At 70.4% G+C, this 55,191-nt stretch carries 58 protein-coding genes (1 of these 58 only partly in view); 34 read left to right on the forward strand and 24 right to left on the reverse strand.

All coding sequences use genetic code 11. The features are described 5' to 3' along the window. From ACWD0F_RS37465 to ACWD0F_RS37475, 3 genes are all read left to right on the forward strand, one after another. The coding region (locus ACWD0F_RS37465) for an RHS repeat-associated core domain-containing protein (protein ID WP_449884799.1) at nucleotides 1-1,290 on the forward strand (1,290 nt) is incomplete at its 5' end. Nucleotides 1,291-1,405: 115 nt separating this feature from the next. Further along, nucleotides 1,406-2,164: an SDR family NAD(P)-dependent oxidoreductase gene (locus tag ACWD0F_RS37470; protein WP_449884802.1), complete on the forward strand. Its 759-nt coding sequence runs from the start codon at nucleotides 1,406-1,408 to the stop codon at nucleotides 2,162-2,164. A 122-nt stretch (nucleotides 2,165-2,286) separates the two neighbouring features. Further along, a complete protein-coding gene (locus ACWD0F_RS37475; RefSeq protein ID WP_449884805.1) occupies nucleotides 2,287-3,072 on the forward strand; it encodes an alpha/beta fold hydrolase in 786 nt (261 codons plus the stop codon). A 121-nt stretch (nucleotides 3,073-3,193) separates the two neighbouring features. Here the strand turns inward: ACWD0F_RS37475 and ACWD0F_RS37480 are convergent, their stop codons facing one another. The 3 genes from ACWD0F_RS37480 to mce form a co-directional block, all read right to left on the reverse strand. Further along, complete coding sequence (locus tag ACWD0F_RS37480; protein WP_449884808.1) at nucleotides 3,194-4,420, reverse strand: AI-2E family transporter; 1,227 nt, start codon at nucleotides 4,418-4,420, stop codon at nucleotides 3,194-3,196. Nucleotides 4,421-4,571: 151 nt separating this feature from the next. After that, entirely contained in the window at nucleotides 4,572-5,861 is a 1,290-nt protein-coding gene (locus ACWD0F_RS37485; RefSeq protein ID WP_449884811.1) for a DivIVA domain-containing protein, read from the reverse strand. 165 nt (nucleotides 5,862-6,026) lie between these two features. Continuing rightward, on the reverse strand, nucleotides 6,027-6,476 hold the full coding sequence (gene mce / locus ACWD0F_RS37490) for a methylmalonyl-CoA epimerase (protein WP_449884813.1): 450 nt from the start codon (nucleotides 6,474-6,476) through the stop codon (nucleotides 6,027-6,029). Between the two features lie 86 nt (nucleotides 6,477-6,562). Here mce and ACWD0F_RS37495 point away from each other — a divergent pair, with 86 nt between their 5' ends. Continuing rightward, on the forward strand, nucleotides 6,563-7,744 hold the full coding sequence (locus ACWD0F_RS37495) for an acetyl-CoA C-acetyltransferase (RefSeq protein ID WP_449884816.1): 1,182 nt from the start codon (nucleotides 6,563-6,565) through the stop codon (nucleotides 7,742-7,744). A gap of 87 nt (nucleotides 7,745-7,831) precedes the next feature. Here the strand turns inward: ACWD0F_RS37495 and ACWD0F_RS37500 are convergent, their stop codons facing one another. After that, nucleotides 7,832-8,314: a hypothetical protein gene (locus tag ACWD0F_RS37500; RefSeq protein ID WP_449884818.1), complete on the reverse strand. Its 483-nt coding sequence runs from the start codon at nucleotides 8,312-8,314 to the stop codon at nucleotides 7,832-7,834. A gap of 109 nt (nucleotides 8,315-8,423) precedes the next feature. On the opposite strand from ACWD0F_RS37500, the gene ACWD0F_RS37505 reads away from it, so the two are divergent. The 3 genes from ACWD0F_RS37505 to ACWD0F_RS37515 are packed head-to-tail and all read left to right on the forward strand — an operon-like array spanning nucleotide 8,424 to nucleotide 10,041. After that, nucleotides 8,424-8,852, forward strand: coding sequence for a hypothetical protein (locus tag ACWD0F_RS37505; RefSeq protein ID WP_449884820.1), 429 nt, complete (start codon nucleotides 8,424-8,426; stop codon nucleotides 8,850-8,852). Beyond that, nucleotides 8,846-9,073, forward strand: a complete 228-nt coding sequence (locus ACWD0F_RS37510) for a helix-turn-helix transcriptional regulator (RefSeq protein WP_449884823.1) — start codon at nucleotides 8,846-8,848, stop codon at nucleotides 9,071-9,073. Before ACWD0F_RS37505 ends, ACWD0F_RS37510 begins: the two co-directional genes overlap by 7 nt. Further along, nucleotides 9,070-10,041, forward strand: a complete 972-nt coding sequence (locus ACWD0F_RS37515; RefSeq protein ID WP_449884825.1) for an NAD(P)-dependent alcohol dehydrogenase — start codon at nucleotides 9,070-9,072, stop codon at nucleotides 10,039-10,041. Before ACWD0F_RS37510 ends, ACWD0F_RS37515 begins: the two co-directional genes overlap by 4 nt. Before the next feature lie 148 nt (nucleotides 10,042-10,189). On the opposite strand, the gene ACWD0F_RS37520 is transcribed toward ACWD0F_RS37515, so the two are convergent. From ACWD0F_RS37520 to ACWD0F_RS37530, 3 genes are all read right to left on the reverse strand, one after another. Continuing rightward, entirely contained in the window at nucleotides 10,190-10,342 is a 153-nt protein-coding gene (locus tag ACWD0F_RS37520) for a hypothetical protein (protein ID WP_449884828.1), read from the reverse strand. A gap of 155 nt (nucleotides 10,343-10,497) precedes the next feature. Then, on the reverse strand, nucleotides 10,498-11,169 hold the full coding sequence (locus ACWD0F_RS37525; RefSeq protein WP_449884830.1) for a DUF4230 domain-containing protein: 672 nt from the start codon (nucleotides 11,167-11,169) through the stop codon (nucleotides 10,498-10,500). Between the two features lie 28 nt (nucleotides 11,170-11,197). Further along, complete coding sequence (locus tag ACWD0F_RS37530) at nucleotides 11,198-12,859, reverse strand: hypothetical protein (RefSeq protein ID WP_449884832.1); 1,662 nt, start codon at nucleotides 12,857-12,859, stop codon at nucleotides 11,198-11,200. A gap of 227 nt (nucleotides 12,860-13,086) precedes the next feature. On the opposite strand from ACWD0F_RS37530, the gene ACWD0F_RS37535 reads away from it, so the two are divergent. From ACWD0F_RS37535 to ACWD0F_RS37550, 4 genes are read left to right on the forward strand one after another with little or no spacing between them, the layout of a single operon-like run. Further along, nucleotides 13,087-13,638, forward strand: a complete 552-nt coding sequence (locus ACWD0F_RS37535) for a MarR family winged helix-turn-helix transcriptional regulator (RefSeq protein ID WP_449884835.1) — start codon at nucleotides 13,087-13,089, stop codon at nucleotides 13,636-13,638. Then, nucleotides 13,622-14,563, forward strand: a complete 942-nt coding sequence (locus ACWD0F_RS37540) for a tetratricopeptide repeat protein (protein WP_449884837.1) — start codon at nucleotides 13,622-13,624, stop codon at nucleotides 14,561-14,563. Before ACWD0F_RS37535 ends, ACWD0F_RS37540 begins: the two co-directional genes overlap by 17 nt. Before the next feature lie 9 nt (nucleotides 14,564-14,572). Further along, nucleotides 14,573-15,202, forward strand: coding sequence for a cytidylate kinase-like family protein (locus ACWD0F_RS37545; protein ID WP_449884839.1), 630 nt, complete (start codon nucleotides 14,573-14,575; stop codon nucleotides 15,200-15,202). Between the two features lie 56 nt (nucleotides 15,203-15,258). Next, on the forward strand, nucleotides 15,259-16,668 hold the full coding sequence (locus ACWD0F_RS37550) for a malic enzyme-like NAD(P)-binding protein (protein ID WP_449884842.1): 1,410 nt from the start codon (nucleotides 15,259-15,261) through the stop codon (nucleotides 16,666-16,668). Nucleotides 16,669-16,681: 13 nt separating this feature from the next. Here ACWD0F_RS37550 and ACWD0F_RS37555 read toward each other — a convergent pair whose 3' ends face one another. From ACWD0F_RS37555 to ACWD0F_RS37570, 4 genes are all read right to left on the reverse strand, one after another. After that, nucleotides 16,682-17,194: a hypothetical protein gene (locus tag ACWD0F_RS37555; protein WP_449884845.1), complete on the reverse strand. Its 513-nt coding sequence runs from the start codon at nucleotides 17,192-17,194 to the stop codon at nucleotides 16,682-16,684. A 53-nt stretch (nucleotides 17,195-17,247) separates the two neighbouring features. Beyond that, nucleotides 17,248-18,804, reverse strand: coding sequence for an FAD-dependent oxidoreductase (locus ACWD0F_RS37560; RefSeq protein ID WP_449884848.1), 1,557 nt, complete (start codon nucleotides 18,802-18,804; stop codon nucleotides 17,248-17,250). 3 nt (nucleotides 18,805-18,807) lie between these two features. Next, nucleotides 18,808-20,283 carry a glycerol kinase GlpK gene (glpK, locus tag ACWD0F_RS37565; protein ID WP_449884851.1) on the reverse strand — a complete coding sequence of 492 codons (1,476 nt, stop codon included), beginning with the start codon at nucleotides 20,281-20,283 and terminating at the stop codon, nucleotides 18,808-18,810. A gap of 69 nt (nucleotides 20,284-20,352) precedes the next feature. Beyond that, nucleotides 20,353-21,102 (reverse strand): IclR family transcriptional regulator, encoded by a 750-nt coding sequence (locus tag ACWD0F_RS37570; protein ID WP_449884854.1) that lies wholly within the window; start codon nucleotides 21,100-21,102, stop codon nucleotides 20,353-20,355. Nucleotides 21,103-21,304: 202 nt separating this feature from the next. Between ACWD0F_RS37570 and ACWD0F_RS37575 the strand changes: the two genes are divergently transcribed. Further along, entirely contained in the window at nucleotides 21,305-21,922 is a 618-nt protein-coding gene (locus tag ACWD0F_RS37575; protein ID WP_449884857.1) for a TetR/AcrR family transcriptional regulator, read from the forward strand. 79 nt (nucleotides 21,923-22,001) lie between these two features. On the opposite strand, the gene ACWD0F_RS37580 is transcribed toward ACWD0F_RS37575, so the two are convergent. Then, nucleotides 22,002-22,508, reverse strand: a complete 507-nt coding sequence (locus ACWD0F_RS37580; protein WP_449884859.1) for a hypothetical protein — start codon at nucleotides 22,506-22,508, stop codon at nucleotides 22,002-22,004. Between the two features lie 109 nt (nucleotides 22,509-22,617). Between ACWD0F_RS37580 and ACWD0F_RS37585 the strand changes: the two genes are divergently transcribed. Further along, nucleotides 22,618-23,196 (forward strand): YqgE/AlgH family protein, encoded by a 579-nt coding sequence (locus ACWD0F_RS37585; RefSeq protein WP_449884861.1) that lies wholly within the window; start codon nucleotides 22,618-22,620, stop codon nucleotides 23,194-23,196. Nucleotides 23,197-23,228: 32 nt separating this feature from the next. Here the strand turns inward: ACWD0F_RS37585 and ACWD0F_RS37590 are convergent, their stop codons facing one another. After that, on the reverse strand, nucleotides 23,229-23,846 hold the full coding sequence (locus tag ACWD0F_RS37590; RefSeq protein ID WP_449884864.1) for a TetR family transcriptional regulator: 618 nt from the start codon (nucleotides 23,844-23,846) through the stop codon (nucleotides 23,229-23,231). Nucleotides 23,847-23,989: 143 nt separating this feature from the next. On the opposite strand from ACWD0F_RS37590, the gene ACWD0F_RS37595 reads away from it, so the two are divergent. From ACWD0F_RS37595 to ACWD0F_RS37620, 6 genes are all read left to right on the forward strand, one after another. Next, the gene (locus ACWD0F_RS37595; RefSeq protein WP_449884867.1) at nucleotides 23,990-25,585 is read left to right on the forward strand and encodes a DHA2 family efflux MFS transporter permease subunit; all 1,596 of its coding nucleotides are present in this window, start codon (nucleotides 23,990-23,992) and stop codon (nucleotides 25,583-25,585) included. A 179-nt stretch (nucleotides 25,586-25,764) separates the two neighbouring features. Then, nucleotides 25,765-26,040, forward strand: a complete 276-nt coding sequence (locus tag ACWD0F_RS37600) for a DUF3039 domain-containing protein (protein WP_449884869.1) — start codon at nucleotides 25,765-25,767, stop codon at nucleotides 26,038-26,040. A 78-nt stretch (nucleotides 26,041-26,118) separates the two neighbouring features. Then, nucleotides 26,119-27,096 (forward strand): zinc metalloprotease, encoded by a 978-nt coding sequence (locus tag ACWD0F_RS37605; RefSeq protein WP_449884872.1) that lies wholly within the window; start codon nucleotides 26,119-26,121, stop codon nucleotides 27,094-27,096. Between the two features lie 25 nt (nucleotides 27,097-27,121). Continuing rightward, nucleotides 27,122-28,507 (forward strand): MFS transporter, encoded by a 1,386-nt coding sequence (locus tag ACWD0F_RS37610; protein WP_449884874.1) that lies wholly within the window; start codon nucleotides 27,122-27,124, stop codon nucleotides 28,505-28,507. A gap of 790 nt (nucleotides 28,508-29,297) precedes the next feature. Continuing rightward, nucleotides 29,298-29,816: a hypothetical protein gene (locus ACWD0F_RS37615; protein WP_449884877.1), complete on the forward strand. Its 519-nt coding sequence runs from the start codon at nucleotides 29,298-29,300 to the stop codon at nucleotides 29,814-29,816. A 124-nt stretch (nucleotides 29,817-29,940) separates the two neighbouring features. After that, a complete protein-coding gene (locus ACWD0F_RS37620; protein ID WP_449884880.1) occupies nucleotides 29,941-31,689 on the forward strand; it encodes a DEAD/DEAH box helicase in 1,749 nt (582 codons plus the stop codon). 84 nt (nucleotides 31,690-31,773) lie between these two features. On the opposite strand, the gene ACWD0F_RS37625 is transcribed toward ACWD0F_RS37620, so the two are convergent. The 3 genes from ACWD0F_RS37625 to ACWD0F_RS37635 are packed head-to-tail and all read right to left on the reverse strand — an operon-like array spanning nucleotide 31,774 to nucleotide 34,594. Beyond that, nucleotides 31,774-32,331 carry a GNAT family N-acetyltransferase gene (locus ACWD0F_RS37625; RefSeq protein ID WP_449884882.1) on the reverse strand — a complete coding sequence of 186 codons (558 nt, stop codon included), beginning with the start codon at nucleotides 32,329-32,331 and terminating at the stop codon, nucleotides 31,774-31,776. Then, nucleotides 32,328-33,494 (reverse strand): hypothetical protein, encoded by a 1,167-nt coding sequence (locus ACWD0F_RS37630; RefSeq protein WP_449884885.1) that lies wholly within the window; start codon nucleotides 33,492-33,494, stop codon nucleotides 32,328-32,330. Before ACWD0F_RS37630 ends, ACWD0F_RS37625 begins: the two co-directional genes overlap by 4 nt. Further along, nucleotides 33,494-34,594, reverse strand: coding sequence for a helix-turn-helix domain-containing protein (locus ACWD0F_RS37635; RefSeq protein ID WP_449884887.1), 1,101 nt, complete (start codon nucleotides 34,592-34,594; stop codon nucleotides 33,494-33,496). The genes ACWD0F_RS37630 and ACWD0F_RS37635 overlap by 1 nt, the downstream gene beginning before the upstream one ends. A 519-nt stretch (nucleotides 34,595-35,113) precedes the next feature. Here ACWD0F_RS37635 and ACWD0F_RS37640 point away from each other — a divergent pair. Together ACWD0F_RS37640 and ACWD0F_RS37645 are read left to right on the forward strand one after the other, a co-directional pair. After that, nucleotides 35,114-35,254, forward strand: a complete 141-nt coding sequence (locus tag ACWD0F_RS37640) for a hypothetical protein (protein ID WP_449884890.1) — start codon at nucleotides 35,114-35,116, stop codon at nucleotides 35,252-35,254. A gap of 199 nt (nucleotides 35,255-35,453) precedes the next feature. Further along, a complete protein-coding gene (locus ACWD0F_RS37645; RefSeq protein ID WP_449884893.1) occupies nucleotides 35,454-35,831 on the forward strand; it encodes an STAS domain-containing protein in 378 nt (125 codons plus the stop codon). A 43-nt stretch (nucleotides 35,832-35,874) separates the two neighbouring features. Here the strand turns inward: ACWD0F_RS37645 and ACWD0F_RS37650 are convergent, their stop codons facing one another. The 3 genes from ACWD0F_RS37650 to ACWD0F_RS37660 all read right to left on the reverse strand — a co-directional run bounded on the left by ACWD0F_RS37650 (nucleotide 35,875) and on the right by ACWD0F_RS37660 (nucleotide 38,398). Continuing rightward, nucleotides 35,875-36,411 (reverse strand): hypothetical protein, encoded by a 537-nt coding sequence (locus ACWD0F_RS37650; protein ID WP_449884896.1) that lies wholly within the window; start codon nucleotides 36,409-36,411, stop codon nucleotides 35,875-35,877. Between the two features lie 118 nt (nucleotides 36,412-36,529). Beyond that, a complete protein-coding gene (locus ACWD0F_RS37655; protein WP_449884898.1) occupies nucleotides 36,530-37,099 on the reverse strand; it encodes a nicotinamidase in 570 nt (189 codons plus the stop codon). A 15-nt stretch (nucleotides 37,100-37,114) separates the two neighbouring features. Then, nucleotides 37,115-38,398, reverse strand: a complete 1,284-nt coding sequence (locus ACWD0F_RS37660) for a nicotinate phosphoribosyltransferase (protein WP_449884901.1) — start codon at nucleotides 38,396-38,398, stop codon at nucleotides 37,115-37,117. Between the two features lie 46 nt (nucleotides 38,399-38,444). On the opposite strand from ACWD0F_RS37660, the gene clpS reads away from it, so the two are divergent. The 5 genes from clpS (at nucleotide 38,445) to ACWD0F_RS37685 (ending at nucleotide 41,099) form a co-directional block, all read left to right on the forward strand. After that, on the forward strand, nucleotides 38,445-38,738 hold the full coding sequence (clpS, locus tag ACWD0F_RS37665) for an ATP-dependent Clp protease adapter ClpS (RefSeq protein ID WP_449884903.1): 294 nt from the start codon (nucleotides 38,445-38,447) through the stop codon (nucleotides 38,736-38,738). Nucleotides 38,739-38,775: 37 nt separating this feature from the next. Then, nucleotides 38,776-39,297, forward strand: coding sequence for a DUF2017 domain-containing protein (locus ACWD0F_RS37670; protein WP_449884906.1), 522 nt, complete (start codon nucleotides 38,776-38,778; stop codon nucleotides 39,295-39,297). Between the two features lie 9 nt (nucleotides 39,298-39,306). After that, on the forward strand, nucleotides 39,307-39,708 hold the full coding sequence (locus ACWD0F_RS37675; RefSeq protein ID WP_449884909.1) for a Mov34/MPN/PAD-1 family protein: 402 nt from the start codon (nucleotides 39,307-39,309) through the stop codon (nucleotides 39,706-39,708). 169 nt (nucleotides 39,709-39,877) lie between these two features. Next, entirely contained in the window at nucleotides 39,878-40,150 is a 273-nt protein-coding gene (locus ACWD0F_RS37680; RefSeq protein ID WP_449884912.1) for a MoaD/ThiS family protein, read from the forward strand. Nucleotide 40,151: 1 nt separating this feature from the next. Beyond that, complete coding sequence (locus tag ACWD0F_RS37685) at nucleotides 40,152-41,099, forward strand: PLP-dependent cysteine synthase family protein (RefSeq protein ID WP_449884914.1); 948 nt, start codon at nucleotides 40,152-40,154, stop codon at nucleotides 41,097-41,099. Between the two features lie 121 nt (nucleotides 41,100-41,220). On the opposite strand, the gene ACWD0F_RS37690 is transcribed toward ACWD0F_RS37685, so the two are convergent. Both ACWD0F_RS37690 and ACWD0F_RS37695 read right to left on the reverse strand, forming a co-directional pair. After that, the gene (locus ACWD0F_RS37690) at nucleotides 41,221-43,092 is read right to left on the reverse strand and encodes a DUF3352 domain-containing protein (protein ID WP_449885137.1); all 1,872 of its coding nucleotides are present in this window, start codon (nucleotides 43,090-43,092) and stop codon (nucleotides 41,221-41,223) included. Nucleotides 43,093-43,218: 126 nt separating this feature from the next. Next, entirely contained in the window at nucleotides 43,219-43,545 is a 327-nt protein-coding gene (locus ACWD0F_RS37695; protein WP_449884917.1) for a hypothetical protein, read from the reverse strand. 110 nt (nucleotides 43,546-43,655) lie between these two features. Here ACWD0F_RS37695 and ACWD0F_RS37700 point away from each other — a divergent pair, with 110 nt between their 5' ends. From ACWD0F_RS37700 to ACWD0F_RS37710, 3 genes are all read left to right on the forward strand, one after another. After that, nucleotides 43,656-44,447, forward strand: coding sequence for a thioesterase family protein (locus ACWD0F_RS37700; protein ID WP_449884920.1), 792 nt, complete (start codon nucleotides 43,656-43,658; stop codon nucleotides 44,445-44,447). A gap of 103 nt (nucleotides 44,448-44,550) precedes the next feature. Further along, nucleotides 44,551-45,375, forward strand: a complete 825-nt coding sequence (murI, locus tag ACWD0F_RS37705; RefSeq protein WP_449884922.1) for a glutamate racemase — start codon at nucleotides 44,551-44,553, stop codon at nucleotides 45,373-45,375. Beyond that, nucleotides 45,372-46,124, forward strand: a complete 753-nt coding sequence (locus ACWD0F_RS37710) for an MBL fold metallo-hydrolase (RefSeq protein WP_449884925.1) — start codon at nucleotides 45,372-45,374, stop codon at nucleotides 46,122-46,124. Before murI ends, ACWD0F_RS37710 begins: the two co-directional genes overlap by 4 nt. Here ACWD0F_RS37710 and ACWD0F_RS37715 read toward each other — a convergent pair. After that, nucleotides 46,109-47,362, reverse strand: coding sequence for an MFS transporter (locus ACWD0F_RS37715; RefSeq protein WP_449884928.1), 1,254 nt, complete (start codon nucleotides 47,360-47,362; stop codon nucleotides 46,109-46,111). The two genes, ACWD0F_RS37710 and ACWD0F_RS37715, sit on opposite strands and share 16 nt — an antisense overlap. A gap of 53 nt (nucleotides 47,363-47,415) precedes the next feature. On the opposite strand from ACWD0F_RS37715, the gene rph reads away from it, so the two are divergent. The 5 genes from rph to ACWD0F_RS37740 all read left to right on the forward strand — a co-directional run bounded on the left by rph (nucleotide 47,416) and on the right by ACWD0F_RS37740 (nucleotide 52,004). Next, entirely contained in the window at nucleotides 47,416-48,135 is a 720-nt protein-coding gene (gene rph / locus ACWD0F_RS37720; RefSeq protein ID WP_449884931.1) for a ribonuclease PH, read from the forward strand. Then, nucleotides 48,132-48,722: an RdgB/HAM1 family non-canonical purine NTP pyrophosphatase gene (gene rdgB, locus ACWD0F_RS37725; protein WP_449884933.1), complete on the forward strand. Its 591-nt coding sequence runs from the start codon at nucleotides 48,132-48,134 to the stop codon at nucleotides 48,720-48,722. The genes rph and rdgB overlap by 4 nt, the downstream gene beginning before the upstream one ends. A 46-nt stretch (nucleotides 48,723-48,768) precedes the next feature. Next, nucleotides 48,769-50,475, forward strand: coding sequence for a molybdopterin-dependent oxidoreductase (locus ACWD0F_RS37730; RefSeq protein ID WP_449884935.1), 1,707 nt, complete (start codon nucleotides 48,769-48,771; stop codon nucleotides 50,473-50,475). A gap of 513 nt (nucleotides 50,476-50,988) precedes the next feature. Next, nucleotides 50,989-51,738, forward strand: a complete 750-nt coding sequence (locus ACWD0F_RS37735; protein WP_449884938.1) for a toxin glutamine deamidase domain-containing protein — start codon at nucleotides 50,989-50,991, stop codon at nucleotides 51,736-51,738. Then, nucleotides 51,735-52,004 carry a hypothetical protein gene (locus ACWD0F_RS37740; protein ID WP_449884940.1) on the forward strand — a complete coding sequence of 90 codons (270 nt, stop codon included), beginning with the start codon at nucleotides 51,735-51,737 and terminating at the stop codon, nucleotides 52,002-52,004. Before ACWD0F_RS37735 ends, ACWD0F_RS37740 begins: the two co-directional genes overlap by 4 nt. A gap of 140 nt (nucleotides 52,005-52,144) precedes the next feature. On the opposite strand, the gene ACWD0F_RS37745 is transcribed toward ACWD0F_RS37740, so the two are convergent. Then, a complete protein-coding gene (locus ACWD0F_RS37745) occupies nucleotides 52,145-54,634 on the reverse strand; it encodes an ABC transporter permease (RefSeq protein WP_449884943.1) in 2,490 nt (829 codons plus the stop codon). Nucleotide 54,635: 1 nt separating this feature from the next. Beyond that, nucleotides 54,636-55,191, reverse strand: the 3' portion of a protein-coding gene (locus ACWD0F_RS37750; RefSeq protein WP_449884946.1) for an ABC transporter ATP-binding protein. The gene runs 215 nt beyond the window's last position; the window shows 556 of its 771 coding nt (coding positions 216-771); its start codon lies off the right edge, out of view; its stop codon occupies nucleotides 54,636-54,638.

Genomic DNA, 55,191 nt, shown 5'->3' on the forward strand with positions numbered 1-55,191 from the left:
GACGGCGACCGGCTGATCCGCAAGACGCCGACCGACTCCACCCTCTACATCGACGACATGGAGCTGCGTTTCGACTTCGCCAAGGACGCGGTCGAGCAGACCCGCTACTACACCATCGGTGGCGAGCCGATCGCGGTGCGCACGCCGGACAACCAGGTCTCCTTCCTGGTCAACGACCACCAGGGCACCGCGCAGGCCGCGGTGAACGCGAGCACCGGCGAGCTGGCCGTCCGGAGGCAGACCCCGTTCGGCGAGGACCGTGGCGCACCGCCATCGTGGTGGCCGGGGCAGCGCGGGTTCGTCGGCGGCACCAAGGACTCGACGACCGGGCTCGTCCACCTGGGCGCCCGCGAGTACGACCCGAAGAACGGCCGCTTCATCTCGGTCGACCCCGTGATGGAGGAGCAGAACCCGCAGCAGCTCAACGCCTACGCCTACGCCAACAACAGCCCCGTCACCATGAGCGACCCCGACGGGCAGTTGTTCTGGTTCGCCGCGATCTTCGCGGCCAGGATCGCGGCGCAGATCATCGCCAGGAGGCTGGCCATCGCGGCCGCCAGGCGCGCGGCCATCGCGGCGGCGCGTGCGGCGGCCAGGCGGGCCGCTCTCGCGGCGGCGCGGCGCCGGGCGCTGGCCGAGGCCAGGAGGCGAGCCGCCGCTGCGGCCAAGAAGAAGGCCCTGGAGGCGGCGAAGAAGAAGGCCGCGGCCGCGGCCAGGAAGCGCCTGCAGGAGCAGGCCAAGAAGAAGGCGGCCGAGCGGGCCAGGAAGGCGGCGACGGCGCGGGCGCAGCGGCGGGCCGCGGCGGCGGCGAGAAGAGAGGCGAAGCGGAAGGCGGCTGACGCCGCGGCACGGCGCCGCGCGTCGGCGGCGGCCAGGACGCGCAACAGGCGGGCCGGCCGGCTCCCCAGCGGGGTCCAGCGGGCACGGCAGCGTCCGACGTCGCGGCCGACGAGTCATCGGGCGACCCAGCGGCAGTCGCCGCCCCGGGACAGCCGGCAGCCGATGCAGCCACGGCCGAGTCAGATCTACCGCAACGACGGCAGCACCCAGCCGACCCAGTCCTACACCGTCTACCGCGACGGCAGGATGTACCCCGACGGTCCGCCTCCGGCGGCTCGGTCGGGCGGGTCCGGCCAGGGTGAGCGGCAGATCTTCCGGCCCGAGCGGGTCGAGCCGGAGAACACCAGGACGGGCACGGTCGCCGAAACCGGCTTCCGGGTCACCGGCTGGATAGACAAGAGCGGTCTGGGTGACGCCTTGGACATCATCATCTGGGGACTGGGCGGCTGACGATCTCCCGATGCTGATCGGGGACCGGCGCGGGGCTCTTCGCAGCCCCGCGCCGGTGGCGTTCCCGGGGTCCTGAGCCCTAGAATCTTGTTCGGTTTCGACACGAGGAGGCGGCGTGAGCGCGTTCGATCTCAAGGGAAGGCAGGCCCTGGTCACCGGGGCGTCGAAGGGGATCGGGCGGGCCATCGCGCTCGCTTACGCGGAGGCGGGGGCCGACGTGGCGCTCGTGTCCCGGTCGGCCGACCTCCTCGCCGAGGTGGGCAAGGAGGTCGAGGCGTTAGGCCGGCGGGCCGTGGTCATCCCCGCCGACCTCACCGACCGCGCGGCCGCCGCGGGCGCCGTGGCGGCGGCGATCGACGGGCTCGGCCATCTCGACATCGTCGTCAACAACGCGGGCGGGTCCAACTTCCTCGTCGAGTTCAAGGACCTGCGGCTGTCCGGGTGGGACAAGCTGATGCGGCTCAACCTCGACACCGCCATGGCCGTCTGCCACGCCGTCGCCCCGCACCTGCTGGGCCGGGGCGGCGGCACCGTCATCAACGTGGCGTCGGTGGCGGCCCTCGGCGCGCCGTTCCTGGCGCCGTACGCCGCCGCCAAGGCCGGGCTGGTGGCGCTGACCAAGACGCTCGCCGTGGAGTGGGCGCAGGCCGGGGTGCGGGTCAACGCCCTGTGCCCCGGCTGGACGGCCACCGACCTCAACCGCAACCTGTGGGACGACGAGACGTCGGGGGCCGCCACGGTCGCCACCGTCCCCATGCGGCGGTGGGGGACCGTGGCGGAGATGGCCCAGCCGGCCGTCTTCCTGGCCGCCCCGGCCTCGGCGTACATGACCGGGCAGGTGCTGTTCATCGACGGCGGAGCCACCGCCATCTAGACGTTCTCCCGGCCGTCACGGGCGCGGTGTCCGGTGCCGGCGGAGAAGCGGTCCGGGCTATGGCGGGATATCGGCATACGTCACTTAGTGATTGTCGGGGTGAACCGGGCTAACGTGTGTCCGTGCAGCTCTACACACGATCGGCCGGGACCGGGCTCCCGGTGGTGTTGCTCCACGCGTTCCCCCTGTCGTCGGCGATGTGGCTGGCGCAGCGGGAAGGGCTGGCCAAGGCCTGCCGGGTCATCACACCTGACCTGCGTGGCTTCGGTGGGTCGCGGCTGGGCGAGGACGAGCCGTCCCTCGACCTGATGGCCGACGACGTCGCCAGGCTGCTCGACGATGAGGGCATAGACCGGGCGGTGATCGGCGGGCTCTCGATGGGCGGCTACGTGACCATGGCCTTCTGCCGTCGGCATTCCGACCGCCTGCTCGGCGCGATCCTGGCCGACACCAAGGCGAGCCCGGACCCGCCCCCGGCGAAGGACAACCGGGAACGCATCGCCCAGGCCGTGCTGACCGGCGGGAGCGAGGTGCTGGTCAGCGAGGTGCTGCCGGCGCTCATCGGCCCGACGACCAAGGAGCGGCGGGCCATGGTGTTCGGGCGCGTCAAGGGGCTGGTGCAGTCCGCGCCGCCCGGCGCCGTCGCCTGGGCGCAACGGGCCATGGCCGCGCGGCCCGACTCGTTCGAGACGCTCGGGGCGCTGAAGGTGCCGCTGCTGATCGTGGTGGGGGAGGAGGACGAGCTGTCGCCGCCCTCCGACGCCGAGGCGATGGCGCGGGCCGTGCCCGAGGGCCGGCTGGAGGTCATCCCCAAGGCCGGCCATCTGAGCGCGGTCGAGCAGCCGGAGGCGTTCAACGCGGCGGTGACCGAATTCCTCACCACCGCACTCGGCGGCGCACGCGAGTGAGTGAACGCGCCGGTCGTCCGGCGCGGCTTCTGACGAGGCGGTACGACCTCGCGCCGCGCGCTCTTGGCGGGGCGGCACGGCCTCGCGTCAGGCGCTCTCGGCCGGGCGGTACGACGTCGCGTCAGGCGTGTTCCTGGCGGGGCAGCACGACCTCGCGGATGATCAGGGAGATCGCCGCCGCCACGGGGATGGCCAGCAGGGCGCCGACGATGCCGAGCAGCGCGCCGCCGAACAGGGCCGCGATCACGGTCACCGCCGGTGTCACGTCCACTGAGCGTTTCATCACCTTCGGATAGACGAAGTAGTTCTCGACCTGCTGGTAGACCACGAAGAAGATCGCGCAGGCGATGCCGGCGGGCACCGACTGCAGCAGCGCCACGCCGGTCACCAGCACCGCGCCGATCGTCGCGCCCACCAGCGGGATCAGGTCCGTCAGCGCCACCACCAGGGCGAGCGCGAGCGCGTACCGGACGCCGGCGATCGACAGGAAGATCCAGGTCAGCACGCCCGCGATCACCGAGATCAGCACGTTGCCCGCGACATAACCGCCGATGCCGGACAGGATCTGCTCACTGATCGACCGCGTCCGCTCCCTGCGGGAGGCCGGCACCAGCCTGAGCAGGTACCCCTTGATCGTGTGCAGCGAGCCGAGGAAGTACAGCATGAGCACCAGCAGCGTCACGGTGGTGAAGAGGCCGTTCAGCACCACCAGCCCCGCGCCCATGATGCCGCTGGCCAGCGAGGGCCCGAGCGAGTTCGTCACGAACGACGTGACCTGGGTGGTGATCTGGTAGTCGGCGTCGAGCTGGCGCAACGTCGGATTCTTGCTCAGCTCGCTCAGGTAACCCGGCACCGCCGCGACGAACTCCGACAACTGCTGGCTCACCGGCGGCACGATCGCCAGCCCGAACAGCGCGAACGCCACGATGACCCCGGCGAACACGATCGAGATGGCGCCGCGCCTGGCCAGGCCCCGGCGCTGCAGGGCCTCGACCGCCGGGTTGAGCCCCACGGCCAGGAACATCGCCACCACGACCAGGACGATCGTGCTCATCGATGCGACGACCATCTGCGAGATCGCGATCGCCGTCAGCACCCCCAGCCCGCCGACCAGCCCGAACAGGAACGGGCCGCGCGCGAGCGGCTTGCCCGGCAGCCCGTACGGCTGCGCCGCCGTCGTCACGGCCTGGGGGGCGCTCGCCTCCTGGCCCGCCCCCCGCTCGTCAGCAGCCGACTCGCGCTGCTCAGGGGCTGACTCGTGCTGCTCAGCAGCCGCCTCCCGCTCGTCAGGAGCTGCCTCCCGCTCGTTCTGCGGCGCTTGCGGTCCGGGCTCGACATCTGCGGACAAGGCAACGCTCCGGGGGGATCGGCGACAGACCATTGGCGAGCTCGCGGGAGCCCGGCACAAAGAGAGAGCCTAGCGACCATCCGGTCGCCAGGCCCTCTCCAGCCGTCATCCAGTCGTACTGTCTAGCCCCCGTGCAGTCGCCCCCGTGTGCCTACTCCTGCCACCACTCCGCGTCGTCCTCGGACTTGGCCTCGATCTTCGGGGCCGGCGTCGTGGGGGGTGCGGGGTGGTCCATCACCGGTGCGGCGATCGCGGGCTTCGGCGGGGCCGCCGTGACCGCGGGCTCCGGCTCCAGGCCCGGCAGCGCGGCGCCGCCGAGCAGCTGGCGGAGCTGGGCCAGGTGGCTGGTGATGCTGTCCCGCTGGCGGGTCAGCTCGTCGACCTGGCGCTGCATCGCCGAACGGGTGCGCTCGGCCTCGTTCTTCGCCTCGGTGACGATCGTATCGGCGCTGGACTTGGCCTCGCCGACGATCGTCTCGGAGCTCTTACGCGCGTTGGCGACGAGCTGCTTGGCGTGCAGGTCGGCCTCGCGGCGGGTCTGATCGGCCTGCTGCGTCGCCTTCGTGGCCCTCGACTCGGCCGTGGCGGCGCGCTGCTCGGCTTCGGCGACCAGCTTCTGGGTGGCGGCCTGCGCGGTGGCGTGGCGCTCTGCCTCCTGGCGCTCCGCCTCCTCGCGGCGCGACGCGAGCTGGATCTCGAACTCCGCCTCGTCCTGCGCCCGCTTGGCCTCCGACTCCTCCAGCACCCGCTGAGCCTGCGCGCGCATCTCGTCGGCCTGCCGCTTCGCGGTGGTCAGCACCTCGTCGCGCTCACGCTTGGTCGAGGCCCGCAACTGGGCGACCTCGCGCTCGGTCGTCGTGCGGAGCTTGGCGATCTCGCGCTCGGCGTCGGCCCGCTTCTCCGCGACCTCGTGGTCGGCGGTGGCGCGCAGCTTGGCGGCCTCACGCTCGGTGGTGTTGGTCAGCTCGTCGGACTCGCGGCGGGCCGTCGAGCGGATCTCCTCGGCGTCCCGCTCGGCGGTGGTGCGCATCTCGTCGCTCTCGCGCGTCGCCATGGCGCGCTTCTCGGCCGCCTCGGACTCGGCGGCGGCACGCAGATCGGCGGCATCGACCTTGGCGGCGGCCTTGATCTCGTTGGCCTCGGACCTGGCGGCCTGGACGAGCTCGGTGGCCTGCTCTTCAGCCAGGCGGAGCAACTGCTCGATGCGGGCGCCCAGGCCGGAGTAGGTGGGGCGCTCCTGCTCCTGAAGCTGGCGCTGAGAGTCGGACAGATCGCGCTGCAGGCCGGAAGCCTGCTCACGAGCCTGACGTAGCTCCCCGTCAAGCTGCTTCAGGTGATCGTGGACCTGATGCCGGTCATAACCACGGAGCACCACGTCGAACTCACGGGCTGGGGCGTCCTCGAAGAAGTTGTTGAGTTGGGCGTCGATGTCGGACTGCATGGAGGCTCGATCCTGGGTTGTCGAGACGGCTACACGGGCCGGACGGGGGGTTCGGGGCATCCGTACCGGGGGCCTGGCCTCGCGGCAGACCCCGTGTCCGGTGGAAGGCAAGCGTACTCCGCTGCTGCCACCTGCGAAGCCCCGTCCAACTTTCTGCGTGACTAGTTACATATGAACGTTTTTAGCGGTTTCTTCGGGCCCGGCCGCTTGCACCAATTCGGTCAGCATTCCTCCTACGTCCTTCGGATGCAGGAAGGCGATCTGCGAGCCCATCGACCCATGTCGGGGGCTCTCGTCAAGCAGCCTCACACCCTTTTCGTTGATCTTAGCCATGGTTTCAGTGACGTTGTGAACACCGAACGCCACATGATGGACGCCCTCGCCCCGTTTCGCAAGGAACTTACCGACAGGTGAGTCCTCGGTGAGGGGCTCCAGGAGCTGGATGTAGGAGCCTCCGCCGTCGCCGTCCGCGATGTGCAGCATGGCCTCCTTCACCCCCTGCGCCTCGTTGACTTCGCGAGCCACGACGGTGAGCTCGAACGTCTCGGAGAAGAAGGCGATCTTCTCCTCCAGATCCCGGCAAGCGATGCCGATGTGGTCGATCCGCATGAACATGTGTGGCCTACCTCCATAGCGATCATCCACCTACCCGTGGGTATGGTGTCAAAGAACCCCCGTTGTGAGCACAGGAGGCCGTTGCCATGTCCAGTTCCGTCATCGTCGCCGGAGCTCGCACCCCCATCGGCAAGCTCCTCGGCGCGCTGTCGGGCCAGGCGGCCGTCGATCTCGGCGGCATCGCGATCAAGGCCGCACTCGCGCGGGCGGGCGTCGCCCCCGAAGCCGTCGAGTACGTCATCATGGGCCAGGTCCTCCAGGCGGGCGCGGGACAGATCCCCTCCCGCCAGGCCGCGGTCAAGGCCGGCATCCCGATGACCGTCCCCTCCATCACCATCAACAAGGTCTGCCTGTCCGGCCTCGACGCCATCGCGCTGGCCGACCAGCTCATCCGGGCGGGGGAGTTCGACATCGTGGTGGCCGGCGGCATGGAGTCCATGACCAACGCCCCCCACCTGCTGCCCGGCCTGCGCAAGGGCGTCAAGTACGGCGGCGCCGACGTGGTCGACTCGATGGCCCACGACGGCCTGTTCTGCGCGTTCGACCAGTGCGCGATGGGCGAGTCGACCGAGCGCTACAATGCCAGGCTCGGGATCGGCCGCGAGGAGCAGGACGCCGTGTCGGCCCGCTCCCACCAGCTCGCCGCGGCCGCCGCCAAGAACGGCGCGTTCGAGGACGAGATCGTCCCGGTCGAGATCCCGCAACGGCGCGGGGAGCCGGTGGTGGTCAAGGAGGACGAGGGCGTGCGCGGTGACACGACCGTGGAGACGCTCGCCAGGCTGCGCCCGGCCTTCGCCGCCGACGGGACGATCACGGCGGGCTCGGCCTCGCAGATCTCCGACGGGGCCTGCGCCGTCGTGGTCATGTCGAAGGCCAAGGCGGAGGAGCTCGGCCTGGAGTGGCTGGCGGAGATCGGCCGGCACGGCAACGTGGCCGGCCCGGACGCGTCACTGCAGTCGCAGCCGGCCAACGCGATCAAGCAGGCGATGGCGAAGCAGGGCGTGACGGCCGGCGACCTGGACCTGGTCGAGATCAACGAGGCGTTCGCCAGCGTGGTGCTGCAGTCGGTGAAGGAGCTGGGCATCCCGCTGGACAAGGTCAACGTCAACGGCGGCGGCATCGCGCTGGGGCATCCGATCGGGGCCTCGGGGGCTCGGATCGTGCTGACGCTGGCGTACGAGCTGAAGCGCAGGGGTGGCGGCCTCGGGGCGGCGGCGCTGTGCGGCGGCGGCGGCCAGGGCGACGCCCTGCTCATCCGCGTGCCCTGACCGTGTCCGGCAGGGTGGCGACGCCCGCCTCGCCGGGTGCCCAGGAAAGGGGGGCGGTGCTCGTTTTGCCGGGTGCCCCGGCCGCGCTCACCGCTCGTCCGGCGTCTGGTCGCGGCCGGCCTGGTGGACGCGGCCCTGGCCGGAGGCTTCGCCGCGCATGAACACGGTCCTGGTGCCGTCGCCGGTCGAGATGACGCCGTTGTTGTCGCCGCCGACGGCGACCGATCGGGGCCCGGAGGCCGACACGGCGGGCCGGTGACCGGCCCGCTCCGGCGGCCTCGGCGGCTCCGGCGGCGCCGATAGCCCCGAAGGCTCAGCCGTCCCCGAAGGATCCGCCGTCCCGGAAGGATCCGCCGTCCCGGAAGGCTCAGCCGGCTCCGAAGGCTCCGACGGGGTCCGGGTGCTGATCAGCCCGTACACCGTGATCCCCAGCCCGATCAGGGCGACGAACACCCCGGCCACGCTGGCGAGCTTGTCGGCGGACTCCAGCCCGACCCGGGCGAACCAGACGCCCAGTCCTGCCGTCGCCGCCACCGCGACGCCGCCCCACACCAGTGAACGCTTCCGCATACCGCCATCATCGGCTCCACCTGCCCACTCGCACAATGTGCGCGGAAGATGGCCCACTGTGATGTAAAAAATTCTAGACATCGTGTCTGAGTTGTTTTACATTTCGAGCATGACAATCGAAGAGAAACGCGCGTGGATCTACGTGGTGGTCTCGGTCCTCGGGTACGGGACGTACGTGGCGCTCATCCTCGGCCGGGCGGGCGGCTCGCCGCTCACCGAGGCGCCGTACGCGGCGACCCTGCTGTGGACGATCGGCGCCGCGATCCTCGCGGGCATCGTGGCCCACATCGCGGTCTCGATGGCCGCCCCCGCCGACATCGGCAAGAAGGACCAGCGTGACAAGGAGATCTACCGGTTCGGCGAGTACGGCGGACAGTGGTTCGTCGTGGCGGGCGGCGTGGCGGCGCTCGTCATGGCCATGGCCGAGCTCGACCACTTCTGGATCGCCAACGTGATCTACCTGTCGTTCGTGATGTCGTCACTGCTGTCGTCGATCCTGAAGATCGTCGCCTACCGCCGCGGCCTGCCGTCGTGGTGAAGCCCACCAGCGTCACGAACTCGATCCGGGCCCTGCGCTTCACCCACGGTGAGATGACCCAGGCCGAGCTGGCCGATCGCATCGGCGTGACCCGGCAGACCGTCATCGCCATCGAACAGGGCCGTTACTCGCCCTCTCTGGAGATGGCGTTCCAGATCGCCCGGGTGTTCCGGGTCCCGCTCGACGACGTGTTCCAGTACCCCGAAGGGGAGGCATCATGAAAGCGATCGTGCAGCAGGCGTACGGGTCACCCGATGTCCTGAAAATCGCGGAGATCGAGCAACCCGAGCCCGGAGACGACGACGTGTTGTTACGCGTCCACGCGGCCGGGGTGGACCGGGGCGTCTGGCACGTCATGATGGGCGTCCCCTACGTGATGCGTCTCGGCACCGGCCTGCGTGCTCCCAAGAGCCGGCTCGGCATGGACGTGGCCGGGGTGGTGACGGCGACCGGCCGCAACGTCACCCGGTTCAAGGCCGGCGACCGGGTCTACGGCTGGTGCGCCGGGGCCTTCGCCGAGTACGCCCGCGCCCGCCACGACCGGACCGACCTCATCCCGGACGGTCTCACGTTCGAGCAGGCCGCGGCGGTCCCCACCTCCGCCTCCACCGCGCTCCAGGCGCTGGCGGGCGGCGAACGGGTGCGGCCGGGGCAGAAGGTGCTGGTCATCGGGGCGAGCGGCGGGGTGGGGACGTTCGCGGTGCAGCTGGCCAAGGTGTACGGCGCGCACGTCACGGGTGTGTGCGGCACGGCCAAGGCCGACCTCGTCCGGTCGATCGGCGCCGACGAGATCGTCGACTACACCCGCGCCGACTTCGCCGACGGCGTCCATCGCTACGACCTGATCCTCGACATCGGGGGCAACCCCTCGCTGTCGCGCCTGCGCCGTGCCCTCACCCCGCGCGGGACGGCCGTCCTCATCGGCGGTGAGAAGCCCGGGCGGTGGTTGTCGGGGCTGGACCGCGCGCTCCGGGCGGCCCTGCTGGCACCGTTCACCCGCCGGAAGCCGCGGCCGATGTTCGCGCTGCCGCGCGAGAAGGACCTGCGGGTGCTGACGGAGCTGCTCGCGGCGGGCAGGCTCGTGCCGGTCGTCGACCGCGCGTACCCGCTGAGCGAGACCGCCGAGGCCATCCGCTACCTGGAACGGGGCCAGGCGCGCGGCAAGGTGGTCGTCACGGTCGCGGCCTGAACAGCACGATGCCCCGGTCCAACCAGAAATGGACCGGGGCTCCGTGACGCTCGGGACCGACCAGGAATGCGGTCCCGGCGTGGGCCCCCCTAAGGGGGCATCTCAGCCCGGCCGCGAGGGAGGTTGCGGCCGGGCTGCTTGTGGGCGGTCACGAGGAGAGGAGCTTGGCGAAGATCGAGCGGTTCCGGAGCTCGGCCGGCTGCTCCTTCAGCGCCTGGCGTACCCGCCGCTGCAGGGCGGCGGCCCGGCGCAGCTCCGAGGCGTGGTGCTGCATGACGGTGTATTCGAGTTCGGCGTTCATCCGTGTGCTCCTGTGCTGGGGTGTCCTTGTTCCTGCACTCTTAAGACTCCGCCTAAGGCCCGCCACGCCACATCGGGCGTATGCCCTATCTCTGGAGGTAAGGCAGCTAGGGAGGTACTTAGGCGGACGCACAGGACGACTAAGGCACCCGTGAGCTAGGGCTCGTCGGTGTACTTGACCGTGACCTTCGTGAAGCCGAGCGACTTGAGCATGCCGGTCAGCATCGCCTTGGTGTTGGTGTCGGCCCGGGCGCGCAGGTCGCTCGCGACGGCCGCCTCGGTGATCTTCTTCTCGGCCAGCAGGTAGAGCTCCCGCTGGTCGCCCGGCGAGCCGGACAGGAAGTCCGAGACCCGGTCGAACAGGCCGCGCTGCTGGGCGAACACGTAGGAGCGGCTGTTGTCCAGGTTCGGCTTCTCCAGCTGGGCGCGCGGCAGGCGCACGGTCGCCTCCTTGCGGTCCTGCGAGACCGTCACCGCGTCCTTGGCCAGGGCGGAGAGGTCCACGTAGGCGTCCACGCCGCCCGCGCCGACGAACAGCGTCCTGGTGCCCTTGATCGGGTCGGGCAGGAAGTTGGCGTCCTTCTCCAGGTCCACGACCACCTGGAAGGTCCCGGTCGCGGCCTCGAACCGGCTCATGTCCTTGATGGACTCCAGGAGCACCGGCTGGCTGCGGTCGATGCTCTGCTCGCCGAGCGGGTTGAGCCAGGTCCAGGCCAGGCGGCCGCCCACCACGAGCAGGACCGCCAGGACCAGGAAGCCGGTCAGATATCGCCACCTGCGGCGTCGCCCGGTGGTCACCTCAGGCGCCGTCGTTCGGGAAGTCGTCATGCGTGCATGACTACCCGTATGTCGATCATCATTGCCAGCCGTTTGGTGACATGTTCGCTCCCTGGGTGGCCATCCGGGCATGACCTGTGCCCGAGTCGTCCGGCGCGTACGACGTGAACGCCGCCTCCGAGGCGGCCTGCGGCGCCCTCGCCGGGGCCGCCTCGTCGCCCGCGCCGAGGGACGGCGCGCCCGGGGCGCCCTGCCTGGCCACGTACGGATCCGACCAGCCCACCGTGGACGCGTCCGGCGCCCAGGCGGCGGCCGGCGTGTCCGGGGGCCAGCCGACGACGGGCGCGTCGGGCACCCAGCCCATCGCGGGCGTGTCGGACGTGATGCCGGCCGAGGGCGTGCCCGGCGCCGGGTTCTGCGCCGGCGTGCCGCTGGATTGGGGGTAGACCGGGTAGACGGCGTTGGACGACGACGGCGTCGGCCGTACGGACGGGGCCACCTGGGCGGGCGCGGGCCCGCCGCCGAAATGGGTGCTCAGCAGCCGGCACCGCTGGAAGTCGCTGTAGAACATGCGCAGCCACTCCCTGCGCTGGTGCTCGCTCAGCCACGAGAACCACGCCGTCGCGTACTGGTGCTCCGGTGTCGGCCCCTGCGGCAGCGGCTCGGCGCGCAGCCAGGCCATCACCAGCGACCGGTAGCCTTCCGCGACCGGGTCGGCGCAGCGGGTGGCCAGCGACTCGATGTAGTCGTAGGCGGCCTCCTCCGCGAACCCGGCGGAGAGGTCGGGCACGTGGATCGGGGCCAGCCCGCTGGACGGCTTCAGCTCCTCGCCCAGCGGCCGCTGCTCCACTCGCGTGAACGCCGCCGGCGTGCCCGCCAGCCGGGAGGCGGTCTGGGTGAACACCGCTCCGAGCTCGGTGAGCCCCGCCCGCATGCCGGGATGCACGCACACCGTGATCGGCCACTCCTGGCAGGCGTACGCGATGTCCTCCGCCGCGGCCGGCTTCGGCTGCGCCAGCACCCGCGACACGCCCATGCCCGCGGTCAGCACCGCCAGCAGCGCGCACCCCAGCACCAGAGCCTGCCTGGTGACCAGCGCCGCCCAGCCGAGCAGCAGGGCCGCGGTGATGCCCAGCAGCCAGATCGTCTGGTCGAAGAACGGCGCTCCGCTCAACCCCTGGAACAGGTCGTACGGCTCCCCGGTGCCGGGCGCCAGCTTGTCCGCCCAGCCCCGGTCGTCGGCCAGCCACGAGAACGCCCCGTAGCAGGCCAGCCCGGCCAGCGGCGGCGTGTACGCCCTGGGCAGCACCCAGCCGGCCACCCACCCGATCACCGAGTACAGGGCCAGCCCCGCCATGCCCATGCCCAGCCCTGACAGGCTCAGCCGGCCCGCCTGGTCGGTGAGCACGGTCTTGACCGCCAGCACCAGCACCGTCGCCCCGAACGACCCCAGCACCACCACCACGATCGCCAGCGGCGCCTTGAGCGCCCGCCAGGTCGTGAGCGAGCGCCCGCGCAGCGCCCGGCGCTTGCGCAGGGCCACCCAGGCCGCGAAAGCGGCGGCCACGGGCCCGGTCAGCCGCAGCGACCCGATGACCGCGGCCAGGATGTTCTCCCACGCGTCCACGCCAGGAATCAGGACGTTCCACGCAGCGATCAGGCCCAGAGCGAGCAGCACCGCGACCGTGACGGCCGCGCTCTGCTTCAGCTCTTCTCGTGAAACGCCCGCGTGCTCACGCACCCTTGTTCCAGTTGACGTTCATCAAGCACCCCCCGTGCCCCTTGGCGAGGCGGAAACGATCAGTCCAGCCCGTCCCCACGGCTGATGGACTTGGCATCCGCGTCACCATACGTAGGAGAACCATAACTGAGCGTGATGATTGATGTCCGTATTCTTGGTCAAGCGGAGAAGCCTGTCGCTGAGAGTAATCAGACGAACCGGGACGACCGGCGCGCTACCGTAGCGCTGTGTCGCAGCCGAAGCCCCTCAACCTGCCGTTCGATCCCATCGACCGCGCCGCGGAGACCTGGCGCGCGCACTTCGGGCCCTCCGCCGCCATGGCCGCCGTCACGTCGATCATGAGAGCGCACCAGATCCTGCTGTCGCAGCTCGACTCGCTCCTGAAGCCGTACGGCTTGACCTTCGCCAGATACGAGGCGCTGGTCCTGCTCACCTTCAGCAAGACGGGCGCGCTTCCCCTGTCGAAGATCGGCGAACGGCTCATGGTCCATCCCACCAGCGTCACGAACACCGTGGACAGGCTGGAGAAATCCGGGTTCGTCTGCCGGCTGCCCAACCCGCGCGACGGCCGCGGCGTGCTCGCCCAGATCACCGACGCCGGAAGGGAGGTCGTGGGGCGGGCCACCGGCGACCTCATGGCGGCCGAGTTCGGGCTGACGATGTACGCCGAGGACGAACTCCAGGGGATGTTCGACCAGCTGCGCACGCTGCGGGTGGCGGCTGGTGACTTCGCCGGCCCGCCGATGCGGCAAGATGAAGAGCATGGCGGACTTCTCTAGGCCCGGGTCACTCTACGGAGCGGTCGACCTGGGCGCGCGCAAGCAGGCACTTGAGGCGCAGGCCCGGCGGGAGACGGCGGGTCCCCAGGCGGCCGCGTCCGACTCGATCGTCGATGTCGGTGAGGAGACGTTCACGACCGACGTCATCGACCGCTCGATGAGCGTCCCCGTGATCCTCGACCTCTGGTCACCCCGGGCGCCCGGCAGCGCCCAGCTCAGCCCGGTGCTCGAAAAGGTGGTCGGCGACCTCGGCGGCCGGGCCGTTCTGGCCAGGGTCGACGTCGACGCCAACCCCCAGATCGCCCAGGCGCTGCGGGTGCAGGCCGTGCCGACCGTGCTGGCCATCTTCCAGGGCCAGGCCGTGACCGGTTTCCAGCAGGTGCTGCCCGAGCAGGAGGTGCGCCGCTGGCTCGACGAGCTGATGGGCGCCGTCGAGCAGTTCTACCAGGCCAACCCGGACGCCAGGCCCCCGGCGGCGGAGGACGGCGAGCAGGAGGCCCCGGCCGGGCCGCCCGCCGACCCCGACCTGGTGGCGGCCGAGGAGGCCGTCGAGCAGGGCGACCTCGACGCGGCGGCGGCGGCCTACCAGCGGCTGCTGACCCGTGCGCCGGGCAACGAGGACGCCAGGATGGGCCTCGCGGGCGTCGGCCTGATCCAGCGTGCCGAGGCGGCCGACCCCGCCGACGTGCAGCGGCGGCTGCAGGACCCGGCCGACATCGACGCGGAGTTGCTCGCGGCCGACCTGGAGATGTTGTCGGGCTCGGTGGACGAGGCGTTCGACCGCGTCATCGGTGTGATCAAGCGCACCTCCGGCGACGATCGCGACAAGGCCAGGAAACATCTTCTGGGCTTGTTCGAGACCTTGCCCGGCGACGACCCATCTTTGGTGCGAGCACGTAGGGCTTTGGCGAGCGCCCTGTTCTAACCTGGGGTTATGCGGGTCGTCACCATCTCGGCGACATACGGCACGGCCGGCGGCCAGATCGGCCCGGCCGTGGCCGAGCGCCTCGGCGTGCCCTTCGTCGACCGTGCCATCCCCAGTGCCGTCGCCCAGGAGCTGGGCTGCACGCTGGAGGAGGCGCTGGCCCACGACGACCGCGCCGAGCACGGCCTGGGCCGGCTGCTCTCCGGAGCGATGCGGCTGCCCACGGTCACCTTCGGCGGCGTGGACATGTACGTTCCGGGCTGGATGCCGCTCCCGCCCGAGGAGTTCGTCCGCCGTACCGAGCGCATGCTGAAGGAGATGGCCCGCGACCAGGGCGGCGTCTTCCTGGGCCGGGCGGGGGCGGTGGTGCTGGCCGACCAGCCGGGCGCGCTGCACGTCCGGCTGGACGCGCCGGTCGAGCGGCGGATCCGGCAGACGGCCACGCTCGGCGAGCTGAGCGAGCGCGAGGCGCGCCGGATCATCGAGGACAACGACCGGGCCAGGGACGCCTACTGGAAGAGCTTCTACCGGGCCGATCCAGCGGACCCCCGCCGATATCATCTCGTCGCCGACAGCACCACGATCCCCGTTCCGACGTGCGTCGACCTGATCGTCACGGCGGCCGAGGCGCTGGCTTGACCTAACTCCCCCTAACATGGGAGACATTCTTGGTCAGTCCCGAAGGAGCGATTGACGTGGCGACCGTCCCGAGTGTGTCGTACTCCATCACCGTGCGCCTTGAGGTGCCCGCAGGCGGCAAGGCCGTCAGCCAGCTCACCCACGCCGTAGAGTCGGCCGGGGGCGTGGTGACCGCCCTTGACGTCACCAACGCGGGCCACGAGAAGCTCCGCATCGACGTCACGTGCGCGGCCAGGGACACCGACCACGCCCAGGCGATCGTCGACCAGCTTGAGGCCGTCGAGGGCGTCGTCATCCACAAGGTGTCCGACCGCACGTTCCTGATGCACCTCGGTGGCAAGATCGAGATGGTGTCGAAGGTGCCGCTGCGCAACCGCGACGAGCTCTCCATGGCCTACACCCCGGGCGTGGCGCGGGTGTCGATGGCCATCGCGCGCAACAAGGAGGACGCGCGGCGCCTGACCATCAAGCGCAACACGGTGGCCGTGGTCACCGACGGCTCCGCCGTGCTGGGGCTGGGCAACATCGGGCCCGAGGCGGCGCTGCCCGTCATGGAGGGCAAGGCGGCGCTGTTCAAACGCTTCGCGGGCATCGACGCCTGGCCGATCTGCCTGGACACGCAGGACGTCGACGAGATCGTCCGTACGGTGCAGATCATCGCCCCGGGCTTCGGCGGCATCAACCTGGAGGACATCGGGGCGCCGCGCTGCTTCGAGGTGGAGCGCCGGCTGCGCGAGCTGCTCGACATCCCCGTCTTCCACGACGACCAGCACGGCACGGCGATCTGCGTGCTGGCGGCGCTCACCAACGCGCTGCGGGTCGTGAACAAGAACATCGGAAACGTCAAGATCGCCATGGCGGGCGCGGGCGCGGCCGGCAACGCCGTGTTGCGGCTGCTGATGGCCTCGGGCGCGCGCAACGTGATCGTCTGCGACTACCTGGGCGCCGTGCACAAGGGACGCGACGATCTCGACGAGTCGCTGCGCTGGATCGCCGACCACACCAACGCCGAAGGCTACGCGGGCGACCTGCGGGGCGCCGTCAAGGACGCCGACGTCTTCGTGGGGGTCTCCGCGCCCGGCATCCTGACGGGTGACGACATCGCGACGATGGCCGACGACGCGGTGGTGTTCGCCCTGGCCAACCCCGAGCCCGAGGTGTCGCCCGACGACGCGCGCGAGCACGCCGCCGTGGTGGCCACCGGCCGCTCCGACTATCCCAACCAGATCAACAACGTGCTGGCCTTCCCCGGGGTGTTCCGCGGGCTGCTGGACGCGCAGGCGGGCGGGGTCACGCAGGACATGCTGCTGGCCGCCGCGGCCGCGCTGGCCGCCGTGGTGACGCCGGAGGAGCTCGGCCCCAACTACATCGTGCCGAGCGTCTTCCACCCCGACGTGGCGGGGGCCGTCGCCGCCGCCGTCCGCGAGGCGGCCGGTGGCCGCGCGCGCGGCTTCACCGAAGCTTGAGGACAACGTTCTTTCACGGGGTCCGCTTGCCGTGCGGGTCGTCGCTGTGGGCCGTTGCCGGGATCAGGCGGTAGCTTTCCTGGAAGACCAGGTTGTGGGCGTCGCCTGCGGCGATGGCGCGCAGGGTGTTCAGCTGGCCGGCGGCGTCGGCTGAGTCGAAGACGTTGAGCGGCCAGTCGCCGACCGTGTTGCCCCGCAGGTGCGGGTGGTGGAAGTCGGTGCCGTAATGGGCGACGATCGCGATCGGCTGGGCTCCGCAGTCCTGCTGCTCCGGCCAGGTCAGCGACCACATCGCGTTGAGACCGCCCTCCTTCGACCTGGTGACCCCGCTCGCCACCACCTCGCCGGTGCCAAGCAGCAGGTCGGCGTTCATCTCGTCGAGTGCCGTGCGGGCCACCGGGTCCAGGAGCTGGACCGCCGTGTCGAACAGGTGTTCCTTGTCCTCCCGCGTGGTGGCCTGGCCGTGGTTGCCGTCCCGCAGGTCCCGGAAGTGCCTGAGCAGGGCTTCGTTCATGGGAGTGCGCATGCCACCCTCCTGCCCTGGTGAAGGGGCAGGTTACCGTCGCGGCGGAAAATGCCTCAGGGGGTGGTGAGCAGCTCCTGGATCCGGGTCCGGACGTCCGGGGTGTCGAGGCCGCGGACCGTGAGCGTGGTGCGCCGGCGTACGACGTCGTCGACGGTGGCCGCCCACTCGCGGTCACGGGCGTAGACCGCCTGCGCCCAGATGTCCGGCCCGTCCGGATGGATGCGCTCGCCGAGCGCGGGATCCTCGCGGATGAGCCGGGCCACGTCGAACGCGATCGAGCCGTAGTGCGTGGCCAGATGGCGGGCGATCAGGGGATCCATCCGCGTGCCCGGGTCCCGGTCGGTCCACAGCCGCATGGCGACCGCGTCGGGGCTGGCCAGGCCGGGCAGCGGCACGGCCGGCAGGATGTCGGCCAGGTCGTCGCCCAGGGGCCGCCCCGGCAGGTGGGCGAGCATGTCGAACACGTGCCTGCCGATGTGCCGGTAGGTCGTCCACTTGCCCCCGGCCACCGACAACATGCCGCCCGAGCCCCGGGTCAGCACCGTCTCCCGCTTGGCCGACGACACCTGGCCGGGACCGCCCGGCAGCACCCGCAGCCCGGCGAAGGCGTAGGTGATGTCCTCGCGCCTGACCTGGGAGTCGCGGACCGCGTGCCCGGCCTCGTCGAGGATCTGCGTGATGTCGGCCTCGGTGGCGCGCACCCCGGCCGGATCGCCCTCGTACGCCTCGTCGGTGGTGCCGAGGAGCAGGTGGTCCTCCCACGGGATGGCGAACGACACCCGGAACTTGTCGATCGGTGTGGTCAACGCCGCCTTCCACGGCTCGTGGCGGCGCAGGACGAGGTGCGCGCCCTTGGAGAGCCTGATGCTGGGAGCGGCGTCCGGGTCCTCCAGCCGCCGCAGGTGGTCCAGCCACGGGCCGGTGGCGTTCAGGACGAGCCTGGCGGACACGCCGAACTCCGTGCCGTCGAACCGGTCGCGCAGGTCCGCGCCCGTCACCGTGCCGCGCGTCTTGCGCAGCCCGACGACCTCGGCGTGGTTGAGCACGATCGCGCCCGCGTCCACGGCCGCGCGCACGGTCATGACCGCGACGCGGCTGTCGTTCATCTGGTGGTCGCCGTAGACGGCCGCGGCCCGCAGCCCCTCGGTACGCAGGGCGGGCACCTTGGCGAGCGCCTGGTGCGGTGTGATCACCTTGCCCATGCCGTCGCCGAACACCGACAACGCCGAGTACAGGAACACGCCGGCGCCCAGCTTGGCCGCGCCGTGCGGCCCGCCCTTGTAGATCGGCACCAGGAACGTCAGCGGCTTGACCAGGTGCGGCGCGATGCCGCCGGCCAGGGCGCGGCGCTCGCGGTGGTTCTCCGCGACCAGCCTGACGTTGCCGGTCTGCAGGTAGCGCAGCCCGCCGTGGACCAGCTTGGAGGAGGCGCTGGAGGTGGCGCCGGCGAAGTCGCCCGCGTCGACCATCGCCACCCGCAACCCGGCCTGCGCGGCCATCCAGGCCACCGACGTGCCCAGGATGCCGCCGCCGATCACGAGCAGGTCGTAGGTGGTGCTGGACAGCTCATGGCGGATTTCCGCCCGGTCGATCCCGATAGCGATCGTCATCCCTTACTCCCCCTGCTCGACCCAGTCCAACGTCCGGGCCACGGCCTTCTTCCAGTTGCGGTATTCGCGGGCGCGGCCGGCCTCGTCGATCGCGGGCCGCCATTCGGCGGCCTTGTGCCAGTTGGCCTTCAGGCTGTCGAGATCGGGCCAGTAGCCGGTCGCGAGCCCGGCGGCGTACGCGGCGCCGAGCGCGGTCGTCTCGGCCACCATCGGCCGGATCACCGGCACCGCCAGCACGTCGGCCAGGGTCTGCATGAGCAGGTTGTCGGCCGTCATGCCGCCGTCGGCGCGCAGCGTGGTCAGGTCGAGCCCCGAGTCGGCGTTCATCGCGTCCACGACCTCGCGCGTCTGCCAGGCCGTGGCCTCCAGGACGGCCCGCGCGATGTGCCCCTTGTTGACGAACCCGGTCAGTCCCGCGATCACCCCGCGCGCGTCCGAGCGCCAGTGCGGCGCGAACAGACCGGAGAACGCGGGCACGAAGTAGCAGCCGCCGTTGTCGTCGACCGTCTTGGCCAGCGTCTCGATCTCGGCGGCGCTGGAGATCAGGCCCAGGTTGTCGCGCAGCCACTGCACCAGGGAGCCGGTGACGGCGATCGCGCCTTCGAGCGCGTAGGTGGCCGGGCCGTCGCCGATCTGGTAGCCGACCGTGGTGAGCAGGCCGTGCCGGGAGACGACCGGCTCCTGGCCGGTGTTCATCAGCAGGAAACTGCCGGAGCCGTAGGTGCTCTTGGTCTCGCCGGGCGCGAAGCACGTCTGGCCGAACAGCGCGGCCTGCTGGTCGCCGAGCGCGGAGGCCACCGGGACGCCGTCCGCCGTGTGCCCGTAGACCTCGGCGGACGGGCGGATCTCCGGCAACATCGCGCGCGGCACGCCCATCGCGGCGAGCAGCTCGTCGTCCCAGGCCAGCGTGTGGATGTTCATCAGCATGGTGCGGCCGGCGTTGGTCACGTCGGTGATGTGGCGGCCGGTGAGGTTCCACAGCAGCCAGCTGTCCATGGTGCCGAACAGCACCTCGCCGCGCTCGGCCCGCTCCCGCAGGCCGGGGATCTCGTCCAGCAGCCAGCGGATCTTGGGGCCGGCGAAGTAGGTCGCCAGCGGCAGTCCGGACTTCTTCCTGAACAGCTCCTCGTGCTCGGCCAGCGCGTGCGTCAGCGCGTCGGTCCTGGTGTCCTGCCAGACGATCGCGTTCGCGACCGGCCGGCCCGTCGCCCGGTCCCAGAGCACGGTGGTCTCGCGCTGGTTGGTGATGCCCAGTGCGGCGATCTCGCCGTCGGCCACGCCGTTCAGGGCCTCGGCCAGCACCCCCTGCACGGCCTGCCAGATCTCCGCCGCGTCGTGCTCCACCCAGCCCGGCTTGGGGAAGATCTGGCGGTGCTCGCGCTGGGCGACGGAGATGAGGTGGCCGGCCTGGTCGAACACGATGCACCGGCTCGATGTGGTGCCCTGGTCGATGGCTGCGACGTAGCGCGGTCGAGGCACTGGTTCCTCGCAAACTTTGGTTCGACAATGCCGAACGAATGGTATTCGGTGGGCGGAGCGGTGTTCAAGTCATCTGGCCAGGTCCCGGGTGATGGCGCGGGCGGCGTCGCGCACGTACGAGACGAACTCCATGTGCAGCGCGCCGTCCGAGGTCAGCCGCTCGACCGCGCCCCGGATGCCGATCGCCCCGACCACGATGCCGCGCTGGTCCTTGATGGGCGCGGCGATGGCCACCTCGCCCTCGGTCAGCTCTTCCATCTCCGCCGCCCAGCCACGCGTCCTGACCAGGTCGAGCTCGGCCGCGAGGGCGGCGGGGCCGGTGATCGTGCGCTTGGTGTGGGACTCCAGCGGGGGCGCGGGCGCCTCGTCGAAGGGGTCGTGGGCGAGCAGCACCTTGCCCAGCGCGCTGGCGTGCGTGGGCAGGTAGGTGCCGACCTGGAGGGTCTGCATGCTGTCGTCGGGCCGGAACACGTGGTGGATCACCAGCACCCGGCCTTCGTGCGGCGTGCCGATCCAGGCGCTCTCCCTGCTCCGTCCGGCCAGGGCGTCGGCCCAGTTGATCGCGCGGGTGCGCAGCTCGTTGACGTCGAGGTAGCTGCTGCCCAGATGGAGCAGCGTGGCGCCGAGGCGGTACTTGCCCGTGGCCGGGTCCTGCTCGACGAAACCGACGTGGACCAGCGTGCGCAGGATGCCGTGCAGCGTGCCCTTGGGCAGGCTCAGCGCCCTGGCCAGCTCGGCCACCCCGAGCTGGCGGGGGCCGGAGGCGAGCAGCCGCAGGATCGCGGCGGCCCGTTCGACCGACTGAATCGTCTCTCCCACACCGGTACTTTAGCGCAACTTCGTTCGGTATTGCCGAACGCTACGCGTGGACAAATGTCTACGCGGCGGCGCGTTCACGGAAGGCGTGCGTCAGCGGGAAAATCAGCACGAGCATGCTGCGGTCGCGGGATCCGGGCGTGGCTTAATGGGGCTATGGTTCTCTTAAGGGCTGACGGTGGCAGCCGGGTGATGAGGAGGATGAATGGAGCAACCTGCCCGTTTAGCGGGGACCGTGCGGCCGGGTGGCCGGACCGCACGGGTGCGCGCGGCCGTGCTGGAAGTCACGCAGGACGAGCTGGTCGAGCGCGGGTTCCACGGGCTGGCCATGGATCAGGTGGCGGCCAAGGCGGGCGTCGGCAAGACCACGGTCTACCGGCGCTGGGGGAGTACGGCGGGTCTGGTGGCCGATCTGATGACCGAGCTGGCCAACCAGTCGTCGCCGCACGCCGACACGGGCGGCATCGAGGGGGACCTGCGGGCCAACGCGCTGTCGGTCCACGGCGCGCTGAACGACGGGCGGCTGGGGGCCACCCTGCAGGCGGTGATCGCCGCCGCCACCAGTGACGAGCAGGCGGCTCAGGCGCTGCAGACGTTCTACCGGCGCCGCATCGAGGAGTGGGCCAGCGTCGTGGACCTCGCGGTGCGGCGGGGGGAGTTGCCCGAAGGCACGGACGGGCCCGAGGTGATCCGGGCGATCTCGGCTCCGCTGTACTACCGGCTGATGGTCACGCGGGAGCCGGTCACGAAGGAGGCCGCGTTGCGGTCGGTGGCGCGCACGCTGGCCGCCGCGCGGGCCGGAGCGTTCGTACAGGAGTCATAGCGGGCCGGAACGGCTCGTGCCTTGTGGCGTTCGTGTGGTGGACGGTGGGTCAGGGTGCCGAGGGCGTTCGTGTGGTGGGTCAGGGTGCCGAGCGGGGCCAGATCGAGCCGTACCACCAGAAGATGCCGCCCATCACGACGAGACCGCCGGCGGTGGCCAGCTTGCCCATCAGGTCGGCGGGCGGGCCGGTGAGGGGAAGGTGGCCGTGGCTGCGGCCCCAGGGGCAGTCGTTCTCGGCGTGGGTGGAGTCGATGAGGGTGTCGGCTTGGGCGTCGACGACCGAGTACGCCTCGATCTCGGCCCGGCTGCCCTTGCTGACGGGAACGTGCCGGACGATCGTCTTGCGGGCCGGGATGGAGCCCGTGGCCACGCTGGAGCCGTCGGCCTGCAGGTCGAAGCGTACGAGCTGGCGGGTCTGGTTGTGCAGCGTGACGGCCACCCGGCCGGAGCGGCAGCCGACGTCGTCCACCGTCATCGTGAAGGGGTCGCCGGAGTCCGGACGGGGCCAGGCCCACGCCGTGCCGGGAAGGAGCAGTGCCGCGCCGACCGGCAAGGCGATCAAGGCGAGACGGGTTCCTATGCGCATGTACTCCCCCCGAGTGATCTTTGCTACATAAGGTGCCCAAGTGGGCACGAAAAGTAACATCGGTGCACTGGGGGAGCGCGGAGCCCCCGGAACCCTTCATGATGGATGTATGGCGGAAGCGATCTACGTCGGCGGTTTGTTGGTGGCGACGCCGCTTCTCGACGATCCCAACTTTCGACGTAGCGTCGTGCTGATTCTCGAACACGACCTCGACGGCGGCACCCTCGGCGTGGTGCTCAACAGGCCGAGCGACATCTCGGTGACTCAGGTGCTGCCCGTGTGGGATCCCCTGGTGACAGGTCCGTCCGTGCTCTTCGAGGGCGGGCCCGTGCAGACCGACAGCGCGCTGGCGCTGGCGGCGGTCCCGAGCGGCGAGGAGCCGCTCGGCTGGCGCAGGCTGCACGCGGGCACCCCGGCCGTCTCGCGGCTCGGCACGGTCGATCTGGACGCGCCGCCCGAGATCCTGCAGGGCGAGATCGCGCAGATGCGGATCTTCGCCGGCTATGCCGGGTGGACGTCAGGACAGTTGGAGAGCGAGATCGCCGAGGGCGCCTGGTACGTCGTCGACTCCGAGGTCGACGACACCTTCCACGCCGACCCCGGCTCCCTCTGGCGGCACGTGCTGCGGCGGCAGCCCGGCGAGCTGGCGTTCGTGGCGACCTGCCCGGACGACCCCACACTGAACTGAAACGCTCGCGGCAGACCGAAGCCCTCGCCGGCTCAGAGGTCCCAGCCGGGGCGCAGCGAGCGCTCGGCCAGCTCGATGGTCTTCCGCATCCGGCCCATGATCTCCTCCACCGTGCCCTCGCGGCGCGGGCACTCGAAGCCGACGCGGAGCGTGGACATGGCGTAGGCGACGATCAGGTGGGAGAGCTGGTCCTCGTCGGGGTCGACACCCCTGCGCGCGGCGATGAGCTCGGCCAGGCGGAGCTCCGTCGCGGCCGCCCAGGCCACCGACTTGCCCACCAGGTGCGGGTTGTCCTCAAGAATGCGGCGCAATTTCAGGAATCTCGCCGACACCTCGGGCGTTGACCCCTCCATGTCGCTCAGCACGGCGCGCAGCGCCTGCATGAGCGAGGTGAACGGCGGCTCGTCCGACGGACGGGCCCGCAGGGTCTCCAGCAGGATCTCCTCGCCGTGGGCGTGGAACCACAACACCAGGTGGTCCTTGCCGGTGAAGTAGCGGAAGAAGGTGCGGGGGGAGACTTCGACCGACCCCGCGATCTGCTCTACAGTGGTCGACTCGTATCCTTGTTCGAGGAAAAGGTCGAGCGCCGCGTCGAGAAGCGCCAGGCGCGTCTTCTCCTTCTTGCGTTCTCGCAGACCCACTGTCGTCACTCCCTCGACACCTTTCTGTCACAGTGTGCCATAAGTCATAGTCCGCCGAATAAAACTCGTTTGTCAGATGTCATCGACTGACATAGATTACCTGAGGCTTACGAGATCTATGCCCCGGTGTGGGGCTGTATTAGGGGGACTTCATGGCTCACGCGAAGGCGGTCGACTTGCCGTCATCGCCCGGGACTGCGAAGACGGGGACCGCAGGTAATCCGTGGCTCGTGCTGCTCGCGGTCAGCCTCGGCGTCATCATGGTCATGCTTGACGGCACGGTCGTGGGCATCGCCAACCCGGTCATCCAGGTCGATTTGAAAGCCTCGCTGTCCGACCTGCAGTGGGTGACCAGTGGCTACCTGCTGGCGCTGGCGGTGTTCCTGATCACCGCCGGCAAGCTGGGTGACCTTTTCGGGCACAAGCGGGTCTTTCTGATCGGTGTGGCCGGCTTCGCCGTCTCTTCTGTGGGCATCGGACTGAGCGCCGAGCTGGCGGACATCATTCCCGGCCTGTCGCCGGTGGGTGCGCTGATCGGTCTGCGCGTGCTTCAGGGCCTGTTCGGTGCGCTGCTCCAGCCCGCCGCGCTGGCGCTGCTGCGTGCCGCCTTCCCCGGTGAGAAGCTGAACCAGGCGATGGGGGCCTGGGGCGCGATCATCGGCCTGTCGAGCGCCGCCGGCCCGATCGTGGGCGGCCTGCTGGTCGAGAAGGTGAGCTGGGAGTCGGTCTTCTTCATCAACGCGCCCGTCGGCGTCATCGCCCTGATCATGGGCATCTTCCTGATCAAGGACAACCGCGCGCAGACGATGGCGCGGATCGACTGGCTCGGCGTGTTGCTGCTGTCCGGCGCGATGTTCTCCCTCGTCTGGACGATCATCAAGGCGCCCGAGTGGGGCTGGGGTGACAGCACGACGCTGACCTTCGTGGCCGCGTTCGTGGTGCTGATCGGCGGCTTCATCTTCTGGCAGAGCAGGGCCAGTCAGCCGCTGGTCCCGCTGTCGCTGTTCAGGAACGTCTCGATCTCCATCGGCACCGTGCTGATGATGATGGTCGCGTTCGCGATGTTCGGCGCGATGTTCTTCCTGGGCTTCTTCTTCCAGGGCGTGCACGGTCTCACCCCGCTCGAGGCCGGTCTGCGCATGCTGCCGATGAGCGCGGGCATGATCGTCGCCTCGCCGCTGGCCGGCATGGCGATCGGCAAGCTCGGACCGAAGATCACGATGGCGGGCGGTCTGCTGATCACCGCGGTTTCGATGTTCCTCATGTCGCAGCTCAGCATCGACGCCTCGTTCTTCGAGAGCGGCCTGCCGTTCGTGCTGCTGGCCTTCGGGCTCTCGCCGGTGTTCGTGGGCGCCACGGAGATCATCGTGGGCAACGCGCCGGTGGAGCTGAGCGGTGTCGCGGGTGGTCTGCAGCAGTCGGCCATGCAGGTCGGCGGCGCGCTCGGCACCGCGATCCTGGGCGCCGTCATGGCCGCCGAGATCTCCAGCAAGCTGCCCGGCTACCTCGGCCCGGCGGCCCAGCAGATCCCGCCGGCGCAGATCGAGGGGCTGGAGAAGCTGGCCGCGTTCGGCAGCGCCCCGGCGGGCTCGCCGCAGCCGCTCATCGACGCCGTGCACAACTCCTTCATGGACGGCATGCACGTGGCCTTCATCGTCAGCACCTGCATCGCGGTGCTGACCGCCGCTCTGACGTTGTTCATCAAGTCCGGCAGGAAGACCGAGGGCGTGCCGGTGCACATGGGCTGATCCCTCGCCCGATCCTGAACGGCCCTCGCCATGCGGCGGGGGCCGTTCCGCTGTCCGGCTCTCTTTCGTGCTCCCTTGTCCGCGCTTCTTCGTAGTACGGCGGTTTTTCTCGTGTACGGCGGCTCCTCCAGGGGGCGGTATGGAGGAGGTGGGCCGTGGGCGGGCCTAAAATCGGTGGGGTGAGCAGCACGAAGATCCTCCCCAAGCAGGAGACCACGCCGAAGACCACGCCGCAGACGTCGCACGGCGACGGCGATCATGAGCGGTTCGCGCACTACGCGGACAAGCACAAGATCACTGAGAGCATGGTCACGGGCACGCCCATCAGGGCCCTGTGCGGCAAAATCTGGGTGCCCAGCCGTGATCCCAAGAAATATCCGGTCTGCCCGGAGTGCAAGGAGATCTACGAGGGCCTGCCCAAGGGCGGCGGCGACGGTGACGACAAGAAGCAGTGAGTGTTGCTGAGGGCTAATCCCTTCGAGTGAAGCTACGGTCAGTAGCCTGACCAGCTCAAACCGTAGTGGGGGGATTGCATGGCCCGGCGCGTGACCGCCGTCTCGTTGGCATGCCTGCTCGCAGCCACGCCGCCGCTCCGGCTCGACGCCGCGCAGGCGGCGGCCGGCTGCGCCGGACCCGCCGCGCGACCGGTCGGGCACGCCATGAAGGGGCCCGCCATGCCGGACCGCGCCGGGGAGGGGCCCGGTGCCGCCGCGCGGACGCGGGGGCGGGCCGCGGGGGCTGTCGTGCCGGTGCCCGGCCCGCGTTCGCCCCGGCCGGAGGACGTCGGGAAGGTGATGGCGGAGCTCGTCCGGCGCCTCGACGGCGTGACGCCGCCCGCCGGGTTCACCGTGCCCACCCACGTGCACGTCCTCGCCAAAGGCGTCCGGCAGGTCTCCGACGAGGCGGTCAGGACCCAGATCGACGTACTCAACTTCGCGTACGCGGGCGGCTACGGCGGCGTCGACACCGGCGTGCGGTTCAGGCTCGACGGCATCACGGTCAGGCAGAGCCCCACCTGGTTCGCCGACCCGATCGGTCACGAGCAGGCCATGAAGAACACGCTGCACCGGGGCGGCTCCAGCACGCTCAACCTCTACATCGCCCAGCTCAGCGAGCTCATGCTGGGCTTCGCCAGCTACCCCTACTGGTATGAGCAGGCGCCCCGCCTGGACGGTGTGGTGATCGACTGGCGCAGCCTGCCCGGCGGCGCGATGTCCGACTACAACCGCGGCTTCACCGGCGTCCACGAGATCGGGCACTGGCTCGGCCTCTTCCACACCTTCGAGAACGGCTGCGAGCGGCCGGGCGACGGCATCGAAGACACCCCGGCCGAGTCCAAGCCGACGGACACGTGCTCGCAGGAGAAGGACACGTGCACGCGCCCGGGCCTGGATCCGGTGCACAACTTCATGGACTACGGCAAGGACCGGTGCATGTCGGAGTTCACCGCCGGGCAGGCGGCGCGGATGCACCAGATGTGGGCGGCCTACCGACACCCAGCGTCGGTGTAGTTTTCCGGCAAATTACGATGTGTCGGTGACAGCACCGAAGGCACTCGACACTCCCCACCAACCCTCCAGGATCCTCGGCCCCGAATACCGCACCGCCACCGTCGGCATCCTGCTGGTGGTCACCCTGATCGCCTTCGAGGGGATGTCCGTCAGCGTCGTCATGCCCGACGTGGCCAAGGAGCTCGACGCACTCGACCTCTACGGGCTCAGCTTCTCCGCCTTCCTCATCGCCAGCCTGTTCGCGAACGTCGTGGCCGGGCTCTGGTCGGACCGGCGGGGTTACCCGCTGGCGTTCCTGACCGGGGTGGTGCTGTTCGTGGCCGGGATGGCGCTGGCCGGGGCGGCCGGCTCCCCGCTGTTGTTCCTGCTGGCGCGGGCCGTACAGGGGCTGGGCGCGGGAGCGTCCATCGTCGCGCTGTATGTGATGATCGCCCGCGTCTATCCGGCGGACGCGCGGCCCAAGGCGTTCGCGGCCGTCTCCGCCGCCTGGGTGGTGCCCGCGATGGTCGGCCCGGCCGTGGCCGGCTTCGTGGGCACGCAGTTCGGCTGGCGGTACGTCTTCTTCGGCATCATCCCGCTGGTCGTGCCCGCGCTGGTGATGCTGGTGCCCGCGCTGCGGATGGGATCGGGCGCCGAGCACGCGCCGGGCAGCGGGCCCCGTTCCAGGCCGGTGGCGATGACGCTGGCCGCCACCGCCACGGCGGGCGGGGCCGGGATGTTGCTGCACGGGGTGGACCGGCTGCACCTGCACGCCGTCTCCGGAGCCGTCGAGACGGTGGCGGGGCTGGTGTTGCTCGTGTCCGGCCTGTACCGGCTCCTGCCGCCCGGCGCGCTGCGCTTCGGGCGAGGGCTGCCGACGACCGTGATGATGCGCGGGCTGTTCTCGGCCGCGTTCTTCGGGGTCAACTCCTTCATCCCCCTGGCGCTGCAGGAGGTGCGGTTCTTCGACGCGCGTGACGCGGGCATCGCATTGACGACCGGTGCCCTGGGCTGGTCCGCCGGATCGTACCTGCAGAGCAGACGGGCGGGGGAGGCGCACAAGAGGATCCGGCTGGGCGCCGGATGTGTCACGGTCGCCATCCTGATCTCCCTGCTGTCCGTCCTGCCCGGGATGAGCGGGTGGATCGCGGCGCCCGCGTGGGTCCTGGCCGGGTACGGGATGGGCTACGGCATGACCACGGTCAGCATCACGGCGCTCAAGCAGTCTCCGCTGAACGAGCAGGGCGCCAACTCGGCGGCGCTGTCCGTCACGGACATGCTCGGCTCCGCGCTGGCGATCGGGATCGGCGGGGCGCTGATCAACGTGATCGGCCACGCCGCCGCGGAGATCGCCACCGGATTCGTCGTCATCTCCTGCGTCATGGCCGTCATCGGGCTGGGCGCGACCGTGCTCGCCGGGCGCACCCGCTGAATTCCGTCACTCCCGTCACGGCGATCACGGTTCGCCTGACCCTCGTGGCCAGGAGTGATAGGACAGCGGACAAGGAGGTGCCATGGAGGACGATCACCGTGTCTGGCCGCCGCACCCGCCGCCGCAGCAACCCCAGCCCGACCCGCGGCACCGCCGCGGCCCCGCCCGGCAGACGCGGGACACCGGTCCCGCCGAGGAGCGCGCGGGTCCGTCGAGCCGGCCTCTGGAGCCGGTACGCGACCGCCCGCCCGATCCCGACGCGGGCCGCCCCCCTCGCTCCACCCGCGACCCCTACCCGGGCCCCTACTCGGACCGGACACCCGGCTCTGACCGGAGTCGCACACCTCGCTCCGCCCCGGACCCCTCGCCGGGTCCGCCCCCGGACCGCCCGCCGGGTCCGTACCCGGACCGCCCGCCTGGTTCTGACCGGGGTCGCCCGCCCGGCTCTGATCAGGGTCGCCCGCCTGGTTCTGATCGGGGTCGTTCGGCCGGTTCTGATCCGAGTGGCGCTTCGGGTGGTTTCTGGGATGGTCCGACCGATTTTGACTGGGAACGTTCCTCCACTCGCGACCGGGGACGGTCGGGTGCGCCCGAGTCGCTGGATCCGGCGCCCGAGGCGCCGTGGAATCCGCGGATCCGCAGGGTCGCGGCGCGCGGCCCCGAGCGCACGCGGGAGCAGCCGCCCTCCTGGGACGCGCTGCCGCCGTCGGCGCGGCTGCACGGCTCTCCGGCGAACCCGAAACCGCGCGGGCGGGGCCGGACCTGGCGGGGCCGGACGTGGCGGCTCTGGGTGGCGGCGCTGGTGGGCCTGGCGGCGGTGACCGGGCTGGTGGCGGGGGGCATCGCGGTGGTGCCGCGGCTCACGGAGCCACCGCGGGAGACGGGGCGGCTGAGCGACGCGTTCGCCGGGGTGACGGCGTCGTTGCCACAGGGCTGGCGGCAGGCGCCGGTGCCGCCGGTGACCGGGTTCACCTCGGTCATCAGGAACGGGGCCGGGGCGCTCATGATGGCCAGGCCGGTGCAGGCGCCGGTGGCGGACGCCAAGAAGGCCACGGCGGAGGCGGCGGAGCTGTACTCCCGGCTCCTGCTCCAGGGAGATCGCGTGACCATCCTGGAGGACAAGTCGCTACCCGGGGGCCACACCCGTGCGCTGAGGGCGGAATATCGGGATGTGGCGAACCGGCCCGCGTTCCTGCGAGTGATGCTGCTCACGCGCGGCGGCCGGGTCGTCATGCTCGTCGGGCTGCTCCAACCTGAGGAGAACAGCCGCAGGGTGGAGCTCGACGCGGTGATGACGAGTGTGCGATAAGCCGCATAGCACGTGGAGAAGACCTTGACCAGAATCCATGGCTCACGGCACGTCTTGTCGGTAGGCCCGATTACTCTTGGGTCACTGTGAGAGAGCGAAGCACACGAACCCCAGAGGTGATGCGGTGAGCACGTTCGCCGCGTCCCACCTTTCGCCGTCCTATCCGGATCGCGCCGCGTGGGGCACCGCCCCCAAGCTCCGCGCCTGGCAGCAGGACGCGTTCGACCTCTACTTCAGGCGTGAGCCGCGTGACTTCCTCACCGTGGCGACCCCGGGCGCGGGCAAGACGACCTATGCCCTGCGCATCGCCAGTGAGCTGATCGCCAACGGTGTGATCAGGGCGATCACCATCGTCACGCCCACCGAGCACCTCAAGCGCCAGTGGGCCGACGCCGCCGCGAAGGTCGGCATCGGCATCGACCCGGAGTTCAAGAACAGCCAGGGCACGACGTCAAGCGACTACATCGGGGTCGCGGTGACGTACGCGCAGGTCGCCATGCACCCGGCCCTGCACAGGGCGCGCACGGAGGCGCGCAGGACCCTGGTCATCTTCGACGAGATCCACCACGCGGGCGACGCCAAGTCGTGGGGCGACGGCGTGAGCGAGGCGTTCGAGCCCGCCACACGGCGGCTCCAGCTCACCGGGACGCCGTTCAGGTCTGACGACAACCCGATCCCGTTCGTCGGCTACGAGGAGGACGCTGAGGGCTTCAAGCGCAGCGTCGCCGACTACTCCTACGGCTACGGCCCCGCTCTCGACGACGGCGTCGTGCGTCCCGTCATCTTCCTGGCCTACTCCGGGGAGATGAAGTGGCGCACCCGCGCGGGCGACGAGATCGCCGCGACGCTGGGCACGCCGCTGACCAAGGACCAGCTCTCGCAGGCGTGGCGGGCCGCGCTCGACCCCAAGGGCGACTGGATCCGCCAGGTCATGCAGGCCGCCGACCGCCGTCTCACCGAGGTGCGCCGCGGCGTCCCCGACGCGGCCGGCCTGGTCATCGCCACCGACCACGAGACCGCCCGCGCCTATGCCCGCCACCTGCGCAGCATCACCGGCGAGGGCGCCACCGTGGTCCTGTCCGACGACCCCGGCGCGTCCAAGAAGATCAAGCAGTTCGGGCTCTCGGAGGAGCGCTGGCTGGTCGCGGTGCGCATGGTGTCCGAGGGCGTCGACATCCCGCGCCTGTGCGTGGGCGTCTACGCCACCTCCATCTCCACCCCGCTCTTCTTCGCCCAGGCCGTGGGCCGTTTCGTGCGGGCCCGCAAGCGTGGCGAGACCGCCTCGGTGTTCCTCCCCTCGGTGCCCACCCTCATGGGGCTGGCCAACGAGATGGAGGTGGAGCGCGACCACGTGCTCAACAGGAAGCCTCCGGAGGACGGTCTCGACGACAGCCTGCTGGAGCAGGCCAACCGGCAGAAGGACAGTCCCGACGTCCTCGGCGACGAGCTCCCGTTCGAGACGATGGAGACGTCGGCCACGTTCGACCGGGTGCTGTTCGACGGCGGCGAGTTCGGCACGGGCGCGGAGATCGGCTCGGCCGAGGAGGAGGACTTCCTCGGTCTGCCGGGGCTGCTGGAGCCCGATCAGGTGGCGACGCTGCTGCGTAAGCGGCAGTCCGACCAGCAGGCCGCCAAGCGCAAGCAGGCGGAGGAGCCGCAGGAGCGGCTGGCGCCGCACGAGCAGATCGCGGAGCTGCGACGCGAGCTCAACGGTCTCGTCGGCGCCTGGAACCATCGCACCGGCCAGCCCCACGGTGTCATCCACTCCGACCTGCGCCGCTCGTGCGGCGGGCCGCCGATCGCCCAGGCGACGGCGGAGCAGATCCAGGAGCGGATCGCCACCATCCGCCGCTGGGCGACCCAGCGCCGCTAGGCGGGCACGCGGTCGCTGGGCGGGCACGAGGTCGCTGGGCGGCAGAGGGTCGCGCGGGCGCGGGCGCGGGGCGACGCAGCGCCGCTAGGCGGGCGTTGGGGGATCGTGGTGCAGCTCGCGGACCATGATCCGGCACTTCTCCGGGCGGTGCTCATAGCCGCCGTCCGGGGAGTAGACCGTCTCCGTGGTGGTGATCACTCCGTGCCGCCATTCTGTATAGCCGCAGCGCCGGTACAGCCGCTGGGCGTCCTGGTTGTCCAGGCCGACCCCGAGGGCGACCCGCGGGTGCCCCTCCCGGTGCAGCCGTTGCTCGGCGCCGCGCAGCAGCTGGGTGCCGATGAGCTCGTTGCGCCGCCAGGGCACGACTTCCAGATGGGTCAGCAGGGCGACGCCTTCGAGGTGCGCGCGCAGTTCGGGCTCCTCGGCCGGGGCGAGCCACACGTACACGTCGCCCAGCGGCACCTCGCGCTCCCAGGCGACGAGGAGGAAGCCGTGCCCGGCGTCCTGCAGGGCCAGCCGGTCGGTGAAATAGGTCTCCTGCCCGAGGGACCGGACGACGGCGGGAAACTCGTCGGGCGCGACCTGGCGGATGTCGACCGTCTCCGTGGACGGCGAAATCGCGCCGGCGGTAGTGCGAATCAAAGTGGGCTCTCCTTTGAGCTCCACGAGCGCAATGGCGATGCGCCGTCCTTGACCAGCCAATTTATGGCGGACACCGTATCAGAAAGAAACTGCGGAGTCAGCGCGAGATGATCGGCCCAGCGACGGCTGTCCTCTGTCCAGGCCTTCAGATAGGTGACGCAGAATTCCGGCTCTATCCGGCTGAGCCGGCCCAGAGCGGCCATCAGCGATTGCTCCATCGCGTGGGGGTCGGGCGTCGAGCCGAGTGGCAGCCGGCGGACCCGCAAGAGAATGTCTTCGATGAAAGCCCGGCGGCGCGATAAAAAGTGTCGCCAATGGCCGGGATCGGTTGCGGATTTCCAGCCGAGCGCCTCGTCAAGCAACCAGTAGATGCCTTCGGCGAGCACGTCGCCCAATTCCTGGTCACGGGCGCGAATAGGCCGATCAAAAGGATCGTACGCCCGCTGCCGCACCATTCCGGTCACCGCGAGGCGGCGCAGCGCGGTCTCGCTGAGCAGGTAGAACCAGTCGTCGTTGTAGATGTTGGGGAAGAAGGCGGGCTCGCGGGTCGCCGCGACCGCCAGCGCGCCGCCGCCCACGAACGAGTCCTGCCGGCCCTGGGTCAGCCGGTGCGCGTGGCACACCACCGAGTTGTCGGGGTAGCCGCCGATGCGCATGCCGACCGTGTCGTAGGAGTCGAGCAACGCCGCCGCCTGGGCCACCTCGCCATGGCCGCCGACCTCGATGTCGTCGTCCAGGAAGATCACCCGCTGCCAGCCCATCGCGCGGGCGAGGAGCAGCCCCGTGTTCCGCTTCATGCTGAGGTCGGTCGCCCGGTCGAAGGGCGTGCCCTTCAGCAGGGCGGAGGTCTCGAAGGCGGGCAGGTTCAGGCGGTCCACGTCGCCGATGTCGAGTGCGAGGAAGCGCAGGTCCCGCGGCATCAGGATGGCGGCGAGCTGGGCGTGGTTCCACCTGCGGCTGTGCAGGGAGACGAGGGGGCAACGCAGCGTGTACGCCAGCCGGGCGGCATGCTTGAGCCAGCGGGGATGCCGGATCGTGGGCACCAGGATCGCGTCCACGACCGTCGGCGCCGCGGGCGTGTGGTCCGATCCGTACGTGTCGACCAGATGCCGGTGCGAGCCGTGGTGATGGTCGGTTCTTTCCCGTTGTGTCTCGGTCACCATCAAGCCTCCGACCATTCGTGCAACCGGAGTGAGCCGAGGGTCCAGTCCGGTGTGATGACGATCGGGCCCTGCATCCTGACCCAGGTGAGGATGCTGTAGGACGCCGCGGTGCCGAAGCGGGCACGCAGGTAGGCCGCGTTGCGGTGCCGGAAACGCTGGTCCGTCAGCGCCCGTACCGTGCCGTACACGCCTCTGGCGTACATGCCATTGCAGATGGTCAAGGTGCGCTCGACATTGTCGGGATTGATGCCGCGGTAGAAGAAGCCGATGTCGGCCAGGAGCTGGAGCTGGTCGCCCGAGCCGCGGGTGAGGGGATGGTGCCTGGTGGTGTCACCGCCTTCGGCGACTTCGAAATAGGGCCCCTTGTCGCTGGTCCAGTCGGCCACCTGGCGCACGGGCAACTCGATCCGCTCCAGCATGGAGGCGGTGATCTGGTTGTAGTCGACCCCGCCCAGCAGCACCAGGTGCGTCGTGAGGTCGTCCGAGCGCAGGTCCGCCGCGGCGCTCACGGTGACCCTGCTGCGCGGGTTCACGGCTCTGAGCTGGCCGTACAGCTCGAAGAGTGAGTCCAGGTCGGAGTATTTGTAGAGCTCGATGTAGTCGGGTTTGAGCGGCGAGGCGTAGGGGATCTGATCACGCTCCTCCGGCGGGACCTGGGAGCAGAGGATCGTGATCGGCTCGCCGTCGGCGAACCGCCAGGGGTCCAGGAACGCGCCCTCCTGCGCCGGGGCCGGACGGCCGCTGACGGCGGCTCCGCCGGCCAGGGAGCGCAGGGCGGCCTGGCGCAGCCGGGTCAGCTCGTCCAGCAGCGCCCGGTGTCGCCTGAGCTCCTCATGGGTCAGCTCGGCCAGCTCCGGCACGCGGGTCGCGCCGTTGGCCGCCGACCTCTTGGTGGCGAAGAAGGCCGCGTACTTTTCGAGGCGGTGCTGGGGCGGGATCTTCGGCGTGCCGCGTACCGACTCCCATGAGGAGATCAGCGGAACGCTGACTCCCAAGGCCTCGTGTAGTTGCGCCTGGGTGATTCTCAGGTCCGGCCAGTGATTCTCCCGAAGATCACGCAGCCGGCGCGCCAGTGCCCGCGGAAGATCGTCTTCCACCATCGAGCCCCTATCACCTGTACTTCAAATCTTCAGTAAACATCCCCTGGGCATCGAAGTCGAGGGAGACGCGGTGCGCAGCCGGGCACGCCTGTCGGTCCGGTTAAGTGAATGCCGCTGAAGTTCAACGGAATTGAGCCCGGATCTAGTGAAAAGGGGGGAGTGGGCCATTGAATCCGCAGTTTCACGTGAATGCGCGCGGACGGATCGCCCGCGCTTGTCTTCTGTTGCACGTCGGTCCGATAATCACCATGAATAGCGAAGAACTTTCGCGAAATATATTGCAGGTGATCGCACCGCGATGACAACGACGGCGGCGGCGGGCCGGGCAGCCCGTACGGCCGCACCGCGGGCGCCTCCTGGCGGGGCCGGTGAACGGCGGCGGCTCGGCACCGAAGGTCTCCGGAACAGCGTGTCTCCGTACCAGGGAAAAACTTTATGACAACTCTAGTCCTCCACCTCTCAGGGGCAATGCCCCCTTCCTTCGACACTAGGAATCTGACCCTTCTCATCCTCGCCACCATGATCACGGCGGCGGTGGCGGCGACCCGCGCCATGGTCCGGCGCAGGCGCGGCATCATGGCGGTCGGCGGCACCGGCGTCCTCCTCGCGGTGCTCGCCGTCCTGGCCGCCGCCTACCTGATCACCTTCAGTACGGTTTGAAGCTCCATCGCGCGCGGCGCGCCACTCGCCGGCGTCGCGCGCGTGACCCGGGACCCCGATCCCGATCCCGATCCCGAAGGGATTACGGTGCGTGACTCTGTGTGTTTGGCCACAGAGCAGTGGCCTCCTGTTAGAAGCTCGCAGGAAGCGGCAACAACCACACTTGGCTTGGCTCGGGATTCGCAGAAGGACGTTGCCCATGTCGTCTGAGGCCACCGGAAAATCGACGCTCGGTGTAGCCTCCGGCCTCTCTCGAAACGCCATCATCATCAGGCTTGAGGGTGAGCTAGACGTCAACGCGGTGCCGGTGTTGCGGGATCACATGCTGCACATCTGGGACCTTCCTCCCAAGCCCTTTCTGATCGTTGATCTGGGCCAGGTCACGTTCTGCGACTCGGTGGGGATGAACGAGCTCATCAGCGTCATGCAGCGCTGCGAGGCCAGGGGCACCCGGCTGCTGCTGGGTGGAGTGCAGGGGGTGATGGCCAGGGTGTTGTCGATCACGGGGCTGCGGCACGCGTTCGAGGTGTTCGCCCGGCTCGACGACGCCCTGCGACTGGTGGTGACCCATCCCTAGACCGCCGGCCCGGTCATGCGGCCACCTGGCGGCATAAGTCGGCTTACGGCGTCGGATCGGGGATTCGCCGCCCCGTACGCCCATCAATCGGGATAAAGCCAGATTTGTCGCCCAGCGGCACCCGCAGCACGGCCGTCCGGCCCCTGACGTGCACCGGAAGCGTGACCGCCTCCCTGTGGTGCAGCGTGAAGACGGCCCGGTGCTTTCCGGCACGCGGCCCCTCGTACACCCACACCAGCAGCTTGTCCCCCTTGTCGTGGACGACGACGTCGGCGCTGGCGCACTCCCGCGGTCCGGCCGGCCAGCTCAGCACCAGCGCGTCACGTGCCTTGCCGACCTCGGCGGACAACGGCGCCGGAGCCCGGGTGTCGCAGGACGGCGGCGCGGCGGCCGGCCGCGCCACCGCCGGCGGGTGGGGGACGGGCACGGGGATGGCGGCGGTCATGGCGATCGTGCCGCCCTCCAGCAGCACCAGCGTCATGATCGCGCCCACGCGTTCGCCGGTGGTCCCCCTGATGAGCAACCACAGGCTGAGGGGAGCGAGGAGGAGCCAGGCCGCACCGAGAGAGAGGGCCAGCATGAGGCGACCTCCACGAGGACGAAGATGTGTCACTCACCGTGTTAATGCAGTTTCGGAGAGGGTTCGTCCTCTTGAGTATCACATGACCGGAGCGTTGCCTATCGTGTACGCTCCGCGATCATCCTGCGGCGGGCGCTCCGCGCAGGATCACGCCCGCGTCCGACAACTCCGCCATGGCCGCCTGCGAGGTGGCCGCCGTCACCCCCGCGGTGAGGTCGAGCAGCACCCGCACCGCGAGCCCGTGTTTCACCGCGTCCAGCGCCGTGGCGCGCACGCAGTGGTCGGTGGCGATGCCGACCACGTCGACCTCGCGCACCCCGCGCTCCCTGAGCCACTCCGCCAGCGGCGCCCCGTCTCCGGACAGGCCCTCGAAGCCGCTGTACGCCGCCGAGTAGGCCCCCTTGCTGAACACCTCCTCGACCTCCGAGACGTCGAATGACGGATGGAAGTCGGCGCCCGGCGTGCCGGCCACGCAGTGGGCGGGCCAGTTGTCGACGTAGTCGGGGGTACCGGAGAAGTGCTCGCCGGGCGAGATGTGGTAGTCGCGGGTCGCCACCACGTGGTCATAGCCGTGCTCGGCGACGTGGCGGGTGATCGCCGCCGCCACGTCCGAGCCGCCGGCCACGGGCAGGCTGCCACCTTCGCAGAAGTCGTTCTGCACATCGACGATGATCAACGCGGTCCCCATAGGAAGCACGATACGTCAGGAGAACTCCGTGGGGACCGCGGCGTACCCTCTGCCCAGGTGGAGCGCCTCCTGAGGGAGCGTGGCGAGGGCCTCCGCGTGGCGCAGGCGGGCCTCCCGCAGGGGCTCCCGGCCGACGATCTCGCCGTCGCGCACCATCTCGTGCAGCAGCGGCACGCCGCCCTCGGGGGCGAGCCCGCCGGTGGTGATCAGCTCGGTGTCGACGTGCCCGGACGCGTCGAGCAGCCGGTAGGCGTGCTTGCGGCCCCCGCGCGACGGCTTGCCGACCGAGCGCTTGGCCACGGCCTCCAGCTCGCCCGTGGCCGTCTCCCGCGCCACCAGCTTGTACACCAGTGCCGCCGTGGGCACGCCCGAACCGGTCACCAGGGAGGTGCCCACGCCGTAGCCGTCCACGGGGGCGGCGGCGAGCGCGGCGATGGCGTACTCGTCGAGGTCGGAGGTGACCAGGATGCGGGTGTTGAAGGCGCCCAGGGAGTCGAGCTGCTCCCGGACCTCCTGCGCCGCCGCGGCCAGGTCGCCCGAGTCGATGCGGACCGAGCCCAGCTTGGGCCCGGCCAGCTCGACGGCCGTGCGCACGGCCTCGGCCACGTCGTAGGTGTCCACCAGCAGCGTCGTCTCGGGGCCGAGCGTGGCGATCTGCGCCTCGAAAGCCGCCCGCTCCGAGTCGTGCAGCAGCGTGAACGCGTGCGCCGCCGTACCGGCCGTGGGCACCCCGTACCGGTGCCCGGCCATCAGGTTGGAGGTGGAGGAGAAGCCGGAGATGTACGCGGCGCGGGCGGCGGCCACCGCCGCGGCCTCGTGCGTACGCCGTGAGCCCATCTCGATGAGCGGCCGTTTGCCGGCGGCGTTGCTCATGCGGGAGGCGGCCGAGGCGATCGCGCAGTCATGGTTGAGAATCGACAGGATGAGGGTCTCCAGCAGCACGGCCTCCGCGAACGTGCCCTCCACGACCATGATCGGGGAGGCGGGGAAATACAGGTCGCCCTCGCGGTAGCCGCAGATGTTGCCGGAGAACCGGTAGCTGGCGAGAAACGTCAGAGTGGCCTCGTCCACGATCTCGCGCTCGCGCAGATAAGAGAGTTCTTCATCACCGAAGCGGAAGTGTTCCAGCTCGTCCAGGACACGTCCCGCCCCGGCGACGACCCCATAGCGCCGCCCACCAGGCAGGTGCCTGGCGAACACCTCGAAAACCGCGCGCCGATGCGCCGCGCCGCTGCGCAGGGCGGCCTGCAACATCGTCAGCTCATAGTGATCTGTGAGCAACGCAGTGCTCATGGTCATTGTCACGACTCGAAGACTACGGCTCAGATAGGGCAGACTCGGGGATGTGGGTAGCACCGCTCCAATCGCCGTTGAGCGTCCGTCATCGGACGTCCGGCCCGATCTGCCGTGGGTGACCATCGTCTGGAACGACCCGGTCAACCTGATGTCCTACGTGACCTATGTCTTCCAAACGGTCTTCGGCTACACGAAGGAGAAGTCGGAGAAACTCATGATGGACGTCCACCACAAGGGCCGGGCCGTCGTGTCCAGCGGCACCCGTGAAGAGATGGAGCGCGATGCGCAGATCCTCCACTCCTACGGCCTGTGGGCGACGATCCAGTCGGATTCGATCAAGTGAGGCATGCGGGTTTCGTGCGAACAGTGAGGCAGATCGGGTGAGTTCGGGATTCTCCAGGGGCAAGAACGGCGTCGTCGCGGAGTTCGAGGCGGCGGAGGTCTCGCTGCTGCGTTCCCTGGTCTCCATGATGCTCGGCCTGGTGTCGCCGGGGACCGTCAGCGACGACCCGCTGGAGCGGGCCCTCGGCATCGGGGCGGCCGAGAAGCCGTCGGACCCGGTGCTGGCCCGGCTGTTCCCCTCGGCGTACGAGGACGAGAAGGACTCGGCCGAGTTCCGCCGCTACACCGAGGCCACGCTGCGGGAGGGAAAGCGGGCCGACGCGCAGGCCGTGCTCGACACCGCCAGGTCGGGCGGGGCCGAGCTGACACCCGAGCAGGCCCAGTCGTGGTTGCGCGCGCTCAACGACATCCGCCTCACGCTCGGCACCAAGCTCGACGTGACCGAGGAGATCCACGACGAGATCGCCGTGATGTCGGAGGACGACCCCCGCTACCCGGCCTTCGTCACCTACGACTGGCTCACCTACCTCCAGGACAGCCTCGTCCGCGCCCTCTGGTAATTTCCGGGCATGTTGTCGATCTCGCAGGAACTCGTGGACCAGATCGTCGCGCACGCCCGGGCCGATCATCCCGACGAGGCGTGCGGCGTCATCGCGGGCCGCAGCGGCGTGCCCGAGCGGTTCGTCCCGATGGAGAACGCCGAACGTTCCCCGACCTTCTACCGCTTCGACTCGCTGGAGCAACTACGCGTCTGGCGGGAGATGGACGACCGCGACGAGGAGCCGGTGGTGATCTACCACTCCCACACGGCCACCGAGGCCTACCCTTCGCGCACCGACGTCTCCTACGCCTCCGAGCCCGAGGCCCACTACGTCCTGGTCTCCACGAGAGACGAGGACCAGGCGGAGTTCCGCTCCTACCGGATCCTCGACGGGGTTGTCACGGAGGAAGAGGTAAGATTCCTTCCATGATGGTCCGGACCGTGCAGAGCTTTCTCTTTGCGCATACTCCGGCTGTCGTCGTCTACGACTGTCCGTGAGAGATCCGCTGCGGCCCGTTCCGTGGCCCGGCGGAATCCACATCCAGCCATCGGTGTTGCTGCCGATGGGACGACGACCTGACCTGAGGAGACTGACCGCGATGGCCATCGAGGTTCGCATTCCGACCATCCTGCGCACATACACCGGCGGCGAGAAGGCCGTGTCCGCCGAGGGCGCCACCCTCGACGAGCTGATCAGCGATCTGGAGTCCAGCCACCCCGGCATCAAGGACCGCCTGATCGACCAGGGCGCCCTGCGCCGCTTCGTCAACGTCTATCTCAACGACGAGGACGTGCGCTTCCTGGGCGGCCTCGGCACCCCTGTGTCCGACGGCGACACGGTGACCGTGCTCCCCGCCGTCGCCGGCGGATGACATGCGGTTCGACTCGCTGATCGACTCGGTCGGCCGCACGCCGCTCGTCGGGCTGCCGAGATTGTCGCCCGCCGACGACGTGCGGATCTGGGCCAAGCTCGAAGACCGCAATCCGACCGGCTCCATCAAGGACCGGCCCGCGCTGTGGATGATCGAGCAGGCCGAGAAAGACGGCCTGCTGACGCCCGGCTGCACGATCCTGGAGCCCACCAGCGGCAACACCGGCATCTCGCTGGCCATGTCGGCCCGGCTCAAGGGCTACAAGCTGATCTGCGTGATGCCGGAGAACACCTCGGAGGAGCGCCGCCAGCTCCTGCGCATGTGGGGCGCGCGGATCATCTCCTCGCCCGCCGCCGGCGGCTCCAACGAGGCCGTGCGCGTGGCCAAGGAGCTGTCGGCGCAGAACCCGGACTGGGTGATGCTCTACCAGTACGGCAACCCGGCCAACTGGCGCTCCCACTACGAGAGCACCGGCCCGGAGATCCTGGAGGACCTGCCCGCCATCACCCACTTCGTCGCCGGGCTCGGCACGACGGGGACACTGATGGGGGTCGGGCGGTTCCTGCGCGAGCGGGTGCCCGGCGTGCAGATCGTCGCGGCCGAGCCGCGCTACGGCGAGCTGGTCTACGGCCTGCGCAACGTGGACGAGGGCTTCATCCCCGAGCTCTACGACGAGTCCGTGCTGACCACCCGCTTCTCGGTCGGCTCGGCCGACGCGCTGCGCCGCACCCGCGAGCTGCTCGCCTCGGAGGGCATCTTCGCCGGGGTCTCGACCGGGGCGGCGCTGCACGCGGCGCTCGGCGTGGCCCAGAAGGCCGTCAAGGCGGGCGAGCGTGCCGACGTCGTGTTCGTGGTGGCCGACGGCGGCTGGAAATACCTGTCCACGGGTGCCTACGAGGGCACCCTGGAAGAGGCGGAAGAGCGCCTCGAAGGCCAGCTCTGGGCCTGACCCGGCAGCGAAAAAGGGCGGCCGGCCACACGGCAGAGGAGAAGGGCGGCCGGATCGGCCGCCCTTCTCCTGTCTGTGCCTGGTTGAGCAGGAGCCGCAGCGAGCTCCCGTAACGCTGTGCCTAGTTGAACAGGAGCCGCAGCGAGAACGACGCCTCGGTGTCGGACTGCTTGCCGCTCAGCCCGACCGCCCGCAGCGCCTGCAGGTTCGCCTTGTCGTCGCCCTGCATGGACGCGAGGTAGAGGTTCTCGACCTTGTCCAGGTCCACGAAGAGCGCGTAGTTCGCCTCGCCGGCGTCGGCGATCGCGGTCTGGAACGTCTCCGACTCGCCGAGCGTGCCCTCGGCCGCCAGCTTCTTGGCGTACTCGTCCGTGGTCGCCACGGTGAAGACGCCGTCACCGGAGACCTTGGCGATCTTCGGCGCGGGCTGGCCGCTCTGCGTCATCGCCTGCTGCACCTTGTCCACGATCGCCTGGGCCTTGGCCGGATCGGTGGCGATGCGCACGCCGGCCTGGATCGTGTCGCCGTCCAGGCCGTCACTGTCCACCGCGAGGGTGAAGTTCTTGCCCAGGACCGTGGCCAGGTCGGCGGGCAGGCTCAGGCCGAACTTGGTCTTGGCCTGCTCGATGAGCTGCGTGATCTCCGCGGAGCCCGTCGACGTGGCCTGCTTCTCGATCTCGGCCCACTGCTTGGTGACCGCCTGGTCGAGACCGGAGACCGACAGGGCCCCAGCCGTGCCGGCGGGCAGGGTGCCCAGGTCGGCGACGGGCAGGTCACCCTGCGGCAACATGCCGCTGGCGCCGCGCACGGTGCCCGCGAGCTCGACGTAGGCGCTGTCGAAGCGCAGCGCGCCGGCGAACCTGGCGTCCTTGACCTTGTCGAGGGTCGCGGCCTGGTCGGCCGGGACCTGGGACTTGGCCAGGGAGAGCAGGCCGCCCATGTCGGCCCAGAAAGACAACACGCCCTGCTCGCCGACCGCGCCCATGTCGTCGCTGAACTCGGAGTTGTCGGCCAGACTGCCCTCGGCCTTGGCGTACTTGTCGGCGAGTTGCTGGGTGGAGGAGAGGAGCGCGTAGTCGTCGCGGAAGGCGATGCCGTACTTGTCGCCGTCCATCAGCTTGGCGATGCCGGCCTTGGCCAGCGCCTCGTCCTTGACCTGCACGGCCACCGCGAAGTCGGGCGTCTCCTTGCCGGAGGGCACGGCGGCGAAGCCGATCCTGCTGCCCAGCCAGGGGTCGACGTCCTTGGCGAAGTCGACCTTGGAGTCGGAGTCAGCGTCGTTGATCGTGTCGAACAGCGCCTTGCGCGGGTCCTCACCGGAGAACGTGTCCTTGGTGACCGTGAACTTCCTGGCCAGCTGGAAGAGCGCCAGCTTCTGGTTCGCCGCCGGGTCCAGGTCGAGCCGGGCGTAGGCGATCGAGTCGGCCGGCAGGACCGCGTCCGGCTGCGTGCCGCCGCCGCCGATGGCGCCCACGGCCCACACCGCGCCGCCGCCGAAGAGAATCACCGCGAGTGCCGCGGCGCCGGCGATGATCCAGGTCTTGCGGCTCTTCTTGGCGGGCTCGGCGGGGCCGAAGCCCTCGGGTCCCTGCTGCTGCCAGTTGCCCTGGGCGTACTGGTCCTGCTGCCAGTTGCCCTGCTGCCCCTGCCAACCCGGCTGCTGCTGCTCCTGCTGCCAGCCCTGCTGTTGCGGTTGGCCCTGCTGCCAGCCCTGCTGGAGTTGCTCCTGCTGCCAACCTTGCTGCTGGCCCTGAGGCGCGCCCTGCCCGTAGGAGGGCTGCTGCCCGTACGCCGGCTGCTGGCCGTAGGGCTGCTGGCCGTGGGACCCCTGCTGTCCGTACGCCGGCGGTTGCTGCTGGTAAGGCTGCTGCGGCGGGTACGGCTGAGCCGGGTGCGGTGTCGTGGGCGGGTTCTCCGGCTGCTGCCCCTGACTCCAGTTGTACGCCGTCGTCCGGTCAGGATCCTGGCCGTATGGGGGATTATTCGCAGACATCACTCAACTCACAATGTGGATTTATGACCACAGAGAAGGTAGCTGATGTTGCTAGATGGGCGCTTGCAATGTACTGAAGTCGGAATCAGATCCCCTGAATCGGACACCTGACTTCGGGTCCAGGAGTCAGACGCGGTTCAGCTCTTTCCTGAGCGTGGCAATGTGCACCTCGCCGCCGCCGTAGTCCGCGACGGCCGCCCACGGCACGAACGTGCATCCCGCGTACACCAGGCGGGCCAGCGTCCTGCTGAACCAGGCCGCGCGGCCATGACGGTCGCGCGTGAGACCGAGCAGGAGCGGAGCGCGCCGGCCCGACACGACGAGGCCGTAGACGGTGTGGCTCTGCTTGAGCTCGCCCTTGTGCTTGACGACGCGGATGTCGACGACATGGCCGACCCACACCCCATTGGAGTCCCAAACGGACTGACCGATGAGTTCGGTGACACTTGCCATGATCGAACTTTCCCAGTCGAATCACGTTTTCGCAGGTAGGCGCGCTGATAGTCGGATGCCGTAGAGTATGCGGCGTACTAGAATATAGTTCCAGATTGAGGCAGGCGCGGATGACCAAGTTCGACGAGGCGACGCAGGCGATCAGGGTCGACGAGAGCACCTATGACGTGTGTCTCGACCCCGGATACGCGATCGGCGGCCCGCTCAACGGCGGCTACCTGATGGCCGTGATCCTGCGGGCGGCGGTGGACGCCTCGCCGTTCGAGCATCCGGTGAGCACGACCTCGCAGTTCCTGCGGGCCCCGGTCGCCGGGCCCGCACAGGTCAGGATCGAGCCGCTCAAGGCGGGCAGGACGGCCGCGTTCGCCAGGGCCACGCTGGTGCAGGAAGGCGTGGCGCAGATCGAGAGCCTGATCACGACGGCCACGCTGAGCGGGTCCGAGCCTATTTATGCTGAAAAATCGGCGTACGTTATGCCGGCTCTTGAAGACTGCGTCAAACTCCCCGATCCCAAGCCCGACTCCGGCATGACGCTCAATGCCCAGATGGAGCTGCGCTTCGACCCGCCCACGATCGGCTGGCTGAAGGGCGCGCCCACCGGCCGGCCGGAGGCGCGGGCGTACTTCAGGATGGCCGAGCCCCAGGACGCCGACCCGTACGTGCTGGCGCTGGCCGTGGACGCGCTGCCGCCCGTCGTGTTCTCCGCCGGCGGCCGCGGCTGGGCGCCGACCGTGGACCTCACCTGGCACCTGCGCGCGCTGCCCGCGCCCGGCTGGCTCACGCTGCTCGGCAGCGGCCGGCTCGTCTCCGACGGCTGGTTCGACGAGGAGGTCGAGGTCCGCGACTCCGCGGGCCGGCTGGTCGCCCAGTCGCGGCAACTCGCCCGGGTCGGGAGGGGCTGACCGGCTCCGATGTGACGAAGACAACACCGCATCATGCTCACGCGCCGCACCTGTGAGCATTCTTACGCAGTGTTGATCGTGCAGGTCGCCTACCCTTCTATGCGTGCCGGACACGAGTATTGGGATCTTCGACAGCGGGGTCGGCGGCTTGACGGTCGCCCGAGCGATCATCGACCAGTTGCCCCATGAATCGATCACTTACGTGGCTGACACGGCCCGTCAGCCGTATGGGCCGAGAACCATCGCGGAGCTCCGCGCCTATGCCCTGGAGGTGATGGACCACCTCGTCGAGCAGGACGTCAAGATGCTCGTGATCGCGTGCAACAGCGCCAGCTCCGCCGTGCTGCGCGACGCCCGCGAGCGCTACGACGTGCCGGTCGTCGAGGTGATCCAGCCCGCCACCAGGCGCGCGGTGCGCGCCACCCGCACCGGCAAGGTCGGTGTCATCGCCACGAGGGCCACCATCGACTCGATGGCCTATCACGACGCCTTCACCGCCGCCCCCGACGTGCAGCTCACCGGCGTGGCCGCCCCACGCCTGGTGGAGTACGTCGAACGAGGAGAGACGATGAGCGACGAGCTCATCGAGGTCGTGCGCGGCTACCTGGAGCCCATCAGGGCCGCCGGGTGCGACACGCTCATCCTCGGCTGCACCCACTACCCGCTGCTCACCGGCGCGATCTCCTACGTCGCCGGTGACGGGGTCACGCTGGTCTCCAGCGCCGAAGAGACGGCCAAGGACGTCTACCGGATCCTGCACGACCGCGATCTGGCGGCCGCGAGCGACGCCACCCCCCGGCACCGCTTCCGCGCCACCGGCGACTCCCTGCTCTTCGCCCGGCTCGGCCGGCGATTCCTGGGCCCGGAGATCGACGTGGTCGAAGTCGCACCAGTGGGGGGTACTACCTTTAACGGGAGGCCCACATGAAGGTGACCATCGTCGGATGCTCGGGGAGCTACCCGGGGCCCGACAGTCCCGCGTCCTGCTACCTTCTCGAAGCCGACGGGTTCAGGATGCTGCTCGACCTCGGCAGCGGGGCGCTCGGCGCGCTCCAGCGCCACATCGGCCTCTACGACGTGGACGCCATCTGCCTGACCCACCTGCACGCCGATCACTGCCTGGATCTGTGCGGCTATCACGTGGCCCGCACCTACGGGCCGGACGCTCCCTACCCCGTCGTGCCCGTCTACGCGCCGGCCGACGCGCCCCGCCGGTTGCGGGCCGCGTACGGCATGCCGGACGAGCCGGGCCTGGAGACCGCGTTCGACTTCGTGGCCCTGGCGCCCGGCTCGTACGAGATTGGCCCCTTCACCGTCACGGCGGGCCTGGTCAACCACCCCGTGGAGACCTACGGCTTCCGCGTCGCCGGCGGCGGCCGGTGCGTGGCCTACTCCGGCGACACCGGCGAGTCGGCCGAGCTGGTGAAGCTCGCCGCGGGCGCGGACCTGCTGCTGTGCGAGGCGTCCTTCGTCGAGGGCCCCGACCTGCCTCCCGACCTCCACCTCACCGGCGCCCAGGCCGCCGCGCACGCCGCCGAGGCCGGGGTCGGCCAGCTCGTGCTCACCCACCTCGTCCCCTGGAACGACCAGGCCACCGTGCTCGAAGAGGCTGCCCGAGGCGGCTTCGACGGACCCGTCGAGCTGGCCCGCAGCGGCGCCGTCTACGACCTGGCCTGAGCCTCGGTGAAGTCGCGCATGCGCGGCAGCGGCGAGAACAACAACGGCAGGAACGCCAGCAGCCGGCCCGTCATGAACACCCACAGAGCCTGCCGCACGCCGATCTGCTGGGCGACGAGCCCGCCGAGCAGCGCGCCCAGCGGCATGATGCCCCAGACCATGAACCGCACCGACGCGTTGACCCGCCCGAGCATGTGCTCAGGGGTGACGGTCTGCCGGTAGGTGGCCTGGCCCACGGTCGCCAGCGCCGCGCTCCACGAGAGCGCCATCGAGGTGATCGCGAAGCACACCATCCGCCAGTCGGCCTCTGTCAGCGGCAGCAGCAGGCCGAACGGCGAGCCCACGGTGACGGCCAGCCAGGTCATCCTGGCCGTGCCCAGCCGGCTGGAGAGCCAGCCGCCGGACAGGCCGCCGACGATGCCGCCGATCCCGCCCGACATGAGCAGCAGGCCGACGGCGCCGGGCGCCAGCTTGACCTCGTCGACGAGGAACAACACCGACAGGCCGAGCACCGCGCTGATGCACAGGTTGACGGAGGTGGTGGTGGCCACGAGCATGCGCATCAGCCGGTCCCGCCAGACGTAGGCCAGGCCCTCCTTGATGCCCCGCAGCAGCGGGGTGGGCTCGGTGACCGCGGGCGGCTTGTCGGGCGCCTTGATGGAGCTCAGGAAGAGCACCGAGGCGAGCGCGCCCAGCGCGGTGGCGCCCAGGGTGAGCGGCGCCGTCAGCCACTGCACCAGCGCGCCGCCCAGGCCCGGGCCCGCCATGAACGCGCCTGAGCGCACCACCTCCAGCTTGGAGTTGCTGTCGGCGAGCTGGGTGGTGCTGACCAGCTCAGGCAGGTACGTCTGGTCGGCCACGTCGTTGAAGACCTCGGCCGCGCCCGCCAGCAGCGCGACCACGGCCATCATGGCGATCGACAACCCGCCCAGCGCCGCCGCCACCGGAATGCTGCCGAGCAGCACGAACCTGGCCAGATCCGAGACCACCATCACGCGTCGCTTGGGCATCCTGTCGACCCACACCCCCGCGGGCAGGCCGATCACCAGGAACGCGACCCTCTGCAGCGCCGCGAGCAGGCCGACCTCCGCCGGTCCTGCGTGCAGGACCACCACGGCCACCAGCGGGAGCGCCACCCGAGAGATATTCGCCCCAACTTCGTTCGCGACGTGCGAACTGAGGAACCGGAGGAAGTCAGGGTTTCGCAACACCCCCGTTGTCATTGCGTAAGGATCCATGTGTCAGACGCGTTTGGTCAAGAGCATGGTGGCTCGGAGATAGGGTGATCTGCATGTCCCGACAGGATGGCCGCACCCCTGACCAGCTTCGACCCGTCACCATCACGAGACAGTGGCTGACTCATGCCGAAGGCTCGGTGCTGGTCGAATTCGGTGGCACCCGGGTGTTGTGCGCCGCGACGGTCCAGGACAGCGTGCCGCGCTGGCGCAGAGGCAGCGGACAGGGCTGGGTCACGGGCGAATACGCGATGTTGCCGCGGGCGACCAACACCCGCAACGATCGCGAGTCGGTCCGCGGCAAGATCGGCGGCAGGACCCATGAGATCTCCCGGCTGATCGGGCGTTCGCTGCGTGCCTGCGTCGACTACAAGGCGCTGGGCGAAAACTCCATCCTGCTCGACTGCGACGTGCTGCAGGCCGACGGCGGCACGAGGACCGCCGCCATCACCGGCGCCTATGTCGCGCTGGCCGACGCGGTCGCCTGGATGCGGGAGCGCCGGATGTGCCCGGGCGACCCGCTCATCGGCTCCGTCGCCGCCGTCTCCGTCGGAGTGGTCGGCTCGGTGCCCACGCTCGACCTCTGCTACACCGAGGACGTCGCCGCCGAGACCGACATGAACGTCGTGATGACCGGCGAGGGCAGCTTCGTCGAGGTGCAGGGCACCGCCGAGGGCGCGCCGTTCGACCGGGCGGTGCTCGACCAGCTCCTCGACCTGGCCGTGGCCGGCTGCGAGGAGCTCACCCTGATCCAGCAGGAGGCACTGGCGTCGTGAGGATCGTGCTGGCGACCCGCAACCCGGGCAAGATCGCTGAGCTGCGCCGCATACTGAGCGGGTTCGACATCGTGGGGCTCGAAGAGTTCCCCTCGATCGGCGAAATCGCCGAGACCGGCGTCACCTTCGAGGAAAACGCCCTGATCAAGGCGCATGCCGTCGCGCAGGGCTCCGGCCTGCCCGCGGTGGCCGACGACTCCGGCCTCTGCGTCGACGTGCTCAACGGCATGCCGGGCGTCTTCTCCGCCCGCTGGGCGGGGCGGCACGGCGACGACGAGGCCAACCTCGCGCTGCTGCTCGCGCAGATCTCCGACGTGCCCGCCGGCAAGCTGAGCGCCCACTTCGCCTGCGCCGCCGCGCTGGCGCTCCCGTCGGGGGAGCACCGCGTGGTCGAGGGCACGTTGCCGGGTCACCTGGTGACCAAGCCGCGGGGGTCCGGCGGCTTCGGCTACGACCCGATCCTGGTGCCCGACGGCGAGGAGCGCACCACGGCGGAGCTGGCGCCGGAGGAGAAGGACGCCATCAGCCATCGGGGCCGCGCCTTCCGCGCGCTGGCGCCGATCGTGCGCGATCTGCTGAGCGCGTAATCGTCGCGTAAGAACCTAGGGGCGCGGGCCGACGTACCGTCGCATTGTGCAGAAGAACGAGATGGTGCCCGCCTGGGCGGGCGCCTTGGCGGGATTGGTATCCGGGGGCGTGGCCCTCGGACTGGCGCAGCTCGTGGCCGGGTTCGTCGGGCCGGCGACGTTTCCCGTCGTCGCCGTGGGCGACGCGACGGTCGACCTGACGCCCGCCCCGGTCAAGGACTTCGCGATCAGGACGTTCGGCGAGAACGACAAGGCGGTCCTCGTCGGGGGCGTGCTGGTGGTGCTCGCGGCCGTGGCGGCGGTGATCGGCGTGCTGGCCAGGCGGAGGCTCGCCTACGGGTATGCCGGGCTGGCCGCGTTCGGGGTGGTCGGTGTGCTCGCCGTGCTGACCCGGCCGGACGCCGGGATCCTGGACGCGCTGCCGACCGTGGCCGGAGTGGCCGCCGGCGCCTGGTCGCTCTCCTGGCTGGTACGGCGGGCGGCCGGCGGCAGGGCTCCTGCCGCCTCCGGCGACGCCTCGCACGGTGGCACTGTCACGCCTGGTGGCCCCGCGACGCTGGATGGCTCCGCGACGCCGGGTGGCCCCGCGACGCCCGGAGGTTCCGCGACGCCGGGTGACGATGTCGGGCGGGAAGCGGCCGCGGTGGAGTGGCCTGCGGTGATGCGGTCGGGGGCGGACCTGCGGGCGTTCGATCGGCGGCGGTTGCTGACCGGGGCCGCCGGTGGTGTGGTGGTCGCGGGCGCCGCCGCGGTGCTCGGGCGGCAGCTCGGCGGACGGCAGGCGGTGGACGCCGCACGGGTCGGGATGGCGCTGCCCAAGCCCGCGAACCCAGCCAAACCCCTCCCGGCGGGAGCAGACCTCCGCATCAACGGCTTGGCATCGTTCGTCACGAAAAATCAGGACTTCTACCGGGTGGACACCGCTCTCGTCGTCCCCCAGGTGAACCCCGAGGAGTGGATGCTCCGCATCCACGGCATGGTCGGCCGCCCCGTCGAGCTCTCCTTCGCCGACCTGCTGAAGATGCCGCTCACCGAGGCCGACGTCACCCTGACCTGCGTCTCCAACGAGGTCGGCGGCGACCTCGTCGGCAACGCCCGCTGGCTCGGCGTCCGGATGGCCGACGTGTTGCGCCAGGCCGGGCTCCAGCCGGGCGCCGACATGCTCCTGTCCACCTCCGCCGACGGCTTCACCTGCGGCACGCCGGTCGACGTGGTGATGGACGGGCGCGAGGCGCTGTTCGCCGTGGCGATGAACGGCGAGGTGCTGCCCGTCGACCACGGCTTCCCCGTGCGGCAGGTGGTGCCGGGGCTGTATGGGTACGTGTCGGCCACCAAGTGGGTGGTGGACGTCAAGGTGACCAGGTTCGACCGGGACGAGGCGTACTGGACACCCAGGGGATGGGCGGCCAAGGGTCCCATCAAGACCCAGTCGCGCATCGACGTGCCGAAGCCGGGCGCGTCGCTGCGGGCCGGGCGCACCACGGTCGCCGGCGTGGCCTGGGCGCAGCACACCGGGGTGGACGCCGTGGAGGTGCGGGTCGATCGCGGCGAGTGGCGGCAGGCCAGACTGGCCGAGGTGCCGGGGCCCGACACCTGGCGGCAGTGGTCGATCGACTGGGACGCCACCCAGGGCGAGCACACGATCCAGGTGCGGGCGACCGACGCGGCGGGACGTGTTCAGACCGAGGTGCAGGCGCCGCCCGCGCCTGACGGGGCGAGCGGGTGGCACACGCTGACAGTGCGGGTCGGCTGACTGGTTTGCACTGTTTTCGCAGGTAAGGCGGGTAGTTTCGGCGGAGAATCTTCCTGACTTCGCCTCCGTGTCGCGGTCACGCCTCTACGATCGGTCGTCGAGCATGACAGGAGGCAGGCCGTGTTCCACGAGCGCAAGCCGAGTGTCCGGTGGGCTCTTCCAGATGGCCGATACAACCCGGTGGTGGGGGAAGGGGTGCGGTGGCTCGACTACGAGCGGGCCGCCGAGACCGGTTCCGGCTCTGTGGTGAGCGGGTCCGCTCCAGCCGCTCCAGCCGGGCCGGCCGCGCCAGAGCTTCTTCCGTATGTGGCGGACGCGCCCGGACGCGAGGACGGCGCCGACGATACGAATAACCCGGCCGCCGATGCCGCCCAGGACTCCGGTGACCCGTCGCGGGACGCTGGTCTGGCGCGTGGTGGTGGTCCAGCGCTGGGTGACGTTCGGGTGCCGGATGGTGGTTCGGTGCGGGGTGGTGGTCCAGCGCTGGGTGACGCTCGGGTGCAGGACGGTGGTTTGGCGGACGATGTTCTTGGGCTGGGTGATGGCGCTCGTGGCCGTGGTGCGGCTCTGGATGACGCCGTCCTGTGCCGGCGGACCGACACGACGGAAGCGCTCGGCGTGCTCGCCAGGATCGCGGCCGACGGTGACTGGTTCGACGGGCCGGGCCGGCCGGGGCGGTTGATCGACTGTCGTCCGTACGGTGTGCCGGGCGGGCTCGCGCAGCCGGACCCGCAGGGCGAGCGGGACCTGGCCGACGCGCTGCGGCTCGGCGACCGTTTTCCCGACCCGCGCGGCACCTGGGTCCGGCTGGTGAACGGCGGCGGGCCCGCGGGCGATCCCTTCCGGACCTCCAACGCCGCCGACTGCGCGCTGGCCGTCCTGTCCACCTGGCACGGCGAGCCGGCGACGGCCGCGCCCCGGTTCCCCGAGTACGACAGGATCGGCCGTCCGGTGCTGACCGGCGAGCGGGGGAGCGTGGCGCGGATCGAGCGGTGGACCGGGCAGCGTTTTCACTACCTGGGCCAAGGGCGGCTCGCCTATCCGACGATCGCGCGGCGGCTGCGGGAGGCCGGGCACGGGTCGGCCGCCGTCATCCTGGTGCGCTGGCCGGGTGGGGGCTCCCACACCTGGAACGCCGTCAACTCCGGCGGCGAGGTCATCTGGATCGACGCCCAGCGGGGGCACATGTCCGTGGAGTCGCCGTACCCGACGGTGACCGGGGTGTTCTGCGTGATACTCGACCGGCAGGGGCGGGCTCGATGAACCTGGATCAGGCTCGGGCGCTGGCCGAGGAGTACTTCAACGGGGTCCGGCCGGCGGATGAGGCGGTGTCGGTGGGGGTGCACGGGTTCTATGCCGGATATGTCGCCTGGGTGCGGGAGCTTGATCCCGATGATCCCGCCAGGTTGCCCCACACCGCCGGAGGCGGCTGCATCGTGATCGACCGGACCACGGGTGAGGTGGTGGCCCGGCCACTGCTGGACCCGGAGACGGTGGCCGAGTTGTGGCCCGGCCGCACGCCCCGCTGAGTGCCGGGGTGAGAAGGCCGGGCGTCGCCCCCGAAAAGACGCCCGGCCCTCGCAGGGCAGCCATGTGCGACGGGCCGCCCCGCGCGTACCCTCTATCCGGTTTTTGCACCTTTATTCGTGTTTGAGGTACACAGTCCGGGTCAACCTGCCGCCAGCGAGCCGACGATCGACGCCCGTGCGGCGCGGCGCGCGGGCAGGACGGCGGCCACCACGCCCGCGAGCCCGGACAGCACCACGAACAGCCCGATCTGTACGAAGGGCACGGACAGGACGGCCCCGCTCAGCATCGCCGTGACCGCGGCCCAGCCGAAGACGCCGCCGAGCACGACGCCCACCAGTGCCCCGATCAGCCCGAGCACCAGCGCCTCGATCGAGAGCATCCGGCGGAGTTGCGGCCGGGTCAGCCCGAGGGCCCGCAGCAGCGCCGACTCCCTGGTGCGCTCGTGCACCGACAGGGAGAGCGTGTTCGCGATGCCCATCAAGGAGATCAGGATGGCCAGCCCCAGCAGCCCGGTGATGATCATCTGGATCATGTCCAGCGACTCGTCGAACTGCCCGCGTACCTCCGTCGAGCTCGTCACGTGCACGGCCGGATAGGCCGCCACGGCGGCGTCCACCACCTTGCGGGCCTGCTCGGGCGGCACGCCGTCGCGGATGCCGACCAGCACGCGTGAGTCGGGCACGTCGCCGAAGTAGCCGGCGAACGCCGCTTCCGCGACCGTGACGGACGGCAGCGACGAATCGCTCCCGCCGAGCAGCGCCACCACCTTCAGCGAGACGGTCCCCGCCTCGGTGGTCGCCAGCGGCACCGAGTCGCCGACCCCCACGCCGAGCTCCTTGGCCACGACCTCGCTCACCGCCGCCTGCCCAGGGCCGAAGCCGGTCATGGAGCCGGCGGCGACGTCCGGCTGGATGGGCCCGCTGTAGGTGCCCACGTCGAAGCGTTCGCCCGCCACCGCCGCCCTGGTCTCGCGGATCTGCGCGACGGAGTCCAGCTCGGGCCGGCCGCGCAGCTCGTCCGCCACGGACCTGGGGATGAGCGGATCACGCTGCTGGCCGGCCAGCAGGTAGTCGATCGGGAACTGGTCGTCCAGCTTGGCCGTCACCGTCAGCCTGGTGGACGCGGTCACCACCGAGATCAGCGTCATGAGCGTCACCCCGATGGTCAGCGCGATCGTGGTGGTCGCGGCCCGCCGGGGGTTGCGCCCGGAGTTGTTCACCGCCAGTCGCCCCGGCACCCCGAACAGCCGGCCGGGGAGCCGGCCGACCAGCGCGGCCAGCGGGGTGACCAGCACCGGGCCGAGGATCAGCACCGCCAGGAACGTCAGCACGCCCCCGGCCATCACGACGAGGAGCGCGACCTGCTCGCCGGGCTCGAAGGCCAGCAGGCCGGCGCCGGTCGTGCCGGCTCCCGCCAGCAGGAACAGGGTGGCGGAGAGGACGCGCACCAGCCCCGCGCGGTACGTCTGCTCCTCGGCCTGGTCACGCAGCGCGGCGATCGGCGGGACCCTGGTGGCCGACCTGGCCGGCAGCAGGGCCGCGCACACGGTGACGACGAGGCCGACGGCCAGTCCGATCGCGATCGTGGCCGGGGTCAGGGCGACCGGGGCGTCGGTGGGCAGCGGGGCCTCCAGCGCGCCGAGCACCGTGAGGGTGAGCGCGGCCAGGCCGTACCCGGTGGCCAGGCCGAGCGCGGAGGCGAGCAGCCCCACGGCGGCCGACTCCAGCAGGATCGAGCCGAACACCTGCCCGCGCGTGGCCCCGATGCAGCGCAGCAGCGCCATCTCCCTGGTGCGCTGGGCGACGAGGATGGTGAAGGTGTTGTAGATGACCAGGGCGGCCACCATCATCGCCACCACGCCGAACATCAGCAGCCCGAGCGTCAGCACGCGCGTCTCGATCCCGGCCGACCTGGCCAGGTCGGCGGCCTGCTCGGCGCCGGTCTTGACGACGTGGCCGCCGCCGACGGCCGCCGCGACGACCTGCTTCAGCCCGGGGGCGGCGCCCGCGACGTCGATCTCGTGGTAACCGTGCGCGCCGGTCATCCGCAGCGCGGCGGCCTCGGTGAAGCCGAGCGCGCCGGTGTAGGCCAGCTCCTGGTCGACGCCGGGGTCGAGCAGGCCGACGAGCCTGAAGCGGTGCTCGTCGCGCGCGGCGTCGAGCACGGTGATCGTGTCGCCGACCGTGAGGCTCTGGGCCTTGGCGGTGTTCTTGTCCAGCACGGCGGCCTGGTCGTCGGTCCCCGGGCCGGTGCCGGAGACGATGGCGGCGCGGCCGAGCGGGCCCTGGACGATCGACAGGGCGGTGGTGGGGGCGTTCCCGGCGGTCTTGCCGTCCTTGCCGATCAGCGGGGCGGCGCCGCGGACGAGGCCCTGGGCCTCGCGCACGCCGCTCAGCGCGCGCACCCGCGCCAGGGTCCGCGCGGGCAGCACGCCGCCCGGCTTCGCGGGCAGGACGACGACGTCCACCTTGCCGGCGTCGGCCGTGACGCGCTGGGCGAAGCCCGCCTGGATGGTGTCGTTGAGCACGAACGTGCCCGCGATGAAGCCCACCCCCAGCACGATGGCCAGGGAGGTGAGCAGCAGTCTCAGCCGGTGCGCGCGCAGGCCCGCCAGCGCCGTCCTCAGCACCTCACGCCTCCAGCCGGACGAGCGTGTCCAGCACCGACTGCGGCGTGGGCGCGGTGATCTCGGTGACGAGCTCGCCGTCGCGCAGGAACACCACACGGTCGGCGTACGCGGCGGCGACCGGGTCATGGGTGACCATGACGATGGTCTGGCCCAGCTCGCGTACGGACCCGCGCAGGAAGGACAGGATCTCGGCGCCGCTGCGCGAGTCCAGGTTGCCCGTCGGCTCGTCGGCGAAGATCACCTGGGGCTTGCTGATGAGCGCCCTGGCCACGGCCACGCGCTGCTGCTGGCCGCCGGACAGCTCGGCCGGCCGGTGCCCGAGCCGGTCCTTCAGCCCGACGGTCTCGATGACCCGGTCGAACAGCGCCTGGTCGGCCTGGCGGGCGGCGATCTCCAGCGGCAGGCGGATGTTCTGCTCGGCGGTCAGCGTGGGCAGCAGGTTGAACGCCTGGAAGACGAAGCCGATCCGCTCGCGGCGCAGCAGCGTCAGCTGCCTGTCCGTGAGCCCGGTCAGCTCGGTCAGTCCGGCCGGCTCTCGGTCGCCGAGGTGCACCGTG

The organism is Nonomuraea sp. NPDC002799 (assembly GCF_053592075.1).

Bases quoted from the DNA above. Each gene is read 5' to 3' on its own strand.
- ACWD0F_RS37485 (WP_449884811.1), bottom strand. From the start codon at position 5,861: ATGCAGTCCGACATCGACGCCCAACTCAACAACTTCTTCGAGGACGCC.
- mce (WP_449884813.1), bottom strand. From the start codon at position 6,476: ATGTTCATGCGGATCGACCACATCGGCATCGCTTGCCGGGATCTGGAG.
- ACWD0F_RS37495 (WP_449884816.1), top strand. From the start codon at position 6,563: ATGTCCAGTTCCGTCATCGTCGCCGGAGCTCGCACCCCCATCGGCAAG.
- ACWD0F_RS37500 (WP_449884818.1), bottom strand. From the start codon at position 8,314: ATGCGGAAGCGTTCACTGGTGTGGGGCGGCGTCGCGGTGGCGGCGACG.
- ACWD0F_RS37505 (WP_449884820.1), top strand. From the start codon at position 8,424: ATGACAATCGAAGAGAAACGCGCGTGGATCTACGTGGTGGTCTCGGTC.
- ACWD0F_RS37515 (WP_449884825.1), top strand. From the start codon at position 9,070: ATGAAAGCGATCGTGCAGCAGGCGTACGGGTCACCCGATGTCCTGAAA.
- ACWD0F_RS37520 (WP_449884828.1), bottom strand. From the start codon at position 10,342: ATGAACGCCGAACTCGAATACACCGTCATGCAGCACCACGCCTCGGAG.
- ACWD0F_RS37525 (WP_449884830.1), bottom strand. From the start codon at position 11,169: ATGACGACTTCCCGAACGACGGCGCCTGAGGTGACCACCGGGCGACGC.
- ACWD0F_RS37540 (WP_449884837.1), top strand. From the start codon at position 13,622: ATGGCGGACTTCTCTAGGCCCGGGTCACTCTACGGAGCGGTCGACCTG.
- ACWD0F_RS37545 (WP_449884839.1), top strand. From the start codon at position 14,573: ATGCGGGTCGTCACCATCTCGGCGACATACGGCACGGCCGGCGGCCAG.
- ACWD0F_RS37555 (WP_449884845.1), bottom strand. From the start codon at position 17,194: ATGCGCACTCCCATGAACGAAGCCCTGCTCAGGCACTTCCGGGACCTG.
- ACWD0F_RS37560 (WP_449884848.1), bottom strand. From the start codon at position 18,804: ATGACGATCGCTATCGGGATCGACCGGGCGGAAATCCGCCATGAGCTG.
- ACWD0F_RS37575 (WP_449884857.1), top strand. From the start codon at position 21,305: ATGGAGCAACCTGCCCGTTTAGCGGGGACCGTGCGGCCGGGTGGCCGG.
- ACWD0F_RS37580 (WP_449884859.1), bottom strand. From the start codon at position 22,508: ATGCGCATAGGAACCCGTCTCGCCTTGATCGCCTTGCCGGTCGGCGCG.
- ACWD0F_RS37585 (WP_449884861.1), top strand. From the start codon at position 22,618: ATGGCGGAAGCGATCTACGTCGGCGGTTTGTTGGTGGCGACGCCGCTT.
- ACWD0F_RS37595 (WP_449884867.1), top strand. From the start codon at position 23,990: ATGGCTCACGCGAAGGCGGTCGACTTGCCGTCATCGCCCGGGACTGCG.
- ACWD0F_RS37605 (WP_449884872.1), top strand. From the start codon at position 26,119: ATGGCCCGGCGCGTGACCGCCGTCTCGTTGGCATGCCTGCTCGCAGCC.
- ACWD0F_RS37630 (WP_449884885.1), bottom strand. From the start codon at position 33,494: ATGGTGACCGAGACACAACGGGAAAGAACCGACCATCACCACGGCTCG.
- ACWD0F_RS37635 (WP_449884887.1), bottom strand. From the start codon at position 34,594: ATGGTGGAAGACGATCTTCCGCGGGCACTGGCGCGCCGGCTGCGTGAT.
- ACWD0F_RS37640 (WP_449884890.1), top strand. From the start codon at position 35,114: ATGATCACGGCGGCGGTGGCGGCGACCCGCGCCATGGTCCGGCGCAGG.
- ACWD0F_RS37645 (WP_449884893.1), top strand. From the start codon at position 35,454: ATGTCGTCTGAGGCCACCGGAAAATCGACGCTCGGTGTAGCCTCCGGC.
- ACWD0F_RS37650 (WP_449884896.1), bottom strand. From the start codon at position 36,411: ATGCTGGCCCTCTCTCTCGGTGCGGCCTGGCTCCTCCTCGCTCCCCTC.
- ACWD0F_RS37655 (WP_449884898.1), bottom strand. From the start codon at position 37,099: ATGGGGACCGCGTTGATCATCGTCGATGTGCAGAACGACTTCTGCGAA.
- ACWD0F_RS37660 (WP_449884901.1), bottom strand. From the start codon at position 38,398: ATGACCATGAGCACTGCGTTGCTCACAGATCACTATGAGCTGACGATG.
- ACWD0F_RS37675 (WP_449884909.1), top strand. From the start codon at position 39,307: ATGTTGTCGATCTCGCAGGAACTCGTGGACCAGATCGTCGCGCACGCC.
- ACWD0F_RS37680 (WP_449884912.1), top strand. From the start codon at position 39,878: ATGGCCATCGAGGTTCGCATTCCGACCATCCTGCGCACATACACCGGC.
- ACWD0F_RS37685 (WP_449884914.1), top strand. From the start codon at position 40,152: ATGCGGTTCGACTCGCTGATCGACTCGGTCGGCCGCACGCCGCTCGTC.
- ACWD0F_RS37690 (WP_449885137.1), bottom strand. From the start codon at position 43,092: ATGTCTGCGAATAATCCCCCATACGGCCAGGATCCTGACCGGACGACG.
- ACWD0F_RS37695 (WP_449884917.1), bottom strand. From the start codon at position 43,545: ATGGCAAGTGTCACCGAACTCATCGGTCAGTCCGTTTGGGACTCCAAT.
- ACWD0F_RS37700 (WP_449884920.1), top strand. From the start codon at position 43,656: ATGACCAAGTTCGACGAGGCGACGCAGGCGATCAGGGTCGACGAGAGC.
- ACWD0F_RS37710 (WP_449884925.1), top strand. From the start codon at position 45,372: ATGAAGGTGACCATCGTCGGATGCTCGGGGAGCTACCCGGGGCCCGAC.
- ACWD0F_RS37715 (WP_449884928.1), bottom strand. From the start codon at position 47,362: ATGGATCCTTACGCAATGACAACGGGGGTGTTGCGAAACCCTGACTTC.
- rph (WP_449884931.1), top strand. From the start codon at position 47,416: ATGTCCCGACAGGATGGCCGCACCCCTGACCAGCTTCGACCCGTCACC.
- ACWD0F_RS37740 (WP_449884940.1), top strand. From the start codon at position 51,735: ATGAACCTGGATCAGGCTCGGGCGCTGGCCGAGGAGTACTTCAACGGG.